We start from the raw sequence: 54,865 nt of genomic DNA, 5'->3' as shown, positions 1-54,865 counted from the left end.
CGAGAGTTCGAGTCCCGCCCTCAGCATCGCCGCGGCCTGCACGGGCTTGTTCGACGAGCGGGGGAAGAAGGGCGCGCCGGGATCACCCATGGACGACTCGACGCTTCCGTCGGCGGCGAGCACGATCAGCGAGCCGCGATGGTGCCCCTCGACGAAACCGGAGCGTACGACTTCGGCCAGTACGGGGGGTATCTCGGACGGCATGGGGCGGGGCCTTTCGGATCGGCGGCCTTCCCCCTCGCCTCGACCGGCCGCCTCTCAAGTCACGAGAAGGGCCAGAGCGTCAGGGATCAGGGGAGCAGGTCGTCAACTTGCGCTTCGCCCTCACGGTACCTGCGCGCGATCTCCCTGCTGCACCCGTCCGCCGTGCGCTGCATCACCTGCCGCTGCCGCGAGACGTGCTGCTCGTATCCGACGAGGCGGGCCATCGCCTCGTGCAGCTCCTCGTCCGTACGCGCGGTGAGGTTGCTCAGCTCGACCTGCGCCAGCATCTCCTCGGCGAGGGAGCGGTATTCGTCGCTCTGCGGCGTGCCGAGCGTCACGTGGCGCGCGGACGTGCGGTGGCTGGAAGGGCCGTCGGCCAGGATCTGGGGGAGCAGGTCGAGCAGCTGCGAGCCGGGGGCGCTGCGGCGGGCGAGCTCGGCGCGGAGGATGTCGATGCGCCCCTGGAGGAGCCGGCGCACATAGCTCAGCTCTCCCTCCTCCTGCTTGGCGTCGCGCAGGAGGGTACGCAGTTCGGGCAGCCGCAGCCCGTGCAGATCGGGGACGTCGGCCTCGGCGGCGGCGTCGGCCGGGGCAGCCGCGTCGCCGGCCGCGGTCGTGGCCGGGCCGGTACGGGCGGCCGGCAGATCACCGGGCGTACGGGCGGCGCCGGTTGCGCTCATGGACGATGTCCCCTTCATCCTTATTGCCGCAATAGCGGTGAGAGCAGCGGTACGTACCGCCTGTACGCATCGTGCCACTGCGCGGGGCTCCCGCGCAGCGATCTCACGCCCATCCGGCCCATGGGAACAGAACGCCGAGCGGCACGGCATGATGGCTGCCATGCGAGCAGTGGTGCAGAGAGTCGACGGCGCGAGCGTCGTGGTCGAGGGACGTACGGTCGGAGAGATCAAGGGCGAGGGGCTGTGCGTACTCGTCGGAGTCACACACGACGACACACCCGCGAAGGCCGCTCAACTCGCCCGCAAACTCTGGTCGGTGCGGATTCTGGAGGACGAGAAGTCCTGCTCGGACCTGGGTGCGCCGCTGCTCGTCATCAGCCAGTTCACGCTGTACGGCGACGCGCGCAAGGGCCGCCGCCCCACGTGGAACGCCGCCGCGCCGAGGCCGGTCGCGGAGCCCCTCGTGGACGAAGTGGTCGCGCAGCTGCGGCAGTTGGGCGCCGAGGTGGCGACGGGCCGGTTCGGCGAGCAGATGAAGGTGTCGCTCACGAACGACGGCCCGTTCACCGTGCTCCTGGAGGTCTGACGGGGCCTGTGTCCCCCGGCCCGCTCAGGGACGCGGTTCGCCGGGGTAGTGGCCGAACGACCAGAGGTTGCCCTCGGGGTCGACGACGGTGAATTCGCGGTTTCCGTAGTCCTGGTCGGCGATGTCCCGCGTGAAGGTCACGCCGGCCGCCTTCACCCGCTCGTACAAGGCGTCGACGTCGCTCGTGACGACGTAGCAGCCGAACGTGCCGGGAGGCCTGCTCCACTCGCCGTCCGGCTTGTGGGAGCCGAACATGACCCCGCCGCCCTCGGGCCAGTCGAGCTGGCAGTGGGCGACCTGGTCGCCGTCGGTGTAGACGGCGGTCCGGAGGAAGCCGATCTTCTCGACCAGGAAGTCGATCATCGCGTGCGCGTCGCGCGCCTGGAAGGCGGGCCAGACCGTCGGCGCGGGGGCGGCCCGGCCCGCGGGGTTCGGGGTGCCGTCCGTGCTCACGGTGCTGCCGGTGTTCGTCTCGGAGTTCGTCATGTGTCCCACTCTTCGCCGTTGCGGTGCCCTCCGGCTTGGATATTCCGGTGCTCTTCGGCGACCCACCCGCTCGGGCTGAGGCCGGTGTACTGCCGGAAGTCCCGGACCAGATGCGAGTGGTCGTAGTACCCGCAGCGCGCGGCGATCTCCGACAGTCCCCCTGGGCCTTGCAGCCCAGGTGGGGGTCCCCCCAGCGAAGCGAGGGGGAGTACCCCCGCCCGCCGCCTTCCCCCGCCGCCCGCGACCGCGCAGGTCACCTCCTGCCGGGCCCGCTCGAAGCGCATCAGCCGGTTGATCTGCTTCGGCCCCGCCCCCACCTCGCGCCGGAAGAGAGTGGTCAACTGCCGTCGGCTGAGCGCCACATGCCGCGCCATCTCGTCCAGCGAGCCCGCGCCCCGGTGACAGGTCATCCACCTCCACGCCTCGGCCACCTCGGGCCGCACCTCCGCGCGGCGCCCCTGGTCCAGCGCCCGCCGCCGCAGATACTCCGTGAGGATCGAGAAGCGCTCCCCCCAGCTCTCCCGCTCACGCAGCAGCTCGTGGACGTCCACCGCCGACCGGCCCAGAAGCGACGCGCCGTCCCCCGCCGTCAGCGTCAACTCGGCCGCCGGCATGCCGAACAAGGCCCGGGCCGCGAGCGGGTGCACGGCCAGCTGCACGCCCGTCTCGCGCGACGGCTGGGCGATGTACACGGGCCGCTGATGCAGACCGCCGACGATGATCTCCTCGCGATAGGCGTGCTCTCCGCGCGCCTGCTCCGGGGTATCGCCGCCCACCACGGGGCCGTCGAGGGAGAAGATCAACGTGAGGTAGGGGGCGGGCAGGCCCCGGTGCAGCTGGGGAGCGGCGCCCTCCGAGCGGTAGCCGACGGTCGACGCGACCATCGCACCGAGCGTCCGCGGCCCCCGTACGAACTCGTACGAGGCCGCGCCCGGCGGTACGGCCGTCTTCTCGCCGCCCTCGTCGAAGGCCATGCGGCCAGTCTACGCAGGCCAGGCCCTACCACACCTCGCGCGAGCGGGCGGAGCCGGGCAGGGGCCGGGTGGTGAGCCGGGCGGAGACCGGAGCCCGTCAGGGGGCGACGACGACCTCCTGCGCCGCCGCCGTCGCGTCCTCGCCTACCGTCAGCGCGGCGTCCAGCGGCACGTTCCGCTTCACCAACGCCATGGCGATCGGGCCGAGTTCGTGGTGCCGGGCGGAGGTCGTGACGAAGCCGATCTTGCGGCCGTCCGGCCCGTCCTCGGCGAGGCGCACCGCGTCGCCGTGCACGGGCAGGCGCACCTCGCTGCCGTCGAGGTGCAGGAAGACGAGCCGGCGCGGGGGCCTGCCCAGGTTGTTCACGCGCGCGACCGTCTCCTGGCCCCGGTAGCAGCCCTTGTCGAGATGCACGGCCGAGCCCAGCCACCCCAACTCGTGGGGAATCGTGCGGTGGTCGGTCTCCATGCCGAGCCGTGGCCGGTGGTCCTCGACGCGCAGCGCCTCGTACGCGAGGAGGCCGATCGCCGGAGGGCCCGACTCGGCGAAGGACTTGAGCGCCTCGCGCGGCAGGAAGAGGTCGCGCCCGTGCGCGGTCTCCCGTACGACCGTCCCCTCGGGCGCCTCGGCGATGGAGCCGGCCGGCAGGTGCACGACCGCGAACTCCTCGGTGCGGTCGGCGATTTCGACGCGGTAGAAGAAGCGCATGCTCTCCAGGTACGCGATGAGCGCGCCCTGGGTGCCGGGCTCGGTGTGCATCCACGTCGTCTCACCGTCGTCGACGAGGTAGAGCGCGTGCTCGATGTGCCCGTGCGCCGAGAGGATCAGGGCCTCGGTGGCGTGCCCCGGCGGGAGTTCGCTGACGTGCTGCGTCAGCAGCAGATGCAGCCACGAGAGCCGGTCCGCGCCGGAGACGGTGACGACCCCGCGGTGCGAGAGGTCGACGAAGCCGTCGCCCTCGGCCAGCGAGCGTTGCTCCCGGAACAGGTCGCCGTAGTGCGCGGCGACGCCTTCGTCCTGGCCCTCGGCGGCGACGGCGCCGGGAAGCGAGAGGAGAGGGGAGTTCATGCGGCATCACCGGTCGGAGGGGAAAGACGACGGCTGGGGGTACCACTGCCGGTACCACCCGGAGCGCAAGGCCCAGCGGGACTGTCGAAGGACATACGACCAGACTACGACGGCGCCCGGCCGCCCCTCGAAGCGCGCTTCCCCGGCTCTCGCGCACCGCGAGGCCCGTGCGCCCCGTGGGCCCTCCGGGGCCCGGACGCTGGCTGCCGCGCGCCGGACTCCGGCGGCCCGTCCCCCGTCGCGCTCCCCCGCTGCGGAGGCGCGGGCTCGGCCGCCTCCGGCTCCTGCCCGGCGCACTTCGCGCAGCGCCCGAAGATGGCGAAGTGCTTCATGTCCGTGTCGAAGCCGAAGGCCGCGAGGAGGCGCTCGGCGAACGGCTCGGCCACCGACAGGTCCGCCTCGATCACCTCCGTGCAGTCCCGGCAGACCAGATGCATGTGGTGGTGCCGGTCGGCGAGGTGGTACGTCGGGGCGCCGTGGCCGAGGTGTGCGTGCGAGACGAGGCCCAGCTCCTCCAGCAGCTCCAGGGTGCGGTAGACGGTCGAGATGTTCACGCCGCCCGCGGTGCGGCGCACCTCGGCGAGGATGTCGTCCGGTGTGGAGTGTTCGAGCTTGTCGACGGCCTCCAGCACGAGCTGGCGCTGCGGAGTGAGCCGGTATCCGCGCGCTCTCAGATCGCTCTGCCAGTCGGTGGTCACCACGTCGACAGTGTAGGACCGCCGCTCACTTGAAGAAGGCGATGCCGTCGTCGGGCAGATCGCCCAGGTCCTTCGCCCACTCGCGAAGATCGACGGCCTTCTTCAGCTGGGCCGACATGTACGGCTGGAGCGGCACTCCGGGGGCGGAGCGCTCCCCGACCCACATCAGATCGCCGTTCACGTAGCCGTAGAGGCGCTTGCCTCCGCTGTACTCCGCGGCGGAGGCGGTGCGGGCGACGGCGTCGGTGGCGAGGTCGATCTGCGGCTTCTGGTCGGCCAGTTCGCCGTACCAGACCTCGGCGATCCCCTGGTCACGGATCATGACGACCTCGACCTTGCGCTCCTGGTCGATGCGCCAGTATCCGGTCTCGGTCTCCAGCGGGCGCACCTTCTCGCCGTCCTCGTCGAGCTGCCAGCTGTGCGAGACGTACTCGAGGAAGTCGCGGCCGTCGTGGCTGAAGGTGACCTCCTGCCCGAAGTTGCACTTGTCGGTGCCGGGGTCTTCCTCTCCCCCAGCTACCGCTGGGAGGTGCCCCCAGTCGAGGGCGGCGACGCCCGCGCCCTTCCAGTCGCCGAGGAGGAAGGCGAGGGGGACGAGGTCCGGATGCAGGTCGGACGGGATCTCGATCATGGGAACTCAGACGGTCGGTGGGGACGGTGGGCGCGAGTACGTACGCAGAAGGCGAACGGACCGCTAGCGCTGGCCCTGGTAGAGCTTCTTGAGCGCGAGGCCGGCGAAGGCCGCGGTGCCGACGCAGACCAGAACCATCAGCGCGGTGAAGAATGCCTCAAGCACGGGGTGCGCTCCTTGGTGTCGCGAGGGGTGCCGTTGACGACGTCGTACGCGCCGAGTCTAGTCGCCGGCCGGGAGACCCTCGTACACGGTCCGGCGCTGGATCGGCGGGCCCACGGCGGGCTCAGTAGACGAGCGCCTGCACGCCCTCGCCCATGATCTCGCTGACGAAGACCTGCGCGCCCGCGATGCGGACACCCTCCAGCACGTCCTTCTCCTCGATGCCGCGGCGGGCGGCGCACTGCGTGCACAGCGTGATCTGCCCGCCGGCCTGCACCCCTGAGATCAGCTCGGGAAGCGGCGCCGCGTGCGGCAGTTCGAACTCGGCGGCCCGGCCCGGCAGCGCGAACCACGCCGACTCCCCGGTGAGCCAGAGCGACACCTCGACTCCGCTGGCCGCCGCCACCGCGGCGACGGTGAACGCCTGCGAGCAGCGCTCCGGAGCGTCGGTCCCGGCCGTCACCTTGATCACGAGCTTCTTGTCCGCTGCCATAGCGCCAACCCTAAGGGGGCCGCAGCACGGCGGAGGGCCGTGTTCCGGGCGGGCACCCGGGACACGGCCCTCTCACACGGCACAGCCGTACGTCATACGGCTCGGCCGCGCACGTCACACGGCGATGGCGACCTCCGCCAGACCGCCGTCCTGCGCGACGACCGTACGGTCCGCGGTGCCGCCCGGCACCAGCGCCCGCACGGTCCACGTGCCCTCGGCCGCGTAGAAGCGGAACTGGCCGGTGGCGGACGTGGGGACCTCCGCGGTGAACTCGCCGCCGGCGTCCAGGAGCCGCACGTATCCGGTGACGGGCTCGCCGTCGCGGGTCACGCTGCCCTGGATAGTCGTCTCACCGGGCTTGATGGTGGAGGCGTCCGGGCCGCCTGCCTTCGCTCCGCACATGGATCTTCCCTTCGGTTCTGATCAGTCGGGGCCGGTTCAGTCTTCGGTGCCGACGGCGACGGGGACGCCCACCAGCGAGCCGTACTCGGTCCAGGAGCCGTCGTAGTTCTTGACGTTCTCCTGGCCCAGCAGCTCGTGCAGGACGAACCAGCTGTGCGCGCTGCGCTCGCCGATGCGGCAGTAGGCGATGGTGTCCTTGGCCAGGTCGACGCCCTCGCCCTCGTACAGCTCCTTCAGCTCCTCGTCGGACTTGAAGGTGCCGTCGTCGTTGGCCGACTTCGACCACGGGATGTTGCGGGCGCTCGGCACGTGGCCGGGGCGCTGCGACTGCTCCTGCGGCAGGTGGGCCGGGGCCAGCAGCTTGCCGCTGAACTCGTCGGGCGAGCGCACGTCCACGAGGTTCTTTGTGCCGATGGCGTCGACGACCTCGTCGCGGAAGGCGCGGATCGAGGTGTCCTGCGGCTTGGCCTTGTAGTCGGTCGCCGGGCGGCTGGGCACCTCGGCCACGAGGTCGCGGGAGTCCAGCTCCCACTTCTTGCGGCCGCCGTCGAGCAGCTTCACGTCCTGGTGGCCGTAGAGCTTGAAGTACCAGTAGGCGTAGGCGGCGAACCAGTTGTTGTTGCCGCCGTAGAGCACGACCGTGTCGTCGTTGGCGATGCCCTTCTCGGAGAGCAGCTTCTCGAAGCCCTCCTGGTCCACGAAGTCGCGGCGGACCGGGTCCTGGAGGTCCTGCTTCCAGTCGATGCGTACGGCGTTCTTGATGTGGTTCTTGTCATAGGCCGAGGTGTCCTCGTCGACCTCGACGATGACCGTCTTCGGGTCGTCGATGTGGTCCTGGACCCAGTCGGCGTCTACGAGGACGTCACTGCGGCTCATGGTTTCTCCTCCGAGGCAGAAAGCGGATGTTGGGGGCACCTCCCACGCGTGGCCGTGGGGGAGTACGGGTGCCGGGTGCGGCGTGCGGACTGCGGATGCACACGTACGTCGGTCAGGGCGGGGAATCGTCGGGGGCACGCGCACCGGGCGCAGTGCGACGGGCGGCCGGGGCAGCCGGCACGGGCGGAGGGGCGGGACGACGGCGGGGCGGGCGGCGCACTCGCTCGGCCTGCCCCGGCTCAGACGGAGCCCTGGGGCACCACCCGGGCCGGAAGGCCCAGGGAAGGGCCGGAAGCCGTCAGGAGGGGATGCGACAGAGCATCGCGGCGACGCGGCAGAGGTCGACTGCACGTCGTTTCGTGAGGTCCGCCTGTCGCTTCATGGAGACGATCGTAAGGACGCCGGAGGGCCCGTGTCACCGCGAATCCACATCGTGAGACGAGATCGACCGCGATTCGGGACCGTGGGTGGAAACCCCACCGTGGCCCCGCCGTCCGAAGTCCCACGGGGCGGAACCGGTGCCTGTCTCCCGGACTTCGGCGTCTCGTGTAGTGGGACGCCGCCCCCGCGGAGCCGATCGCTCCGCAGGGTCAGCGGCCCAGCTTGACGTCCTCGCCGCGCACCGACAGCTCGATGCCCTCCGGGGTGGCCTCGACATTCTCCAGTTCGAGCCCGTCCGGCAGGCCCGCTATCTTCCTGGCGAAGTCGATCCTGCCGCGTATCGCCTGCTCCAGGCCCGGGATGTTCGCTCCCGGCACCTTGTCGGCCCGCAGCCGCACCGTGTCCTCGCCCGCGACGCTGACCGTGCTGGTGACGCTGCGCTCGAAGCTCTGGCCGAGCACCGTGACGCCCGCGCTCACCTTGACCCGGCCCCTGCCGCTGTCGTCCTCGCCGCCCCAGCCGATGTGCACGCCCTCGCGGGCGGCCTTCGTCAGGTCTCCGTACGAGACGAGGGCGGTGCCCTGGGCGCGGCCGGCCACGGCCGAGGAGTAGTCGGCGTTCAGGCGGACGTCCCGCAGCCGTGCGTTGACCTGGCTGACCTTCAGCTGGCCGCCGGCCGCCTCCGCCTTCATGCCGCTCATGTCGGCGTCGATCTCGGTCAGTTCCTTCCCCGCGACCTGCGTGAGGAAGGGGAAGCCCTTGATGTCCACGGAGGTCTTGCCGGCGGACGCGATGCCCTGCGCGCTCTTGATCTCGTCCGCGGCCTTGTCCTCCGCCAGCTTGACGGCGAGCCGGTCGGCGGCCACGAACAGCACCGCGAGGACGAAGAGGACGATGAGTCCCCTGCGTAGTGCGCGCATCTGCCTACTCTCCCTGCTGGGCTGCGGCCCCTGGACTTCAGCGAGCCTAACCCCGGCGTACTCAAACGAAGGCTCGGCCGAACAGATAGACGACGGGTGCCGCGAGCGTCAGCGGCAGCGCCACACCCGCCGTCATGTGCACGAAGCGCGAGGGATAGTCGTAGCTCGCCACCCGCAGGCCGAGCAGTGCGCATCCGCCCGTGACGAGTCCGAGCACGCCGCCTGCCGCCGCGGGCGCGGTGGCCGCGCCGTCACCGCCGAGGACGGTCAGCTGTCCGGCGGCCACTCCCGCCCCGGCCGCGGCGAGCAGTGCGACGGCGGGCGAGACGAACGGCGGCAGCGGCAGCGCGCGGGCGAGGGCCGCGACGGCGACGGCCGACGCGCCCGCCGTCACCGCGTCCGCGGTGGCCGCGTCGAGCGAGGCGAGGTAGCCCGCGGCGACGACCGTGAGGGCGGTCGCGGTGAACGCGGCGGTCAGCGCGTACAGCCGCTCGTCGGGACCGGCCCCGTTGCGCAGATGGAGCGTCACCGTCAGCACGCACCACGCCCCGAGCGTGCCGATGATCACCGCGGGCGCGTGGCCCTCGTCGGCCAGCAGCAGGCAGGCGTCCGTCGCGAGACCCGCGAGGAAGGCGAGCGCGATGCCCTGCCGTGCGGGCCACATCCCGTTCAGCCGGAACCACCCCGCCGCGGTCACCGCCTGGAGCACCGCGACGGCGAGGGCGAGTGCCGCGCCGCCGATCTGCGCGGAACCGGCCACCAGCACGGCGAGCGCCGTGGTGACGGCCGCCGGGAGGAGGCCGGGCGCGATGAGCGGCGAGCCCTTGGTACGGGGGACGGGGGCGCCCGCTCGGGCGGCGGCCGACGATGAGGCGGATGCTCCGGCGGGCGCGGGTGCCGTGGCCGCCGCGGAGGCGGGAGCCGCGGGACGCGACGGCGACTGGGAGCGCGTCGACTGCTGCTGTCCGTACGCGCCCGGCAGGGGCTGCCGCGGATGCGGCTGGGGCTGGCCGCCCGAGTGGTGGTGCGGATGCTCGTTCATGCGCGGCCTCCCGCGAACGGCGGGAGCACCTCGACGGTGCCGCCCTCGCTCAGCGGAACCGCGTCGTGTGCGCGCTTGCCGACGGGCTCGCCGTCCACGAGGAAGGAGCAGCGCAGCAGTACGCGCGCGAAGTCCGGGCGTTCGGTGTGCCGTTCGCGCGCGCTGTCGAGCGCGTCGGCGAGGGTCCCCGCCTCGTAGTGCTCCTCGGCCGTTCCGGCTGCGGCTTTCGCCGCCGCCCAGTAACGGATCGTGCCACTCGCCATCGTGGGTCCTGCCCTCTCGGCCTGTGCCGGGCCGTCTCGTACGTACGGATCACGCGGTGTTGCGCGACCCATCATGCCGGGCCCTCGGCCGGGTCAGGCCACCGATCGGCGACCCAGCCGCCGATCCGGTGCAGCAGCGCGGGTTCGGCGGCGTTCTCGGCGTGACCGAAGCCCTCGACGAGCCACAGGTCGGTGCAGTCGGGGTCGCCCGCGGCGGCGAGGGAGTACGGGTGGTCGACCGGGAAGTACCGGTCCTGGTCCCCGTGCACGACGAGCAGCGGAGTCGGCGCCAGCAGGGGCGCGGCGGCGACCGGGGACAGCGGCACCGGGTCCCAGTCCCGCGGATGGATGCGCGTGCGCAGCCCGTACCGCGAGACGAGCCGCCCGACGGGCCGCTGGATCACCCAGTGCAGCCGCCGCATGGGCGCGGTGCCGCGGTAGTACCAACGAGCGGGCGCGCTGACGGCCACGACGACATCGGAGTACTCGGCGCCCTCGCCCTCTCCGGGCCCGCCCTGCACGGGTCGCGCTGCTCCGAGCCCGGACGCCGGGGCATCCTGCTGCCCAGGGCCGTCCGGCCGGGATCCCTCCGTCCCGGAGCCCTCCGTCCCGGAGCCGTCCGTCCCGGAACCCGGCGCCGCCCCGGGCCGGTCGCCGCCCCCCGCCCACGGCGGCTCCGTGCGGGGCCGTGCGCCTGTGCGCCCCTCGTGCGCCTTGGGGCGGTAGAGCGCGCCGTGGCGGACCACGACCGAGCCGCCCATCGAGAAGCCGATCGTCGCCACCCGTGCGTGCCCGAGCGCGCGCGCCCAGGCCACCGCGGCCGCGAGGTCGAGGACCTCCAGATCGCCGACCGTGGAGTGGCCGCCGGAGCCGCCGTGCCCGCGGAAGGAGAAGGTGATCACGGCCCCGTACTGCGTGAACACCCGCACCGCACGGCGCAGGGCCGGGCGGTCCACCGACCCGCTGAACCCGTGCGCGACGACGATCGCACCCGGGGCGCCCGCATTTTCGCCGCCGCTCGCGCTGCCCGTTTCGCCCTCGTACGGGTCGTACGCCGCCTCGATCCGCACACCGTCCGAGGTCCGCAGAACCGCCCTGCGCCGGGGCCCTCGGGGCCCGGCCGGTATCTCCGGCCGGCCGCCTCGTGCGCCGCCGCGCTCACCCTCGGTGCGGGCGTCAGCACCGGAGCGAGCGAATTCACACTCGGCATCCTCGCCCATGTCGGCTATTCTGCTTCGAGTGAAGGATCCGGGCAGCGTCGCCCCCGGGTCCTTTTGTGCTTTCAGGAGCGCAGTGTGCTTTCCGGGCCGCGGTCCGTTCTTCCGGACCCGCAGTCGCTTTTCAGGAGCGCATCCGTACGAAGCAGTGCCGAGCCGTACCGAAGTCCCACGGGACCGAGGAAGGATCTGACGTGAGTTCGCTACTCCTGCTGACGAACGCCCTCCAGCCGTCCACCGAAGTGCTCCCCGCGCTCGGTCTGCTGCTGCACAACGTGCGCGTGGCACCCGCCGAGGGGCCCACACTCGTGAACACCCCCGGCGCGGACGCCATCCTCATCGACGGCCGCCGCGACCTGCCCCAGGTGCGCTCGCTGTGCCAGCTCCTGCACCAGACCGGCCCCGGCTGTCCGCTGATCCTCGTCGTCACCGAGGGCGGGCTCGCCGCCGTCACCGCCGAGTGGGGCGTCGACGACGTGCTGCTGGAGAGCGCCGGCCCCGCGGAGGTCGAGGCCCGGCTGCGGCTGGCCACGGGCCGGATGCAGGGCGCCGCCGAGGACGAGCCGACCGAGATCCGCAACGGCGACCTCTCCGTCGACGAGGCCACCTACAGCGCGAAGCTCAAGGGACGGGTCCTCGACCTGACCTTCAAGGAGTTCGAGCTGCTGAAGTACCTGGCCCAGCACCCGGGCCGGGTGTTCACCCGCGCCCAGCTGCTCCAGGAGGTCTGGGGCTACGACTACTTCGGCGGCACCCGCACCGTGGATGTGCACGTACGGCGCCTGCGTGCGAAGCTCGGCCCCGAGCACGAGTCGCTGATCGGCACCGTCCGCAACGTCGGCTACCGCTTCGTCTCGCCCGAGAAGGACGCGAAGACGGCCGAGGAGAAGAAGGCGAAGGCGGACGCCCGCGCCGTCACCGACGCCGCCACCCGTCTCGTACGGGAGGCGGCGGCCGAAGGAACCGGCGGCACGGCCGGCTAGACCCCGTCGCCTGGACCGCTTTCGGGGACGCCGGCGCGGGGGCCGCTCCCCGGCGGCTCCCGGCCTCCCGGGCCGGAACCAGCAGGCCCCTCAAACGGCGGATGCTTCCCGCGTAGACTGCCCGGGTGGCCAGGGTGACGCGGGACGATGTGGCAAGGCTTGCGGGTACGTCGACCGCGGTCGTCAGCTATGTGATCAACAACGGGCCGAGGCCTGTCGCACCGGCCACGCGCGAGCGCGTGCTCGCCGCCATCAAGGAGCTGGGCTACCGGCCCGACAGGGTGGCGCAGGCGATGGCCTCGCGCCGTACGGACCTGATAGGCCTCATCGTCCCCGACGCCCGGCAGCCCTTCTTCGCGGAGCTCGCGCACGCGGTCGAACAGGCCGCCGCGGAGCGGGGAAAGATGGTCCTCGTCGGCAACTCCGACTACCTCGACGAGCGCGAGGTGCACTATCTGCGGGCCTTCCTCGGGATGCGCGTCTCGGGCCTGATCCTCATCAGCCAGGGCCCCAGCGAGCACGCCGCGGTGGAGATCGACGCCTGGGACGCCCGCGTCGTGCTGCTGCACCGCCGCCCCGAGGCCATCGACGACGTGGCGGTCGTGCTCGACGACGTCGGCGGCGCGCAGCTCGCCACCCGCCATCTGCTGGAGCACGGCCACGAGTACGTCGCGTGCCTCGGCGGCATCGACTCGACGCCCGAGTCCGGAGACCCGGTGACCGACCACGTCGAGGGCTGGTCCCGCGCGATGGAGGAGGCAGGGCGCTCCGTCGAGGGCCGCCTCTTCCAGGCCCCGTACAACCGCTACGACACCTACCGGCTGGCTCTCGAACTGCTGGGCCGCCCGGACCGTCCCACCGCCGTCTTCTGCTCCACCGACGACCAGGCCTTCGGTGTGCTGCGCGCCGCGCGCGAGCTGGGCCTCGACGTGCCGCAGGACCTGGCGGTCGCGGGCTTCGACGACGTGAAGGAGGCGGCGCTGACGGACCCGCCGCTTACGACCGTCGGTTCGGACCGCGAGGGCATGGCGAAGGCCGCGGTCGACCTGGTGCTGGACGACGGGCTGCGGGTCGCCGGGTCCCGGCGCCAGCGCGTGCGGCAGTTCCCGGCAGGGCTCGTCGTGCGGCGCTCCTGCGGATGCGGCAAGCCTCCGCAGCGCTGAGCCCCGCAGCACTGAGCCTCCGAAGCACTGAGCCCCGCAGCACCGAGCCTTCGCGGCGCTGCCTCTCCGCGGCCTTTCCGCTGCCTTTCCGCGGACCTTCCGCGGCGCTGAGCCTCCGGCGCGCGCCCCTCGCTCCGCCTCCCCGCGGGCGTACCGGCGCCCTGTGACACGCCTGACACGGCTTCCGCTCCCACACAGTGCGACGCTTGGGCCCATGGTGGCCATGAAGGTGCTGATCGTCGACGACGAGCCCGCCGTCCGGGACGCGCTGCGCCGCAGCCTCGCCTTCGAGGGCTACGGAACCGAGCTCGCGGCGGACGGCCTCGACGCCCTGGAGAAGACCGCGGCGTACGAACCGGACCTGATCCTGCTCGATGTGCTGATGCCGCGCATGGACGGGCTGACCGTCGCCCGGCGCCTACGCGAGTCCGGCAGGCGCGTGCCGATCATGATGCTGACCGCGCGGGACATGGTGGGCGACCGCGTCACGGGCCTGGACGCGGGGGCGGACGACTATCTCGTCAAGCCGTTCGAGCTCGACGAACTGCTGGCCCGCATCCGGGCGCTGCTGCGGCGCACCTCGTACGCGCAGGAGCAGGCCGCCGGGATCGCGAGCGGTGGCACGGGCGGAGCGGCCGGCCCGCGCGCGGCCGCCGCCTCCGCGGGCCAGCCCGGTGCGGACCTCCTCAGCTTCGGCGATCTGCGCATGGACCTCGGCACGATGGAGGTGACGAGGGGCCCGCGCACGGTGGAGCTGAGCCGCACCGAGTACATGCTGCTGGAGATGTTCCTCGCGCACCCCCGCCAGGTGCTCACGCGCGAGCAGATCCTCAAGGCGGTGTGGGGCTTCGACTTCGAGCCGTCGTCCAACTCCCTGGACGTGTACGTGATGTATCTGCGCCGCAAGACCGAGGCGGGCGGTGAGCCGCGCCTCGTGCACACGGTGCGGGGCGTCGGCTACGTCCTCAAGGAGGACGCGGCGTGAAGCCCGGTCTTCGCCGGCCCCGGCTCCAGGCGCCGGCGCTGCGCTCGCGCCTTGCCCTGCTGGCCGCGGTCACGGTGGCGCTGGCGGTCGCGGCGTGCGCGACGGCCTGCTGGTTCCTCGTACGGGCCCAGCTGATCGGTTCGCTGGACGAGTCGCTGCGCAGCAACAGCCGCGTGGACCCGAGCTTCGTCGTCGGCCAGCTCAGCTCGGGGCAGTGCTCGCCCGCGGACGAGCGGGCGCCGAACCCCTTCGACGCGGCGGTCCAGGTCGTCGACCGCCACGGCAAGAGCTGCGTCATCGTCGGCAGCAGGATGGAGGTCACGCCCGGCGACGAGCGCGTGGCCGAGCGCCGCCAGGCCGAGTCCGTGCACACCGCCCGGGGCAGGGACGGCTCCGGCACCGACTACCGGGTGCTGACGACTCCCGTCCAGGGAACCGATGTCGCCGTCTCGGTGGCGCGGCCGCTCACCGAGACCGACAGATCACTGCGGAACCTCGCCCTGATCCTCGCGTCGGTCGGCGGCGCCGGAGTGCTCGCCGCGGCGGGCGCGGGCGTGGTGCTCGCGCGGGCGGGGCTGCGGCCCGTGGACCGGCTCACCGGAGCCGTGGAGCACATCGCCCGCACGGAGGACCTCGGCGTGAGCATCCCCGCCGAGGGTGACGACGAAATCGCCCGCCTCTCCCGCTCGTTCAACTCGATGACCGAGGCGCTGGCGTCCTCGCGCGAACTCCAGCAGCAGCTGATCGCGGACGCGGGGCACGAGTTGCGTACGCCGCTGACATCGCTCCGTACCAACATCGAACTCCTCGTACGGAGCGAGGAGACCGGCCGCTCGCTGCCGGGCGAGGACCGCAGGGCGCTGCTGGAGTCCGTCAGGGCGCAGATGAGCGAACTCGCGGCGCTCGTGGGCGACTTGCAGGAGCTGTCGCGCGAGATGCCGCCGCGCGGCGGTCCCGTCGGGGGCATCGCGCTGCACGCGATCGCCGAGCGCGCGGCGGAGCGGGTGCGGCTGCGCAGCGGCGGCGTCACGGTCACGGTGCGTACGGAGCCGTGGTACGTGCGCGGCGAGCCCGCGGCGCTGGAGCGTTCGGTGGTCAACCTGCTGGACAACGCGGTGAAGTTCAGCCCGCCCGGCGGCACGGTCGAAGCCGTGCTGAGCGGCGGCACGCTGCGGGTGCGGGATCGCGGGCCGGGGATCGACGAGGCCGAACTCCCGTACGTCTTCGACCGGTTCTGGCGCTCGCCATCCGCGCGAAGCCTGCCCGGGTCGGGGCTCGGCCTGTCGATCGTGGCGCGCACGGTGCGGCAGGCGGGCGGCGAGGTCGCGCTCGAACCCGGGGAGGGCGGCGGGACGGTGGCGGTGCTGAGCCTGCCGGGCTCGGAGGAACCCGAACCCGAGCCGGAACCGGAGCCCGCACGCGAACCGGAGCCCGAGCCTGAGCGCGGCCACGGCCTCGGCCACGGCCCGGACGCGGAGCCCGGACCCGATTCCGGAGCGCGGCCCGGAGCCGGCGCGGAGCCGACATCGCGGGCAGAAGCTTGACTTCAACTTAACTTCATGTCTGAGCCTGGGGTCAGCCGATACGGCAGCCGCACAGACGCAGCGTGCGTACCGCCGCTGCGCCCGAGGAGAGAGAGCACCCCATGACCAGGACCGCAGACACCACAAGCACCGCAGACACCGCAGACACCGCGAGCACCCCGGCCTCGGCCGAAGCGGAGAGCGAACCCGGGGGCGCGGCCGGAGGCCCGCTGCGCCTCGCGGTCATCGTCGGAAGCGTCCGGGAGGGCCGGTTCGGGCCGGTCGTCTCGCGCTGGTTCGCGCAAGAAGCGCGCACATACGGCGACTTCGAGGTGGACGTCATCGACCTGGCCGAGGCCGAACACGAACTGCCCGTCGCCTTCCCGGAGTTCGGCGCACCGCTGCCGCCCGCCGTACAGGCCGTGCGCAGCGGCCTGTCGGAGAGGCTGCACGCGGCCGACGCCTTCGTGATCGTCACCCCCGAGTACAACCACAGCTTTCCGGCGCCGCTGAAGAACACCATCGACTGGTTCCGCGAGGAGTGGCAGGCCAAGCCGGCCGGCTTCGTCTCGTACGGCGGGATGGCGGGCGGGCAGCGCGCGGTGGAGCATCTGCGGCCGGTCTTCGCCGAACTGCACGCCGTCACCGTCCGCGAGACGCTCAGCTTCCACATGGCCTGGGAGCGCTTCGACGAGGACGGCCGCCCCCGCGACGAGGAGGGCAGTTCGGCGGCGGCCAAGGGGATGCTGCGGCAGCTGCACTGGTGGGGGACCGCGCTGCGCGAGGCGCGAGCCAAGTCCCCCTACGGCTCGGCCGCTTGACGCCGATAGCACCAACAGGGGCCCGCGGCGCCTGCCCGAACCCGGCCGCGCGTGCCCGAACCGGTCCGCATCCGTCCGCACCCTCCCGCACTCGTCCATGCCCGTCCGCATCCCCCGCCTCCGGCGCGAACCCCGGCCACTCGTCAGCCGGTTCGTGCCGGGCGGGAGGTGGAGCGCCCCGCTCGTCTCGTAAGGTCGTGTCCCATGAACGACGTGGTGGTAGTCGACGAGGCGTCGGCCGATGTCGTACGGGACGTGCAGTCGCTGATCGACGAGTCGGCCCGTACGGACGGCCAGTCCCCCCTCTCCGAGCAGGGCCGGCTCCAGCTGCGCGGCGGCCGGCGCCCCGGCGTGCGGCATCTGCTGCTGCGGCACGACGGCGAACTCGTCGGCTACGCACAGCTCGAGGACACCGATCCCGTCGAGCCGCCGACGGGCGAGCTGGCCGTCCACCCCGCGCAGCGCGGACGCGGCTACGGGCGGCAGCTGGGGCACGCCCTGCTCAAGGAGTCGGGCAAGCGGCTGCGCGTGTGGGCGCACGGCGGGCACCCGGCCGCACGGCATCTCGCGCAGGTGCTCGGGCTCAGCCTCTTCCGCGAACTGCGCCAGATGCGGCGGCCGTTGAGGGAGACCGGAACGGGCAGCGGGATGGGCACGGGGGCGGCCGGCGCGGGTTCGGCCGAGGCGGCTCCCGCGCTCCCCGAGCCGCGGCTGCCCGAGGGCGTGACCGTGCGCACGTTCCGTCCCGGCGAGGACGACGCGGCATGGCTGGCGCTGAACGCCGCCTCCTTCGCGCACCACCCCGAGCAGGGCAGCCTCACCCAGCGCGATCTGGACGACAGGAAGGCGGAGCCCTGGTTCGACCCGTCGGGCTTCTTCCTCGCCGAGCGGGAGGGCTCGCTCGTCGGCTTCCACTGGACGAAGGTGCACAGCGCGGAGCAGCTCGGCGAGGTCTATGTGCTGGGCGTCGCGCCCGAGGCGCAGGGCAGCGGCCTCGGCAAGGCGCTCACGGCCATCGGGCTGCGGCACCTGGAGCGCGACCGGGGGCTGCCCACGGCGATGCTCTACGTGGACGCGGACAACTTCGCGGCCGTCGGGGTCTACGAGAGACTCGGCTTCACGACGTACGAGACGGACCTGATGTACCGCACGGAGAGCTAGACCGGCCCGGAGCGAGGGGCGCGAGGGGCCCGGAGCGAGGGGCGCGAGGGGCCCGTGAGCGGCCCGAGGCGCGTGAGGCGGTGCCCGGCCGCGTTTCTCCGGAGGATGTGCCGGTGGTGTGCCGCTCGCCCGGTGGCCATGTGCGCGTAACCGCTGATTAAGACGGGCTTGTGAGCATCACGGAATGCAGCTCCCTGCTCGTCGCCTCCGCGCCCCTGTCGCTCACACGGGCACGGGGAACAATGGAGTCATGAGCGAGCCCACCTCGCGTGCCGCATCCGCATCCCCCACCCCGTTCGATCCCCACTACGACGCCCACGAGGCCCACGACGACGATGCGCGCCACGACGTCGCGTTCGACGTCGCATCGAGCATGCCCGCCGACCGCAGCAGCGGCGGCACCGTCTCCGACCTGGACCCGGACCTCGACTCCGACCCGGACGTCTTTCCCGCGGACGCGCTCTCCGGGGACGCCTCGGAGGACGATCTGCCGCCGGACCGCTTCCTCGACCGGGAGCGCAGCTGGCTTGCGTTCAACGAGCGCGTGCTGGAGCTCGCCGAGGACGAGGAGCTGCCGCTGCTGGAGCGCGCGAACTTCCTCGCGATCTTCGCGGGCAACCTGGACGAGTTCTTCATGGTCCGCGTCGCGGGCCTCAAGCGGCGCATCGCGACCGGCGTCGCCACGCGCTCCGCGTCCGGCCTCCAGCCCCGCGAAGCGCTCGAGCACATCTGGACGCGCTCGCGCGAGCTGATGGCACGGCACGCGGACTGCTACCAGCGCGTCATCTCCCCGGCCCTCGCCGAGGAGGGCCTGCACCTGATCCGCTGGGACGGGCTGACCGAGAAGGAGCAGGCCCGGCTCTTCACCCTGTTCCGGCAGCGGATCTATCCGGTGCTGACGCCGCTGGCCGTCGATCCGGCCCACCCCTTCCCGTACATCTCGGGGCTCTCGCTCAACCTCGCGGCCGTCGTGCGCAATCCGGTCAGCGGTCAGCAGCACTTCGCACGCGTGAAGGTCCCGCCGCTGCTGTCGCGCTTCCTGGAGGCCTCGCCGCAGCGGTACGTGCCCGTCGAGGACGTCATCGCCGCGCACCTGGAGGAGCTGTTCCCGGGCATGGAGGTGCTGGCGCACCACATGTTCCGCGTGACCCGTAACGAGGACCTGGAGGTCGAGGAGGACGACGTCGAGAACCTCCTCCAGGCCCTGGAGAAGGAGTTGCTGCGCCGCCGCTTCGGGCCGCCGGTGCGCCTGGAGGTCGAGGAGTCGATCGACCCGTACGTGCTCGATCTGCTGGTGCGGGAGCTGAACGTCTCCGAGGCGGAGGTGTATCCGCTGCCGGGGCCGCTGGATCTGACGGGGCTGTCCGGGATCGTCCACGCGATGGACCGGCCGGACCTGAAGTACCCGAAGTTCGTGGCGGGCACGCAGCGCGACCTGGCGCAGGTCGAGTCCGCGAAGCCGCCGGACATCTTCGCCGCGCTGCGCGAGCGCGACGTGCTGCTGCACCACCCGTACGACTCCTTCTCCACCTCCGTGCAGGCGTTCCTGGAGCAGGCCGCCGCGGATCCGGACGTACTGGCGATCAAGCAGACGCTCTACCGCACCTCGGGCGACTCCCCGATCGTCGACGCCCTGATAGACGCCGCGGAGTCCGGCAAGCAGGTGCTGGTACTCGTCGAGATCAAGGCGCGCTTCGACGAGCAGGCCAACATCAAGTGGGCGCGGAAGCTCGAGGAGTCCGGCTGCCATGTCGTGCACGGCCTGGTCGGGCTCAAGACGCACGGCAAGTTCTCGCTGGTCGTGCGGCAGGAGGGCGACACGCTGCGCCGCTACGCACACGTCGGCACCGGCAACTACCACCCCAAGACGGCCCGTCTGTACGAGGACCTGGGCCTGCTCACGGCGGACCAGCAGGTCGGCGCCGACCTGTCCGACCTCTTCAACCGGCTGTCCGGCTACTCGCGGCGCGAGTCGTACCGGCGGCTGCTCGTCGCGCCCACCTCGCTGCGCGACGGGCTGGTCTCGCGCATCCACCGGGAGATCCGCAGGCACCGCGCGGGAGAGCCGGCGTACGTGCGCTTCAAGCTCAACTCGATCGTCGACGAGGCCGTGGTCGACGCGCTCTACCGCGCCTCGCGCGCGGGCGTGCCCGTCGATCTCTGGGTGCGCGGCATATGTGCGCTGCGCCCGGGAGTTCCGGGACTGAGCGAGACGGTGCGGGTGCGCAGCGTCCTCGGGCGGTTCCTGGAGCACTCGCGAATATTCGCGTTCGGAAACGGCGGCGACCCGGAAGTCTGGCTCGGCAGCGCCGACATGATGCACCGCAACCTGGACCGCCGTATCGAGGCGCTGGTCCGCGTGCCCGACCCCGCGCACCGGGCCACGCTGACGAGGCTGCTGGAGACGGGCATGGCCGACGACACGGCCTCCTGGCACCTGGGCCCGGACGGCGAGTGGACCCGGTACGCACACGACGCGGACGGGCAGCCGCTGCGCAACATCCAGGAATCGCTGATCGAGGGCCGCAGGCGCCGACGCGGACCGGCGCCGGGCTGACCGGTTACGGAGTCTCGGTGACGGAACGACGGGGTGAGGGGGTGACAGAGCCGTGAGGGGACAAGCAGGCGGGCTCGCGGGGCCCGCCGGCACCGCGGCGCCGGCGTCCGGCCTGGAGACGGCGGACGCCGCGGAGGTGCTCAGCGGATGTCTGCACGCCTGGGCGGCCGACTTCCTGCGCGGCCTGCGCACGCACGAGGAGAGCGTGGGCAGCGCGCAGTCGGCGCCCGCGGCGGCCGAGGCGGTACGCCGGCTGCGCTGTGCGTCCCGGCGGATCGGCTCCGCCCTCCTGACGTACCGCCCGCTCGTGGACGCCGCGTGGGCGGACGAACTGAGCAGCGAGCTGCGCAGACTGTCGGGCACGCTGGCGCGCGAGTACCGGTGCGCCGCGCGGCAGACCCGGCTGCTCGCCGCGCTGCATCTGCTGGCCGTCGAGGGCGTGGGCGGCGACCGGGCCGCGGCGCTGCTGGAGCGGCAGCACAGCCTCGCCCGCAGCCGTGCGCACTCCGCCGCCCTGGAGGCGCTGGTCTCCTCCCGCTTCCACGCGGTCGCGGACTCGGTGGCCGTGCTGGCCTACGAGGTCCCGCTCGCCGCGGACGCGCCACGTGGCGCGGCAGGAGCGGTGCTCGTACCGCTGGCGGAGCGGGCGAGGGAGCGCCTCGTACACGCCGTCGAGACGCTGCCGTCCTCGGGGCCGCCGTCGCCGCGGGCCCCGTCGGGGCGGCGCGAAGGCCGCGACGTGCAGGACGGACGGGAGACGCGGGACGGACGGGAGGCGCGGGACGGACGGGACGGGCCCGAGGCGCGGGCGGGCCACGACGCGCAGAGCAGGCAGGACGCCGCCTGGTTCGAGGTCCGGATCCTGCTGCGTCACCACCGGTACGCGCAGGAGGTCCTGCACGCCGCCACGGCCGGGCCCCCGCGCGGCGCGGGCCCCGGCGGAGAGGAGCGGGATGCGGGCTCCGGCCCGGCCGGTCCCGCGAGCCCGGCGGGCCCGTCCGGCCCCTCCGGTCCGGCCGTGCCGCCCGGACTCCCCGGCGCGGAACAGCGGCTCACGGCGGCGAGCGCCGCGCTCGACCGGTACCGCGACGCGGTGGAGGCGGCCGAGGCGGCGGCAGCGGCGGCCCGTACACCCCGCATCGCGCCCGCCACGGCATACGCGCTCGGCGTGCTCCACGCCGGCCAGCGCCAGGAGGCGGAGGCCGCCCGCCGGGAGTTCGGCAAGCTCTGGCAGCAGGTGGTGAGCGACAGCCGAGAAGCAGCACCGCAAGCGCTCTGAGCTGCGAAAAGAGGCGCAGTTGAGTCGGAGGTTGTCAACTTTCCTCGGGTCGAGGTATATAAGAAAGCACAGGGCATCGCACGGGAGTGCAACCCACGGAAGGAGATGACCGTGATGCTCATGCGTACCGACCCGTTCCGGGAGTTCGACCGCCTCAGCCAGCAGGTCTTCGGGACCCAGGCGCGGCCGGCGGGCATGCCGATGGAGGCGTACCGCTCGGGCGACGACTTCGTGATCCACTTCGATCTGCCGGGGGTCTCCCCCGAGTCCATCGATCTGGACGTCGAGCGGAACGTGCTCACCGTCCACGCCGAGCGCCGCTCGCCCGCCCCGGAGGATGCGGAGCTGATCGCCGCGGAGCGTCCCGCGGGCACGTTCAGCCGCCAGATCTTCCTGGGTGACACACTGGATGCCGACCGCATCGACGCCGCCTATGACGCCGGCGTGCTGACGCTCCGCATCCCCGTGGCAGAGCAGGCCAAGCCCCGCAAGATCGAGATCAGCGGAGGCGGCTCGTCCGACCGGCAGATCACCAAGTGATCCGCCCGCCGGACGGGTAGGGGCTCGCGCCGCCGCCGGGATCTGCCGCACATTCCCCGCCGCTCTCCGGGCACTCCGGAGAGCGGCCTGACAGGTCAGCCGCGCGGAGGGAACCGCGTGAACGGAAAGGGACAGACAGGTATGCAGTGGAACGAACTCGTGGCCCGGGTCCGTGAGTACGGCCGATACGCGACGGACGCAGAGACGAAGCAGGTCATCCGAGTCGTTCTCTCGGCCCTCGGCGGCCATCTGACGAACGGCGTCCGTGAGCGCGTCGCCGGGCGGCTGCCGGCGACGGCCGCCGAGACCCTGAGGTACCAGCTGCCGGCGACGAAGCCGCTGACGGCCGCGGAATTCGTGGAGACCGTCGCCCGGCGCCTCGACGGCGCGACGTCGGCCACGGCCCGCTGGGACGTCAGCTCCGTACTGTCGGTGCTCGGGGAGGTCTGCGGGGACGGCCTCACGGAGAAGATGCTGGCCGACCTGCCCGAGGGGTACGCGCTGCTCTTCGGGCGTGCCCAGCTGTTGAGCGCGGCCTGATCCGCGGCTGCCGTCAGCCGCCGCGCGGGGCGAGGGCCCGCCAGTCGACGGTGACCTCGCCCTGCCGCCAGCGGTGGGGACCGCCCCGCACGGGCCACTGTCCGCTCAGCGCCCGTACGGCCTGTATCCAGCGCTGCCGCGCGCTCAGCGCCCCGTAGGGCGCGGCGGTCGCCCACGCGCGGTCGAAGTCGCGGAGGAAGGCGTGCACCGGTTCGCCCGGGACGTTGCGGTGTATGAGCGCTTTGGGCAGCCGCTCCGCCAGGTCGGACGGCGACGTCAGTGAGCCCAGCCGGGCGGCGAAGGTGACCGTGCGCGGGCCCTCGGGGCCGAGAGCGACCCACACATGACGGCGTCCGATCTCGTCGCAGGTGCCGTCGATCGCGAGCCCGTCCGGCGTGGCCAGGCGCGCGCACAGACGTGCCCAGGCCGGAGCGACCTCCGCCTCCTCGTACTGGCGCAGCACGTTCGCGGCGCGGATCAGGACGGGGCGGGCCCCGCCCGGCAGGGGCACCTCGAAGCCGCCGCGGAGGAAGGTCAGCCCGGCGCGCTCGTACGGGCGGGCCGCCGCGACCCGTTCCGGGTCGATCTCGACACCGGCCACGTGCACGTCCGTACGCACCCTGCGCAGCCGTTGCAGCAGTTCGAGCGCCGTCCACGGGGCGGCTCCGAAGCCGAGGTCGACGACGAGCGGCGGCGCGGGGGACCGGCGCAGAGCGTGTGCCTGTACGGCGGCGATCCAGCGGTCCATGCGGCGCAGCCGGTTGGGGCCGGTGGTCCCGCGCGTCACGTTGCCCAGGGGGCGGGACGGGGAGCCGGCGGTCATGCCATGAGCGTACGAGGGCGAGGCGCGAGGGCGGCAGGGGCTTTCGGCCGGCGGCGCCTTCGGTGAAACACGGTTGTCACGATTCGGCAAAGCCGAAATGGGAACCGCCGCCTCCGGTGTTCACCACGACGGGACCGCGGGCTCCGCTTCGGCATGTCCGCGGCTCGGGCGTGCCCCCGCACCACCCCCGCACCCCCGCCCCCACACCCGCGGGACCCGGCACGCAGCACGCACGCGACGTCCGCTCTCCACCTGCACCCACGGCAGGCGCCCCACGAGGAGGCAATCGCCCGTGAGCCAGTACATGGCGCGGTTCGGTCAGCTCCGCACCCTCCCCCGTGGCCTGGGGGTACCACCCGGCGGAAGGCTCAGGGGGAGGTCCGGTCGCGACGCCCTGCCGCAGCAGCAGCGCCCGCGGCTGAGGCTCGGCCCCGCCCGGCGCCCCCGCAGAGTCGCCATGCTGAGCGTGCACACCTCCCCGCTGCACCAGCCGGGCACGGGAGACGCGGGCGGCATGAACGTCTACATCGTGGAGCTCGCCAAGCAGCTCGCCGAGCAGGGCACCCAGGTGGAGATCTTCACGCGCGCGACGGCCGCCGCGCTTCCGCCCAGCGTCGAACTCGCCCCCGGCGTGCTCGTACGGCACATCGACGCCGGTCCGTACGAGGGCCTCGCGAAGGAGGAACTGCCCGCGCAGCTCTGCGCGTTCACGCACGGCGTGATGCAGGCGTGGGCCGGGCACCGGCCCGGGCACTACGACCTCGTGCACTCGCACTACTGGCTCTCCGGGCACGTGGGCTGGCTCGCCGCACAGCGCTGGGGCGTGCCCCTGGTCAACGCCATGCACACGATGGCCAAGGTGAAGAACGCGGCGCTCGCCGACGGCGACGCCCCGGAGCCGCCCGCACGCGTCATCGGCGAGACCCAGATAGTGCGCGCCGCGGACAGGCTCATCGCCAACACGGCGGAGGAGGCGGCCGAGCTGGTACGGCACTACGAGGCCGATCCTGCGCGCACCGCCGTCGTACATCCGGGCGTCAATCTGGAGCGCTTCTGTCCGGGCGACGGACGCGCCGCGGCCCGCGCCCGGCTCGGCCTCCCGCAGGACGCGCTGATCCCGCTCTTCGCCGGACGGATCCAGCCCCTGAAGGCCCCCGACATCCTGCTGCGCGCCGTCGCGCTGCTCGTCGGCGAGGACCCCTCGCTGCGCGGCCGGCTGCTGGTCCCGGTCGTGGGCGGGCCGAGCGGAAGCGGCCTCGCCAAGCCGGAACGGCTGCACAAGCTCGCGGCGAAGCTGGGCGTCTCGGAGATGGTGCGCTTCCATCCGCCGGTGGACCAGGAGGAGCTGGCGGACTGGTACCGGGCGGCGAGCGTGCTCGTCATGCCCTCGTACAGCGAGTCGTTCGGGCTTGTCGCCGTCGAGGCGCAGGCGTGCGGGACACCGGTGATCGCGGCCGCCGTGGGCGGACTGCCGGTCGCGGTACGGGACGAGGTGAGCGGCTTCCTCGTGGACGGGCACGAGCCGCGGGCGTACGCGCGAGCGCTGCGCCACTTCGTCACGGACGCGCCGGACGGTCCCGCCGAGCGCATGGGAGAGGCCGCCGCACGGCACGCCGCCGGGTTCGGCTGGGACGCCGCGGCGGCGGGCACGCTGGAGGTCTATGCCGACGCGATGCACGACCGACGCCGTCGCCTACGATCGGCCCATGTCTGACGCCGAGCCCGAAGCGAAGGGCGCCGCGGGCTCCGGGACGGCCGGAGGCGCCCAGGCGCCCGAGGCCCCCGACGCCGTGCGCCGCGCGCGCAGCACCGTCGAACACGCCCTGCGCGAGGCGGAGTTGGAGTGGGAGAGCCCAGCCGAGGGCACGTACGTCGTCACGCTGCCGGGCACGCGCAAGCTCTCCACGACCTGCTCGCTCGCCGTCGGCAGGCACTCCCTCTCGGTCAACGCCTTCGTCGTGCGCTGCCCCGACGAGAACCACGCGGCCGTGCACCGCTGGCTTCTGGAGCGCAACACCCGTCTGTACGGGGTGAGTTACGCCCTGGACAAGCTCGGCGACGTCTATCTGGCGGGCCGGCTCCCGCTGAGCGCCGTCACCACGGAAGAGGTGGACCGGCTGCTGGGAGCGGTGCTGGAGAACGCCGACGGCTCCTTCAACACGCTGCTGGAGATGGGTTTCGCGTCGGCGATCCGCCGCGAGTACGAGTGGCGCACATCGCGCGGCGAATCGACCCGCAATCTCGATGCGTTCACGCATCTGACCGGAGGCACACCGGACGGCGGCAAGCGGGGCTGACGACGGGCCCGGCCGGCGAGCGCCGCCCGGTGTGCCGGGAGAAGGGACGGATCAGCGGCTCAGGAGACCTCTCCCGTGTCCTGTTCCGACCCCTCGACCTCGAAGGTGACGGGGCTCCCGCTCTGCCTGCCGTCGGCCTCCGCCTTGAGGTCGCCCGTGTTGACGGATTCGTTCTGGGTCTGCATGTCGATCCCGCCGGAGCTGCTCGCGACCTGGTGCGCGGCGTTGTCGCCCGGCCCCTGCTCGCTGACGACCCGGCCGTCGTGCATGACGTAGTACACGTTGACGGTGAGGGGGCGCGACCCCTGGGCCTGTGCCGCGGACTGCGACTTCGCCGACTTCTTCGCCTCGGCCGAGGCCTTGGCGGCCACGGTCTTGGGGGCCTCTTTCACCACGGCTGAGGCCGACGGTACGGCGACGAGTCCGACTGCCACTGCGACGCCGGCCGTGGTTATCGCGCGTGCGAGGTTGATCATCGGCTTCCCTTCTCGTGTTCCTGCACGTGGACGCGCCCGCTGGCGCGGACGCAGATCCATCGTGTGAGGAGCACGGGCGGGGCGCCCGCGCGCGAAGTCCCGCGACGGCCGCGCCGGCCCCCCGGCGGAGGTCCGCCAAGGCCCCAACTCGGGCCCGCGGAGCCCCAACACGGGCCTGCGGACTCGGACATGCGCGCTCCCCCAGAGGTGTGAGCGGCCCCGCGTGCACCGGGTAGTGCAGGGCTGACACCCCCGGGGGAGCCCGGGAACGGGGAGGGACCCGCCGTCAGCCTCCCAGCCCCCAGTCCGCGGTGATGTGCTTCGTGGAGCAGATGGTGTCGAGGAAGTGCTCCCCGGCCTTTCCGCAGCCCTCGTCCGGCTTGACGGGGGTGCCGTGCGGCATGCCGTCGACCATGTAGCTGCGTACGACGACGTCGCCGTCACCGTTGTTGTAGTCGGAGCGTGTGGTGCCGCCCTGCAACTTCTCGGTGGCGTCGGCGTCCTGGTCCGCTCCGAGCACGTCCGTCCACTGCTTGACGGACTCGTCGGCGTTCTTCGGCACCACGGTGGTGTCGCCCGTGCCGTGCCAGACGGACACCTTCGGCCGCGGGCCCGAGTAGTCGGGGGCGGCCTTCCTGGCGAGGTCGCCCCACTCGGCGGCCGACTTGGAGACGCCGGGGCTCATGCAGGTGAACGCCTCGGCGACGGTGCCGGCGCAGCCGGCAGGCAGGCCCGCGATGACGGCACCTCCTTTGAAGACGTCCGGGTAGGACGCCAGCATCGAGGACGTCATGGCGCCGCCGGCCGAGAGGCCGGTGATGAAGACGCGTGAGGGGTCCGCGTCGAGGTCGGCGACCGTCTTGTCCACCATCTGCTTGATCGACAGCGCCTCGCCCTTGTCCCGGTCGGTGTCGCCGGCCTGGAACCAGTTGAAGCACTTGTTCGCGTTGTTGGCCTGTTCCTGCTGTGGTGCGACGACGGAGAACTTGCCGTCGTCCGCGGCCTTCTGCCAGCCGGCACCCTCGAAGTACGTCGCCGCGTCCTGCGTGCAGCCGTGCAGCGCGAGGACGACGGGGCTCTTCGCGGGCAGCCCCTCCGGGGCGTACCGGTACATGCTGAGCGCTCCGGGATTGGAGCCGAAGTCGCCGACCTTCTCCAGGCCGGCCGCGGTGCCCGCGGCGTGGGCGGTGCCCCCGCCGGTCACGCCGGCGAGCCCGGCGGCGGTCAGTGCGGTCAGGGCGGTGAGCAGCAGAGCGGCTTTCGAGCGTATGGCTTTCATGGCGCTCCTTCCGTGGGGGGTGTCCCGTGGGGGACTCATCGACCGTAGGGGCGCGGAAGCCGGCGCCCGAACGTGTCGTACGTCCAGCGGTGACGGGACGTGAGTGTGGCGCCGCCACATTGGGCCGCCCGGGCACGCCGACCTAGCGTTGCCGCATGACCGAGCAGCTGACACCCGGCCCGCACTCCGTCGCCCTCGACCTGACCGGACGCACCGCGCTGGTCACCGGTGCCGCGAGCGGCATCGGCCGCGCGTGCGCCCTGAGACTGGCGGCGGCGGGTGCCAAGGTCCGGGCGGTCGACCGCGATGCCGACGGGCTCCGGGCCCTTCAGGACGCCGAGAGCGGCGGCTCGTCCCAGCCCTATCCCCTGGACCTGACCGATCCGGGCGGGCTGGACGCCGCCGAGCACGCCGCGGCGGGCGCCGACATCCTCGTCAACAGCGCGGGCGCCCAACTGGTGCGCCCCATCGAGGAGTTCCCGCCCGAGGACTTCCACCGGCTGCTCACGCTGATGCTGGAGGCGCCCTTCCGGCTCGTACGGGGCGCGCTGCCGCACATGTACGAGCAGGGCTGGGGCCGGATCGTCAACATCTCCTCCGTGCACGGGCTGCGCGCCTCGGCGTACAAGTCGGCCTACGTCTCGGCCAAGCACGGTCTGGAGGGCCTGTCGAAGGTCACCGCGCTGGAGGGCGCGGAGCACGGCGTCACCTCCAACTGCGTCAGCCCGGCCTACGTCCGTACGCCCCTGGTGGAGCGGCAGATAGCCGACCAGGCGGCGGCCCACGGCATCTCGGAGGACCGGGTCGTCTCGCAGATCCTGCTGGCCGACTCCGCGCTCAAGCGGCTGCTGGAGCCGGAGGAGGTGGCCGAGGCGGTGGCCTATCTGTGCACGCCCGAGGCGTCCTTCGTCACCGGCGCCTCGCTCCCCCTCGACGGCGCGTGGACGGCCCACTGACGAGCACGGCGAGCGGAACACGGGGCCGTCCGGCGGGCGGAACCGGGACCCGTGAGTCCCTGGCGTCACGTGCCGCACCACGGGTAGGCCTGTGACCATGCCCGAAGCCCGGCCGTCCGACGCCGCCTACCTGGACCTCCTCGCCCGCCGTGCGCCCGCCGAGGCGTACGACGAACCGCTCGCCCGCGCCCGCGAGTCCGGCGCGCCGCCCGAGGAGCTGACCGCCCTGGACAGCGGAAAGCAGCTGGCGCTGCGCATCCGCGCCGAGCTGGAGGGACGGCGGCGGCGCGAGGCCGAGCTGACCGCACTGATCGAGACGGTCCACGATCTGGCGGGGCTGCGCGACCTGGACGACGTGCTCCGCGCCATCGTGCAGCGGGCCCGCTCGCTGCTGGGCACCGAGGTCGCGTACATGACCCTCACCGACCACGAGCGCGGCGACACCTACATGCGGGTCACCGAGGGCTCCGTCTCCGCCCGCTTCCAGCAGCTCCGGCTCGGCATGGGCGAGGGGCTCGGCGGCCTCGTCGCGCAGACGGCGCGTCCGTACGTCACGGACGACTACCCGGCGGACGCGCGGTTCCGGCACACCGGCCCCATCGACACGGCGGTCGGGGAGGAGGGCCTGATCGCCATCCTCGGCGTGCCGCTGCTGCTCGGCGGGCGCGACGTCATCGGCGTCCTGTACGCGGCGGACCGCAGGGCGCGTGTCTTCGAGCGCGAACAGATCGCGCTGCTGGGCTCGTTCGCGGCGCACGCCGCCGTCGCGATCGACACCGCCAGGCTGCTCTCCGAGACCCGCGACGCGATCGACGAACTGGAGAGCGCCAACGAGACCATGCAGCGAGCGAGCGACGTCCACGACCGGCTCACCGAACTGGTGCTTCGCGGCGGCGACGTGACGGACGTGGCCGCCGCGGTCTCCGAAGTCCTCGCCGGCCGCGTCGAGTTCACCGAACCCGCGGCGGCGTCCGCGCTCCCCGCGGTGGAGCGCTCCCGCAGCGCCGGGTACGCGATGCGCGACGGCGGCACCTGGGTCACCGCCGTCTCGGCGGGCGGCGAACTGCTGGGCGCGCTCGTACTCCACGGGCATCCCGTGCTCGACCCCGTCGACCAGCGCACCTTCGAGCGCGCGGCGATGGTCACGTCCCTGCTGCTGCTCGCGCGGCGCTCCGCGGGCGAGGCGGAGCAGCGCGTACGGGGCGAACTGCTGGACGACCTCCTGGACTCCACCAGTCACGACCCCCGGCTGCTGCGCGATCGCGCGGCCCGGCTGCACGCGGACCTCGACGCGCCGCACGTACTGCTCAGCGCCCGGCTCGAAGGGCACGCCGAGGGCCATGCCGGCGGCTTCGGGGGAGGCCTCCCCGGAGGCGACTCCGGGAATCAGAGAGGCGACTCCGGGAACCACGCCGGAGCCGAGAAGGAGGAGAGCCTGGGGCGGCAGCGCCTGTGGGCCGCCGCCTCGCACCTCGCCGCAACGCGGCGCGGGCTGGCCGCCGCCAGGGACGGCGGCATCGTGCTCCTGCTGCCCCTGCCCGACGGCGGCAGCCCCTCGCGCACCGCCCGGGAGATCGCCTCCGAGCTGGGGCACTCGGCGGGCGCCCCCGTCACGGTCGGCGCCTCGGCGGCCGTCTCCGCGCCCGCGGAGCAGTCCGGCGCCGTCGCCGCGTCCTACCCGGAGGCGCGGCGCTGTGTGGACGCCCTGCGCCTCCTGGGACGCTCCGGAGAGGGCGCCGCCGCCGAGGACTTCGGCTTCATCGGCATGCTGCTCACCGACAGCCGTGACGTCGGCAGCTTCGTACGCCGCACCCTCGGTCCCGTACTCGACTACGACGCGCGCCGCGGCACCGACCTGGTGGCCACCATGGACGCCTACTTCGCGTGCGGCATGAGCCCCGCACGCGCGAAGGACGAGCTGCACGTTCACGTCAACACCGTCGCCCAGCGCCTGGAGCGTGTGGCCAGGCTGCTGGGCGACGACTGGCAGTCCCCGGAGCGCGCCCTCGAGACGCAGCTCGCGCTACGGCTGCACCGGCTCGCGGGAGCGGTCGGGGGCTGAGCGGGGAGCGGGTGCGCCGGCGGCGTCGTCCTCGCCGACCTTGGTCAGGTCCAGCGCCTTGGTCTCCTTGGCGCAGGCGACCGCGATGACCGTGAGCAGCGCCGCCGCGATCACGTACAGGGAGATCGGTGTCGAGGTGCCGTAGTCCGCGAGCAGCGCGGTGGCGATCAACGGAGCCGGCGCACCGGCCGCCAGCGACGAGAACTGCGCGCCGATCGACGCCCCGGAGTAGCGCAGCCTCGTCGCGAACATCTCGGTGAAGAAGGCCGCCTGCGGCGCGTACATCGCACCGTGCAGCACCAGGCCGACCGTCACCGCGAGCACGATGGAACCGAAGCTCTTGGTGTCCAGCAGCTGGAAGAACGGAAAGACCCACAGGCCTGTGCCCAGAGCACCGAGCAGATACACCGGGCGGCGTCCGAGATGGTCGGACAGCGCACCCCAGGCGGGAATCACGGCGAAGTGCACCGCGCTGGCGATCAGCACCGCGTTGAGCGCGGTCTGCTGGGAGAGCTTCAGCTCATTGGTGGCGTAGACGAGGATGAAGGCGGTGATGACGTAGAAGGTGATGTTCTCGGCCATCCGCGCGCCCATGGCGATGAGCACGTCCTTCCAGTGGAAGCGCAGCACCGCGACAAGCGGCATCTTCTCCACCTGCTGCTCCCCGGCGGATGTCGCGGCCTCCGCCTTGCGGGCCTCGGCCCGGGCGCGGGCCTCCTTGAAGACCGGCGTCTCGTCGACCGCCAGCCGGATCCACATGCCGAGGCCGACCAGCACGCCCGAGAGCAGGAACGGCACGCGCCAGCCCCAGCTCTGGAACGCCTCTTCCGACAGCAGCGCCGTCAGCGCCGCCAGCACTCCCACTCCCAGCAACTGCCCCGCCGGAGCGCCCGTCTGCGGCCACGAGGCCCAGAAGCCGCGCCGCTTCGCAGACCCGTGCTCGGAGACCAGCAGCACCGCGCCGCCCCATTCGCCGCCGAGCGCGAAGCCCTGCACCAGGCGCAGCGCCGTCAGCAGCAGAGGCGCGGCGGTGCCGATCGAGGTGTACGTGGGCAGCAGCCCGATCGCGAACGTCGCACCGCCCATCATCAGCAGGCTCAGCACGAGCAGCTTCTTGCGGCCTATCCGGTCGCCGTAGTGCCCGAAGACGAGCGCCCCGATCGGGCGGGCGGCGAAGCCGACGGCGAGCGTGAGGAAGGCGAGCAGCGTGCCGGCGAGCGGGTCGGAGTCGGGGAAGAAGAGCTTGGGGAAGATGATCGCGGCGGCTGAGCCGTACAGAAAGAAGTCGTACCACTCGATGGTTGTGCCGACGAGGCTTGCTGCGACGACGCGACGCAGGGACGAGGACGCCGGCTTGGGCGCCGCACTCTTGGGAACTGCGGAGTTCTCGGGGGTCATGGCGTGACCGTAGGGACGAACAGGCCGCCGACACATGTGCGCGGCAGCCACACCGCGGCGACGGCATATCGGCTCCGAACACACTGGCGGACACACCCAGTAGGGTGCTCCGCATGGCCGACGCACCGTACAAGCTGATCCTCCTCCGGCACGGAGAGAGCGAGTGGAACGCGAAGAACCTGTTCACCGGCTGGGTGGACGTGAACCTCACCGAGAAGGGCGAGAAGGAGGCGGTCCGCGGCGGCGAGTTGATCAAGGACGCCGGGCTGCTCCCCGACGTGCTGCACACCTCCGTGCAGAAGCGGGCCATCCGCACCGCACAGCTCGCACTGGAGTCCTCCGACCGGCTCTGGATCCCGGTCCGCCGCTCCTGGCGGCTGAACGAGCGGCACTACGGCGCCCTTCAGGGCAAGGACAAGGCGCAGATCCGTGACGAGTTCGGCGAGGAGCAGTTCATGCTCTGGCGCCGCTCGTACGACACCCCGCCGCCCGAACTCCCCGACGGCGCCGAGTACTCGCAGAGCGACGACCCGCGCTACGCCGGTGTGCCGAGCGAGCTGCGCCCGCGCACCGAGTGCCTCAAGGACGTCGTGGGGCGGATGCTGCCGTACTGGTTCGACGGGATCATCCCGGACCTGCTCGCGGGGCGCACCGTCCTCGTCGCGGCGCACGGCAACTCCCTGCGCGCCCTCGTCAAGCACCTCGACGGCATCTCCGACGAGGAGATCGCGGGCCTGAACATCCCCACCGGCATCCCGCTCAGCTACGAACTGGACGCCGATTTCCACCCGGTGAAGCGCGGCGGCACCTACCTCGACCCGGAGGCGGCGAAGGCCGCGATCGAGGCCGTGAAGAACCAGGGCAAGAAGTAGCGGTACGGCGCCAGAAGGGGCCCCTGCCCGTGGCTCGGCTGCGGGCAGGGGCCCCTTTCTGTCTGGCGGGGCTTCTAGCGGGCGAGCTTGAGCCCGACCACGCTTCCGACGATCAACGCCAGGAACAGGGCCTTCAACGGAGTCATCGGCTCCTGTCCCGTGAACATCGCGTAGAGCACGGTGAGCACCGCACCGATGCCCACCCACACCGCATACGCGGTGCCGACGGGCAGGTCCCGCATCGCGTAGGCCAGCCCGCCCATGCTCGCGGCCAGGGCGGCGAAGAAGACCAGGGTCGGACCCGGGCGGCTGAAGCCCTCGGACTTGCCCAGGGCCGTGGCCCACACGGCTTCCAGTACGCCTGAGACGGCAATGATCAACCACGACATGACAGACCTCGTTCGGGCCGTCTTGTCGCACGCCGGGTACGGCACCCCTCGTCCGGGAGCCACCAGTTGGGGCTCCACTTCACGTTCTCACGCATGGTCCGGCACCGGAAATCCGGGCCTCTGCCGGCACTTGCCCGGAACCGCATCCCCCGCACGGGACCGGGTGAGGGCCGCACCGTCCGTCCCGCGTACGGGCAAGCTGAGGGCCCTGCCCCGTCGAACCGGGCAGGGCCCTCAGCGGCTCGGCCGGCGGCGTTCGCCGCCGCGGTTCTCCCGTCGCGGTTCTCCCGCCGCGGTCTTCCGTCGCGCCGGTGCGGCCTCAGCCGCAGCAGCCCCCGCACTGACACGGACCGCCGGACTGGCATCCGCACCCGCATCCGGGACCGCACCCGCACGCCCCCAGTACGTGCAGGGACGGGCGGTCCTCCGCCTGCGTGGGGGACAGGGCCCGCTCGTCGTGATCAGCCATGACTTGCCTCCTTCTCCCTCCCCGGTCTCCTGCCCACCCTCCGGGCGGCGGCACGGGGCGCATCAAGGGCGCGTCGGTGCACACGGCGCAATTGCCCCTGCCCGCCGGGCCGTTGGGGCCTGCACGACCCCGGTCCTCCCGCGCCGGCGCTCAGGCGCTCTCGACCGGAGCGGTGCCGTCGCCCGCCGCCGCAGTGGCCGGATCGATCTCGTCCGCGTAGTCGCCGGTGACCAGGTACACGACGCGGCGGGCCACCGAGACGGCGTGGTCCGCGAAGCGCTCGTAGTAGCGGCCGAGCAGCGTCACGTCCACCGCGGTCTCGATGCCGTGGTGCCAGCGGTCGTCCATCAGGTGCTGGAAGAGCGTGCGGTGCAGGTCGTCCATCGTGTCGTCGTCCTGCTCCAGCTGAAGCGCCAGATCCACGTCCTTGGTGATGATCACCTCTGCGGCCTTGGCCATCAGGCGCTGCGCGAGCTGCCCCATCTCCAGCAGCGTCGCCTGAAGGTCGCTCGGCACGGGCGAGTCGGGGAACCGCAGCCGCGCCACCTTCGCGACGTGCTGCGCCAGGTCGCCCGAGCGCTCCAGGTCGGCGCTCATGCGCAGCGAGGTGACGACGATCCGCAGGTCGGTGGCGACCGGCTGCTGCCGAGCCAGGAGCTGGATGGCGCGGGTCTCCAGGTCGCGCTGGATGTCGTCGACCTTCTCGTCCGCGGCGATGACGCTCTCGGCCAGCTTCAGGTCCGCGTCCAGCATCGCCGTCGTGGCGCGGCCGATCGCAGAGCCGACGAAGCGGGCCATGTCGACCAGGCTGTCGCTGATCGAGTCCAGCTCCTCGTGGTACGCGTCACGCATGGCTGTCCTTCCCTCGCATGTTCTCTCGACAGAGGGGCCCATGGGGCCAGGCCTCGGGCCCTCCACGCTCCCACGCTCCGTCCGGAATGCGTCCGTCGCCGACCTCGCGGATGAATCGGCCACGACCTCAAGGTGAACTCTGGGAGACGAGTGTTCGAGGTGTCCTGCTTCCCCTGGGGCGGTGTCGGCGGACGCGCATAGCCTGGAGACATGAACGTGAACGCGGCGGTCGCCGCAGCGGCAGCGATCGCCGGAGTACTGACCGGCGTGATCGCCATGCTGGCGTTCCGCTGGAGCGAGCGCGACCAGGCCCGGCCCACGCGCTCGTCGCTGCATACCGAGGCCGTTCTGCCTCCCGGCGTCGACACGGTTCTCTCCGTGCTGCGCTCCTCCGCCGTCGTCCTGGACGAGTCGGACGAGGTGGTCAAGGCGAGCTCCGCCGCGTATGCCCTCGGGCTCGTGCGCGGCGGCCGGCTCGGCGTGGAGCCGATGCTGAAGATGGCCCGCGACACCAGGCGGGACGGCGAGATACGGCAGGTGGATCTGGACCTCCCGCGGCGCGGCACGGGCCGGGGCGAGGCCCTCGCAGTCTCCGCCCGCGTCGCTCCCCTCGGCTCGCGGCTCGTGCTGCTCCTGGTCGAGGACATGACGGAGGCCCGCCGCATCGAGGCCGTACGGCGCGACTTCGTCGCCAACGTCAGCCACGAGCTGAAGACTCCGGTCGGCGCGCTCTCCCTGCTCTCCGAGGCGGTCCTGGACGCGGCGGACGATCCGGAGGCGGTCGAGCGCTTCGCGGGCCGCATGCAGTACGAGTCGACGCGGCTGACGAGCCTCGTCCAGGAACTGATCGACCTCTCCCGCGTGCAGAACGACGATCCGCTGGGCGACTCCGAGCGGGTCGGCGTGGACGAGCTGATGGCGGAGGCCATCGACCGCTGCCGCCAGTCCGCGGGCAGCAAGCAGATCACCCTCGTCGCGGGCCGTACGGGCACGGACGCGGGTGTCGACGGCGGCGACGGCCTCCATGTGTGGGGCAACCGCAGCCAGCTTGCGGCGGCCCTCGGCAACCTCGTCGAGAACGCCGTGAACTACTCGCCCGCCCGTACGCGCGTCGGCATCGCCGGCCGCAGAGTCGCCGCCCCCGGCGGGGACTTCATCGAGATATCGGTCAGCGACCAGGGCATCGGCATCTCCGAGCGGGACAAGGAGCGCGTCTTCGAGCGCTTCTACCGCGTGGACCCGGCCCGCTCCCGTGCCACTGGGGGCACCGGCCTGGGGCTGGCCATCGTCAAGCACGTGGCCGCGTCGCACGGCGGCGAGGTCACCGTCTGGAGCGCCGAAGGACAGGGCTCCACGTTCACGCTCCGGCTGCCCGAGGCGGGGCATGCGCGGAGCCGCGCCGAAGAGGAGGAGCGGGGCCGCAGGCGCACCTCCGGGCCCCTTGAGGAGCCCGCGGACTACGAGGACGAAGAGGGGACCGACGCGGGGGACCTGGAGGCGGAGAAGCCGGCGGACGCAGCGGGCACATCCGATGCGGCGGGCACGGCGAGTGCGTCGGACGCGTCCGTCGTCGACCGCGGCCGCGGTGTCACCGAGGCCCGGAGGCCCGCCGACGCGGCGGACGCCGCCGGGCGGCGGGATGAGCCGGGGCCCCGGTATCTCCGCGGCTCCGCGCGCTCGCGTCCCGCGGGCTCGCGATCGGCGGTCTCCGGTCCCGGCGGCCGCTCCGGCGCGCTTTCGCCGGCTCCCCCCGCCGCTCCGGCTCCTTCCTCCGCTCCCGCGTCCCCTTCTTCTTCCTCCGCTCCTTCTGACTCCCCTTCCTCCCCCTCCTCTCCTTCTTCCTCCCGTCCCTTCACTTCCCCGTTCTCATCGCCGCGCGGGCTGCCGCGCGTTCCTGAAACCGCCCCGGAGGTCCTCCCGTGACCCGAGTGCTTGTCGTCGAGGACGAGGAATCGTTCAGCGACGCACTGTCGTACATGCTGCGCAAGGAAGGCTTCGAGGTCGCCGTCGCGTCCACCGGCCCCGACGGCCTGGACGAGTTCGAACGCAACGGCGCCGATCTGGTGCTGCTCGACCTGATGCTGCCGGGGCTGCCCGGCACGGAGGTGTGCCGCCAGCTGCGCGGCCGCTCCAACGTCCCCGTCATCATGGTCACCGCCAAGGACAGCGAGATCGACAAGGTCGTCGGCCTGGAGATAGGAGCCGACGACTACGTGACCAAGCCCTTCTCCTCGCGCGAACTGGTCGCGCGGGTGCGGGCGGTGCTGCGCCGCCAGGGCGAGCCGGAGGAGGTCACTCCTGCCGCCCTGGAGGCGGGCCCGGTCCGCATGGACGTCGACCGGCACGTCGTCACCGTCTCCGGCAGCAAGATCGACCTGCCGCTCAAGGAGTTCGACCTCCTGGAGATGCTGCTGCGCAACGCGGGCAGGGTGCTGACGCGCATGCAGCTGATCGACCGGGTCTGGGGCGCCGACTACGTGGGCGACACCAAGACCCTCGACGTACACGTGAAGCGGCTGCGCGCCAAGATCGAGCCCGACCCGGGGGCACCCCGCTTCCTGGTGACGGTGCGGGGTCTGGGCTACAAGTTCGAGCCGTAGACCGCTCCTCGGCGCCACACACGCGGTGCCGCTGCTCAGGCTGTTCTGAAGCGGCCTTGACGCGGCGGCGTCTCAGTGCCCCGAGGCGCGCCCCGCGGCCTGGTCCGCCGACTCCGCCTCGTGCTCGCCGGACTCGGCTTCCTCCCCCTGATCGTCCGCTTCGGACGCGTCCGAGTCCGAGGCCGACTCCGACGGGCTCGCCGGCGACGACTCCGTCGCGGACCCGGACGGCGACGCCGAAGGGGAGCCGGACGGCGTGCCCGACGACGTGCTCGGCGACGGCTCGACCGTCGGGCCGAAGTGCCTGTAGTCGCCGTGCGCCGGCACCACTGCCGCCCGCAGCGGAATCGTGCCCGTACGGCTCAGATCGAACGTGACCGGCTGTGCGTTGCCGTTCCGCACCGACCCCGTGCCGCCCTCCGGCAGTACGGCCGAGGCGTTGCCCTTGCCGCCCAGCGCGAGCGAACCGCCCGCGGGCACCGTCAGTTTCCTCTCGCCCTTCGCGGGGCTGAGCTTCACGCGGGCGTCGGCGCCCCCGACCTTGATCGCCGTCAGGGTCTCGTCCTTGGAGCCCTGATTGAAGATCCGGCCCGTAACGGCCGTCGGCCCGGACTTGGAGTCGGGTGTGACGATCGCGACATTCTGGACCTTGATGGAGCCGACGGAGGTCGCGGCGTTGTCCGGCTTGACCTCCAGCGTCTGCGCGTCGTGACCGGCGGCGCAGGCGGACAGTGTGACGACGGCGAGCGCGAGGGCGGTTGCGGCAAGGGTGCCGCGTCGAATGCTGCTGCTCACGGCGGCGGCAACTCCTGGGCGAGCTCTGGCGGCCGAACTACGAGCCGGTCGCGGGCGGATACGGTGATCTGTGGCGCGGCTCAGATTACCGAGCGCCCGCGGGCGCCCCGCACCCGGCCCTCCGCGCGCCCTCCAGCGCGCCGCCCGGGGCCGCGCGTACGCGGGAGCGCACGGGCCTCGCGCACATCGGGAGGACGTTTCCCGGTAAAGAATGCGAACGGCTTGTGAATTGATCAGCGGAAGTGCTGATCAATTCTTGGGAAAGTCCGGGGAGAGGCGAAGAGGGCCGAACGGGCGACGACTTACAGCCGGACAAAACGGACAGCAGATGCTTTCTGAAGCAGCTTCTTCGGACGTGTCAGTTGTGTTTCGATGCGCGTACAGAAGTGCCCCGACCTGCGAATACCTGCCCCAGCCCGGTGCCCGCAGCACGTAACAGGGCCGCTTGTCAAGCCCCGAGATGCGGTCTGACCTGCGAAAACGCCATTCAGAAGAGCCCGATTCCGTGTTACTCTGGATAGTCACGGAAGGGGTACCTGACACATGACGTTCAAGGTTGGCGACACCGTGGTCTATCCCCATCACGGGGCCGCGCTGATCGAGGCTATCGAAACTCGCCAGATCAAAGGCGTGGACAAGACCTACTTGGTTCTGAAGGTTGCGCAGGGCGACTTGACGGTTCGTGTGCCAGCGGACAATGCGGAGTTCGTCGGCGTACGAGATGTGGTCGGTTCGGACGGGCTGGACAGGGTCTTCGAGGTGCTCCGCGCACCGTATGCCGAGGAGCCGACCAACTGGTCCCGGCGCTACAAGGCGAATCTCGAGAAGCTCGCGTCCGGCGACGTGATCAAGGTGGCGGAGGTCGTGCGCGACCTGTGGCGCCGTGAGCGTGAACGCGGGCTCTCCGCCGGTGAGAAGAGGATGCTCGCCAAGGCCCGCCAGATCCTGGTGAGCGAGCTCGCTCTCGCGGAGAACACGAACGAGGACAAGGCCGAGGCGCTGCTCGACGAAGTCCTCGCGTCCTGACCGCGCGAGACGACCGACGAGACCGCACGACGGACGAGAGCAGAACCGGCCGAGCCGACGGACAGGGCAGTCGGCCCCGGATCACTGAGCAAGTCGAGCAGTGAGCAAGTCTGAGCAACAGAAGTAGAGCAAGGCTGTGCCGCAGTGCCCGAGTGACGTCGCATCGTCGCCGGGCGCTGCGGCATGTCCACGCTCTGCAAGCGCCCCCCGGCAGCGTTCAGTAACCTCGCTACTGCCCGTCGTGCTGCGCTCCGTCACGGTCGCTCACCGGGTGCCAAGAGCGTGCCAGGCCCAGGCAAGCGCCTCGACCGGAATCACGGAAGGGCCGGTCAAGGCTTCGTGCCCGGCACGCCCCCAACCTGCGGCCGGGGGTACTCCCAGGCCATACCCAGACCGGCTGAGGACACAAACCTGAACGTGCAACCGATGTCAATCCAACCCGCGGGCGAGTCGCGACCGGGCCACCCGGAAGGAGCAGGTGAGAGCGCTCCGGCCGGGGAGCCCGCGCACCGGACCGCCGCCGTCATCCCCGCCGCGGGCCGGGGCACCCGCCTCGGCCCCGGCGCCCCCAAGGCGCTCCGCGCGCTGAGCGGTACGCCGATGCTCGTACACGCCGTGCGGGCGATGGCCCGCTCGCGGGCCGTCTCCCTCGTGGTCGTGGTCGCACCGCCGGACGGCGCCGACGAGGTCCGCCGGCTGCTCGACGCGTACACCGCCCCCGCGGAGACCTCGGCCGACGTCGTGGTCGTCCCCGGCGGCGAGACCCGTCAGGACTCCGTGCGCCTCGGCCTCGCGGCGCTCCCCGACGACGTCGACTCCGTGCTCGTGCACGACGCGGCCCGTCCGCTGGTGCCGGTCGAGACCGTGGACGCCGTGGCCGCGGCCGTACGGGAGGGGGCGCCCGCCGTCGTACCGGCGCTGCCCGTCTCCGACACCGTCAAGGAGGTCCAGGTACGCGGGGACGGCGGGCCCGAGCCCGTGACGGGGACCCCCGAGCGGTCGCGGCTGAGGGCCGTGCAGACCCCGCAGGGCTTCGAGTTGAAGGTGCTCGCTGCGGCCCACGCCCAGGTGGTGCGCGAGGGCGACGGCGCGACGGACGACGCGGGCATGGTCGAGCGGCTCGGCGTCGAGGTGGTCGTCGTCCCCGGACACGACGAGGCGTTCAAGGTGACGCGGCCCCTGGACCTGGTGCTGGCGGAGGCCGTCCTGGCGAGGAGGCGCGCGACCGATGTCTTCTGAGCCGCAGCCAGAGTCACAGCCGCAGTCGCAGTCGAAATCACAGCCGCAGCAGGCCGGAACGGCCCCCGCCGTCCCCCTCGTCGGCATCGGCACCGACGTGCACGCCTTCGAGGAGGGCCGCGAGCTGTGGTGCGCCGGGCTGCTCTGGGAAGGCGAGAGCCACGGCCTCGCCGGGCACTCCGACGGCGACGTCGCCGCGCACGCCGCGTGCGACGCCCTCTTCTCCGCGGCCGGCCTCGGGGACCTCGGCGCGCACTTCGGCACCGGGCGGCCCGAGTGGTCCGGTGCGTCCGGGACGGCCCTGCTCTCCGAGGCCGCGCGCATCCTGCGGGCCGAGGGCTTCACGGTGGGCAATGTCGCGGTCCAGGTGATCGGCGTACGGCCCAAGATCGGCAAGCGCCGGGCCGAGGCCCAGCGCGCCCTGTCCGCGGCCGTCGGCGCCCCCGTCTCCGTCTCCGGCACGACGACGGACGGGCTGGGCCTGACCGGCCGCGGCGAGGGACTCGCGGCGATGGCGACCGCGCTGGTGCTTCCTCCGGCGACGCCTTCTCCTCCGTCGGCCGCCGCCGGTCGGCCGTAACGGGTGTGAGAGCGGGCCGCAGCGCGGAACACCTTGCGCCGTACGCGTGTTGGGGGTGTCTGCGGCCCATGTGCCGCAGACACCGACGTTCCTCCGAGAGAAGGCGACCGCCGTGGCAGCACAGCTTTCCGACAGCCTCAAGCAGGTTCTGGACTCCCCCGTCTTCGTCAGCATCGCGACGATCCAGCCCGACGGAAGTCCCCAGGTGTCCCCGGTATGGGTGAAGCGGGACGGCGACGAGCTGCTGATCTCCACCACGGTCGACCGCCGCAAGACGCTCAACCTCAAGCGCGACCCCCGGGTGACCGTCCTGGTGCAGCCCGCCGACGCCCCGTACTCGTACGCGGAGATCCGCGGCACCGCGAGCCTCACCACCGAGGGCGGCCGGGAGCTCATCGACGAGCTGGCGCAGAAGTACGTGGGGAAGAACTACGCCGAGTTCAACCCGGGTTGGGAGCAGGACGCGGAGCGGGTCGTCGTGCGCGTCAGCCCGCGCAAGGTCGCCGGGCGCCTCTGACACCTGACGCGGGACGTCGGGCGCGTACGCCGACGGCTCCCGGCGCTCCTCGTACCGCCGGCACCTCTGCCACCCGTACCCCCGGCACCTGCGCATCCGCCGCGTCCGTCACGGTTCCGGCGCACGTTGCCCGGTGTGCGAGGCACCCGTCCTCGCGGGCCCACTACCCTGGTCGCGTGAGCATTCGCCTGTACGACACCAGCAGCCGGCAGATCCGCGACTTCGCCCCGCAGACGCCGGGCCGTGTCTCGATCTATCTGTGTGGCGCCACCGTGCAGGCCGCCCCGCACATCGGGCACATCAGGTCCGGCCTCAACTTCGACATCATGCGCCGCTGGTTCGAGCACAGCGGCTACGACGTCACGTTCGTACGGAACGTGACGGACATCGACGACAAGATCATCGTGAAGGCCGCCGAGCAGAACCGCCCATGGTGGGCGATCGGTTACGAGAACGAGCGCGCCTTCACGGCCGCGTACGACGCGCTCGGCTGCCTTCCGCCCACGTACGAGCCGCGCGCCACCGGCCACGTCCCCGAGATGATCGAGATGATGCGGGTCCTCATCGACGGCGGTCACGCCTACGCCGCCGACGGGAACGTCTACTTCGACGTCCGCTCGTACGAGCAGTATCTCCAGCTCTCCAACCAGGAGTTGGACAATCTGCTGCAACCCGAGAGCGAGGGCGAGACCGGCAAGCGCGACCCCCGCGACTTCGCCATGTGGAAGGCCGCCAAGCCGGGCGAGCCCAGCTGGGAGACCCCGTGGGGCCGCGGTCGTCCCGGCTGGCACCTGGAGTGCTCGGCCATGGCGCACAAGTACCTCGGCGCCACCTTCGACCTGCACGGCGGCGGCGTCGACCTGGTCTTCCCGCACCACGAGAACGAGATCGCGCAGTCGAAGGCCTTCGGTGACGGGTTCGCGCGCTACTGGGCGCACAACGCGTGGGTCACCATGAGCGGCGAGAAGATGAGCAAGTCGCTCGGCAACTCGGTGCTCGTCAGCGAGATGGTCAAGCACTGGCGCCCCATCGTCCTGCGCTACTACCTCGGCTCGCCGCACTACCGCTCGACGATCGAGTACAGCGAGGAGTCCCTGCGCGAGGCGGACTCGGCCTTCGCCCGCATCGAGGGCTTTCTCCAGCGCGCGGGCGAGACGGTCGGCGAGGTGGGCCCGGCGGAGGAGGTTCCGGCCGCCTTCGCCGAGGCGATGGACGACGACTTCGCGGTCCCGCAGGCGCTGGCGGTCGTGCACACGACCGTCCGGCACGGCAACGCCGCCATGAGCGAGGACGACAAGGAGGCCACGGCGAAGGCCTTCGCGGACGTACGGGCGATGCTCGGCATCCTCGGCCTCGACCCGCTCGACCCACGCTGGCAGTCCACGGCGACCGACGCCGGGCGCGGCGGCGAGCTGCGGGAGGCGGTGGACTCGCTGGTCCGTCTCGTACTCGACCAGCGGCAGGCCGCCCGCGAGCGCAAGGACTACGCCACGGCGGACGCCATCCGCGACGAGCTTAAGCACGCCGGCCTCGTCATCGAGGACACCCCGTCGGGTCCGCGCTGGGAGCTGGGCGGCAGCGGCGGCCACTGAGCGCCGCCCGTCGCCCGCCCGCCCCCGCGCAGGCGGCCTCGGATTGATCCACTTCTTCGGTACGGGCCTCGCTCCGGAATAATGGCCGTAGTGAGGGGCGGGGCGGTCCCGCCGTCTCCGGCGACCGCGCGGTACGCCTTCACGATGAGCCCCCACGCCGGGCCCCGGCACGAGCCGGACCACGACCAGCAGACAAGCCAGCAGAGAAACAGGTGCCCGATGGCCGGGAACAGCCAGCGCCCCAACCGGCGTACGTCCAACAAGAAGGGCGCGCAGGTCGGCAGCGGCGGCAAGCGGCGCCGCGGGCTCGAGGGCAAGGGCCCCACTCCGCCCGCCGAGATGCGCAAGGGGCACGTCAAGCAGCGCGCCGCACAGGCCAAGACCCGGCGCGCGCAAGGGCGTTCGCAGCGCAAGGGCGGCGGCGGCAAGGCCGGCACGGAGCTGGTCGTCGGCCGCAACTCCGTCGTGGAGGCGCTGCGCGAACACGTACCGGCGACGACGCTGTACGTGCAGCAGTTCATCGACAACGACGACCGGGTGCGCGAGGCCGTGCAGCTCGCCGGCGAGCAGCCCGGCATCCATCTGATGGAGGCGCCGAAGCCCGAGCTGGACCGCATGACCAAGGGCCTGCACCACCAGGGCCTGGTGCTCCAGGTCCCGGAGTACGAGTACGCACACCCGGACGACCTGGCGGCGGCCGCCTTCGACGAGGGCGACGAGCCCCTGATCGTCGCGCTGGACGGCATCACGGACCCGCGCAATCTCGGCGCTGTCGTGCGCTCCGTCTCGGCCTTCGGCGGGCACGGCGTCGTCGTGCCCGAGCGGCGGGCCGCCGGCATGACCGCGGCGGCCTGGAAGACGTCGGCCGGGACGGCGGCGCGTACGCCGGTGGCGCGCGCGGCCAACCTCACGCGTGCGCTGGAGAGTTACCAGAAGGCCGGGATGATGGTGGTCGGGCTGGCGGCGGACGGCGATGTCGAACTGCCGGAGCTGGAGGCCCTGGACGGGCCGGTGGTGATCGTCGTCGGCAGCGAGGGCAAGGGCCTGTCCCGTCTGGTCGGCGAGACGTGCGACGTACGAGCGCGGATTCCGATGCCGGGCGGCGCCGAGTCGCTGAACGCGGGTGTGGCGGCGGGCGTCGTGCTCTACGAGGCGGCGCGGCGCCGGAGTTGAGCGCGGCCGGCCGGGTCTCCCCCGCCTTGACGGGCCTCGGACAGATCGGGTCGGTCAAGGCAGTGTCCTAAGCGTCCGTCACTCGGTTAGTGGAGTGTGGACACCAGAACACCCCGCACGCCCGACCCCTCGGGCCCGCGTCCTGGGGACACCCGACAGGGCGGCCAGAGCGGTTTCTTCGGCGACGAACCCGGCCTGAGCACGGTCAAGGTCCCCTCCGATCCGGCAGAGGTCGTCGTCACACACGCGAGCTTCCGGGTGCAGCTCGCGCCGCCCACCGCCGAGGCCGTCACCGGACAGATCCCCGCGGTGTCCGGCGCACCCTTCTCCACCGGCACCGCACCGGGCCCGGCGCCCGCGTCGGCCGGGGCCTCCATGGACGCACCACCCGGGCCAAGTCAGCGCGCGATGTGGGGAGTTCGTACGGAGGCGGAGGACACCGGGGCGACCCGGTTGTCCCATGTGGCCCGTCCCGGCGGCTGGGAGGCGACCGCTGAGCCGGCCGCCTCCACCACCCAGGTGCTGCCGCGGATCGACGAGGACGCCGTCGTCCCCACGAGCGTCGTCGGCCCGCGCGGTCCCGGGTCGCCCGGATCGCCCGAGTCGACGCAACCGCAGCCGCGTTCGCTGCTGTACGGGGTGCGCCCGGCGCGCGGAGCCTTCGACGGCCCCGAGACCGGCGAATACGACCCGTACGACGAGTTCGGTGAGCGCGAAGAGTTCGGCGAGTACGGGGAGTTCGGCGAGCGCGGCTCGTACGGGCGCGGCTCGCACCGCGGCGGCCACGGTCAACGACCGCTCCGCCACCCGGAGTTCGAGGACGACGACGCCCGCTCCGGCCACGGGACCCAGGGCGCGGCGGCGGACGGCACGCGCCGTGCGGCGTACTACCCGGGCCGCCGCATGAACCTGGGCGTGGTGCTGCTGCCGCTGCGCATCTTCCTCGGCTTCATCTCGGTCTACGCGGGCGTGGGCAAGCTCTGCGACCCGGTGTACTTCGACGGCGGCGATCGCGGCTCGATGGTGACGTGGCTGCGCTCCCTCGAACCGTGGGCCGTCGCCTCCCCGTTGCGGGACTTCGCGCTCGCGCACCCGGTCGGCTCCGGGCTGACCGTCGCCTTCGCCCAGATCATCATCGGCGTACTGACGGTGTGCGGTCTGTGGCAGCGCCTCGCCGCGTCGATCGGCGCGCTGCTCTCCGCGGCGCTGCTGATGACGGTGAGCTGGAGCGCGGGTCCGGCGTACGAGGCGCCGGACATCATCTACCTCGCCGCCTGGAGCCCCCTGGTCATCGCGGGCGCTCCCGTCTACTCCGTCGACGGCAGGCTCGCCGCCGACTCGTGGCGCAAGCTCGGTCCGCGGGCCGAGCTGTGGGAGCTGCGGCGCCGGGTGCTGCGGCGCGGGACGGTGATCGCGTCCGTGGTCACCGGGGTCGCGATGCTGACGGGGTCCATGCTGGGCGGCGCGGTCCGTTCCGCGCACACGGCCAAGGTCCCGCAGCCCGGGGAGCCGCCCACGAACCAGCTTCCCGGCTCGCCCCTGCCCGAGGAGCCCGGCGCCCGTACGGACAGCGGACGTCCGGTCGACGGGCGTACGCAGGGTGCGGACGCCGGGGCGGGCAGCCACCGCTCCGGCGGTCCTTCGTCCTCGGCCTCACCGGGTGACGAGCGCCGCGGTGACACCTCCAGGCCCAGCCAGCGCGAGACCGTACAGGCGCCGCAGCAGACCGTCCCCGGCGGGACGCCGCCGCGGCAGTCGGCGCCCGGGACGCGCGCCACGCAGGGCGGCGGCACCAGCACCGGAGGCGGAGCCGCCGGCGGTGCGGGCGGCGGCTCCAACTCCGGTGGCGGGGGCGGGAGTTCGACGTCCGGTGGCGGTGGCGGCGGCTCGTACTCGGGCGGCAGCGGGGGAGGCCTCGGCGGCCTTCTGGGCTGAGCGGGGACGGACCGGTCGGGGTCCGGGGCTCGGCTCGGGCCCGGGCTCTCGGGCCGGCGCCCGGCTCACTCCTTCGATCGCGACGCGGGCTGCGCGGGCCCGCTCCCTCCCGCGTCCCTCAACTCCCTTGCGGCTTCCTCGAGATCCTTGGCGGTGTCGATGGCACGCCAGTAGGCGCCCTGTGGCAGCTGAAAGCCCGCGAGCAGACGGTCGCGGGCGAGCCGCGGAAACGTCGTCCGCTCGTGGTCGCCGCGGTCGGGCAGCTGCGCGGTGAAGGACGAAGAGAACACGTACACACCGGCGTTGACGAGATACGGGGAGGGCGGCGCCTCGATGAAGTCGAGGACGTGACCGAACGGATCGGTCTCCACCGCCCCCCACGGGATGCGCGGACGGGCCAGCGCGAGCGTCGCGACGGCATCGCGTTCCCCGTGAAACGCCGCCATCTCGCGCAGTGCGAAACGCGTCCAGATGTCGCCGTTCGTGGCGTACCAGGGCTCGTCAGGACGGGGCAGCGAGGCCGCCGCGTACTTGAGGCCGCCGCCGCGGCCCAGCGGCTCGTCCTCCACAACGACCTCTGTCCGCAAGGGACTTCGTCCCTCGCGCCCCTCGGCGTACGGAAGCTCGGCGGTCGTCAGCCACTCGCCCAGCACATCCGCGAGGTGACCGCAGGAGACGACGACGTCGGTGACGCCCTCCGCCGCCAGCCAGGCCAACTGGTGCCCGATGATGGGGATTCCGGTGCCGGGGATCTCGACCATCGGCTTCGGACGGTCGTCGGTGTACGGCCGCAGCCGCGTCCCCTGGCCACCGGCCAGGATCACGGCTTGGGTGGGGAGTCGCATCATGCAGCGCACCCTATGCGGCCCGGGCCCGCTGGGCGGCGGAGCCCAGGCGGCCCCGGCTCGGTCCGGCCCCGGCTCAGTGCATCCGGGAGGCGCCGGTGGCGAAGGACGTGTCGCACACGGGACGGGACCAGCGGTTGGCGCGCTGCACGCTGCCGTACTTCTCCACGGCGGCACGGCCGAGCGCCCGCGCGAGCGACGCGCAGTGCCTTGCCAGCGAGGGACGCTCGGCCATCTCCTGCTGGAGGCTGGTGAGCGCCACACCCGGGTCCTTCTCCTGCAACTCGGCGACGAGGCGGTCGCGGAGCGCATGCTCGGGCACCCGGGGCGCCGCCATCGTGGACGCCTTGTGCTCGGACGCCGTGAGCATCTGCGTATTGGAGGAGGACGAGCTCCAGGGCACGCGGGCGACGGCGAGCGTCCCCGACAGGACGAGGACGACAGGGAGGACGAGAGCGAGAGATCGGCCGATTCGGCGGGCTGCGTGGTTCACGTCGGCGATCGTAGCGAAGAGTGGTGATTTGGCGACATTCGGTCACCCTGCCGAGCGACGGCGCACGGGAGTGCTCGTCATCGGTGTTGACGCACACACCGGAATCGCGGGACGCGAAGCCGGAAGGACGCCAAAAGGGGCCGCACGCCCGGCTGTTGAGCCGGGCCCGCGACCCCTCCTGTGCTGAACCGGGTAGTCGGTCAGTCGCTGAGGCGCTCACCGCTTGAGGTGGAGAAGACGTGCGTCTCGCCGCCGCGCGGCACCACGTTCACGGTCGCGCCCTTCTCGGGGACCTTCCGGCCCGAGACGCGGACGACGAGGTCGCATTCCTCGCCGCCGACCTTGGCGGTGCCGTAGATGTAGCCGTCCGCGCCGAGTTCCTCGACGACGTTGACGGTGACGGCGACGCCGGCCGGCTCGTCCTTGGAGACGGCGGTGTCCGAGCCCTCGCCGTTGACCACGTCGAAGTGCTCGGGGCGCACGCCGACCGTGACGGTCTTGTCGCCCTTGTCGACGGCGGCCGAGAGCGCCTCGCGCTCGACCGGCACGACGCTGTTGCCGAACTTCACGCCGCCGTCGGTGATGGGCACCTCGACGAGGTTCATGGCGGGCGAGCCGATGAAGCCGGCGACGAAGAGGTTCGCGGGGCGGTCGTACATGTGGCGCGGGGTGTCGACCTGCTGGAGCAGCCCGTCCTTGAGCACGGCGACCCGGTCGCCCATGGTCATGGCCTCGACCTGGTCGTGGGTCACGTACACGGTGGTGATGCCGAGGCGGCGCTGGAGGCCCGCGATCTGCGTACGCGTCTGCACACGCAGCTTCGCGTCGAGGTTCGACAGCGGCTCGTCCATGAGGAAGACCTGCGGCTCACGGACGATCGCCCGGCCCATCGCCACACGCTGACGCTGACCGCCGGAGAGCGCCTTGGGCTTGCGGCCGAGGTAGTCGGTCAGGTCCAGGATCTTCGCCGCGTCCTCGACCTTCTTGCGGATCTCCGACTTGTTCACACCCGCGATCTTGAGCGCGAAGCCCATGTTGTCGGCGACGGTCATGTGCGGGTAGAGCGCGTAGTTCTGGAACACCATGGCGATGTCCCGGTCCTTGGGCGGCAGATGCGTGACGTCGCGCTCGCCGATGCGTATGGAGCCCTCGTTGACGTCCTCGAGACCCGCGAGCATCCGCAGGGAGGTGGACTTGCCGCAGCCGGAGGGGCCGACCAGCACGAGGAACTCGCCGTCCTCGATGCCGATGTCGAGCTTGTCGACGGCGGGCTTGTCGCCACCCGGGTAGATCCGGGTTGCCTGGTCGTACGTGACCGTAGCCATGATGTTGTCTCCTTCACCGGCAGGTACGTGCCGGACGATCCGTCGTAAAGGGAGTACGTTTCACCGCTGTGAACGTGCCGTGACGCTAACCCGCCGGTGACCGTCTTGTCAGCAGGTCTGACAGCACGAAACCGCATCGCGGGCCCCTGCCCTCCGATGGGTAGACTGCACGGGCACGCCAGCCCGCCGCCTTAGCTCAGCTGGTTAGAGCATCTGTCTTGTAAACAGAAGGTCGTCGGTTCGAATCCGACAGGCGGCTCCGGAGAAGTAACAGGTCAGAGGCCGGTTCCGATCTTGGTACCTGCCTCTCTGATGTTGAGTGCTCACAGGTTTGCTAACACCGGCCCTCGTCGCACAGTCGCAGCTCGCTCTTGAAGGGGGTCTGCGATACCGACGGCGCGGCATCTGATCACGTGCGCACGCACACGGAGGGTGACTGACGGAGGTTGGCGTCTGAGCCGCATGACTACGGTCAGCGACGACGAACCGACTGATGACGAACAGCGCGGCAAGACTTGCTCTAGCTTCATCAAGGCTCGCTCCGGTAGCCGCGCGGCCCGGCTTGCCGCCGGGCCGACGCTCCAGTCTCCGCCCCGTCCCGCTCCGGCCCGGCCGGCCGCCGTGCCGCGCGCGGTGGCGAGCCACAGAGAGGGCGCCATCGTGGCTGGGGCGGCCGACTCCACGGCTTTACGGAGCCACCTTGGGATTCTCCTACGTTAAGCTGCGGGTACTGGTCGCTGAGGGTCGCTTGGTTCGGGGTGGCGGATTCCCCCACCAGTTGAGAGTTCGGATCGCTCCTCCCGGTCAAGGGCGCCTGCGGCGTCGCTGCGCGACGGGCTGCGCCCACCCTTGACCGCTCGTCCCGTCCCTGGTGCGGGCTGGACGTCGGGCGAATCCGGAGGACTGCTTTTCTCCGCTGCAGACCGGAGGCTCCGGCCATGTGGACCTTGCGTTGTTGGTCGTGGTGCAGATTGCGGTAAACGACATCGGCGAGACGGCGTTTGAGGACGCGCAAGGCCTCGGGCCGGGTCTTGCCGCTTGCCCTCAGCCGTTCGTAGAGAGTGCGGGCGGGCGGGTGGATCCCTGGTCTGAGCTGGGTGAGCGCGATGAAGTGGAGGGCCGCGTTGAGTTGGCGTTTGCCGCCTGGGTTGAGGCGGACGCGGACGTTGTTGCCGCTCCAGACCGGTATCGGAGCCGCTCCGGCGTGGCAGGGCGAAGGCTGCCTTGCTGGTGAAGCGGTCCACCCCGGGGTCTCGCCCACCAGCGTGGCCGACGTCAAGCGCCCACCCGGGGAAGCCAGCAGGTTCGGTGCCATCGGGGTCACCCGATGCGTCAGCCGCCGCTCTTGCGCCGTAATCCTCTCGGTCAGCGCCCTGATGTCAGCCACCAGCTCCAGCGCGAGCTCGCGACAAACCGAGACCGCGCACGCGTCCAACTCGCGCAAGAGCTTCGCCTGCACGCATTTACGGCTCAACTCCCCTGGCCCGGCACCAGGTCGGGGTGGCAGTGCCAGCGCCAGCGGTTGATGGTCCGGGTGTGCTCAGCAATCAGCGTCCGGCGATGATCGACCAACAGCCGTACCTCCAGGGCCTCTTCATCCAGCCGGGCCGCCGGCAAGCCCGGTTCGCGTTGCGCAGCGCGGGCCACGGCCAGGGCATCGATCGGATCCGACTTGCCGCGCTGGCGGACCGAGACGCGGGCACGGGCCATCAGCTTCGGCGGCACCGCCACTACGCTCTGCCCACCGGCCAACAGGTCCCGCAACAGCCCGCCGACCACGTGACGGCAGTCCTCCAGCGCCCACCGCACCGGCTCGTCGAACCGCCGAGCCCAGGTCACCCTTCGCAGACGGCCTTCCTGGCGGGCAGGCACGGTGAGTTGGCCGCGTTTGCGCCCCGCAACATCCACCGCGACCAGTGTGTGGCTGTCATTGTGTGGGTCTACCCCGATCACCAGCATCGCCGTGTCACCCTTCGCGCCGAAGTGACGGCGGACCGAGGCATGCCTCAGTTGGGGTTGCTGCCACTCTCCTATCAGGCCACTCCGGTCAGCCCGAGCTGCAGCCGGCGGCGACAGATCCCAAGCCAGCCCCGTCACCGGGGCAGCGAGCCTCCCAGCCATCCGCCGATTACGGCGGACCCTGCGCCACTCCAAGGCGACCAGGCCACAACCACACTCACACTGAGGCGGGCCTCCAAGATCATGGCCCAGATCGGGCTAATGCGGGCAGGCGAAGAGCCAGCCCGATTCGCGGCCAGCGTAAGGGCCATGATCTCTCGCCCCAAGCCAGCTCCACCCCCAAAGCCGTTACGCCTCCTGGACAGCCCCTGGCAACCCGGACTTGACTAATGACGACCGACCAGTAAGTGAAAAAAGCTCAATGCATTCTTTCCGGAGAACTTCCTCGTGAAGCTCCAAACGTGGCTCGCCTGCCCGCACGACATCCCTAGACCGGATGTGAATTTGACGCCAAGTATAAGTCTCATGCGGATGGTTTCTTGACCACTCGATAGCATCCAACTGTGTAGCACCGTAAGCAATGCCCTTCATCTTCGCCCAAATAGCCGCAGAGGTGCACATAGGGCAAGGTTCGAGCGTAGTGACTAGAAAGGCGCCCGTAAGATATCTGGACTTTAGCCGCTCAGCCGCCATCCTTATAGCCACGATCTCTGGGTGACCAGTTGGATCGCAGCCATTGACCAGCCCACTTCCCGACTCGCCAATGATCTCACCATCCTTTAAGACGATGGCACCTAAACCGTAGTTTCCCGATTGCACGGCAGCGCGAGCCAGGCCAATACAAACAGACATGTACTCCTGGATGTTGTCTTTGTTCAATGGTTTCAGCTCCTCGGATTATGCATGGCAGGAGAGGGAAGCATCAGATCCTCTTTGCTGCAGATCCGAACATCGGTATCTTCGGTGGCACGTTCGATCCAGAGAGAACCATCATTTTCGACTACCCAATAGTCCTTATTTCGAATATCAATGCAGTGCACTAATAAGCTGCCATCATGTTCAGCGGAAAGCACGGCGACGCTATCGTGCACTTTGTCGAGATCTGCATCCTGGAAGTGAAATAAGTCGCCCCTCTTCGCCCGGCCGCGAGCCACGACTGGAATAAAGCTAATCTTGCTAGCTCCGACTTGGTGCGCGAACTCCACCATTCCTCGCATATACCGTTGCGAGGAAGGAGTCACAACAGTATTGATCCCCACCCTAATTCCGCGACCAACCACCCGCGAAATGTTGTGACAGATCTCCGAGAAGGACTTCCGCCGTAGGATCTCATCGTTCTCCGAGGAGGGTCGATGAATACTGAACTTAAACTCCCCACCGGATGCAGTACAGGCATCGATGACGTCATCGCTTAGAGTAAATCCATTAGTTGTCACCACAGGCTTTATGCCTGTATTTGCGATTTCACGAACTACTTGACTAAGGTCCTCGCGCACTGTCGGCTCGCCGCCCGATAACTTTATGGACCGAACCCCACGTGAGGCAAAGAATCGCGATATCTGCTCGATATCGGAGATCTCGAGTTCCCGACGGTTCGTTGGTGGTGCCTGACAGAACGCGCATGCAACATTGCAAGTTCGAGTGAGTCGCACGCAAACCGATTCAGGCATCTCCATCAGTGGGACCATCATTACGCCCTTCCAGTTCGACGGACAGTTCTAGCATGTTTAAGACGTGAGACATTTGTTCTGCAAATTGTTGTGAGTATGCGAGAGCTCGTTGGACCTTTTCGGAAGCTTCCGGCTCTGCGGGCAAATCCGTACCGTAGAAAACGATCACCCCGTGAGGAGGGTGATCCAAGTCGTGACTGTTCGTTTTCGGGTCTAGCCGCAAGACGGGGCAAGCAAGTACCCATCGTTGTTCCGGTTCAATCATCCGACCGACATTCTGGTCATACCGATTAACGTGGTCGATCGGTAGTTCCTCAAAGAGAGGTACACGGTCGCGGAATGCTTGGCCACTTACAATGTGGGGCGTGTCAACGTAGATCCGCGTGAAACCGAACTCTCGCGGCATCCTTATATTCAGAACAGCTAGATCCCGATCCTGTCGAATGTAGTAGCGTTCGTCATGATCCTTTTCGGCAACGAAATACCGCGCGTTACATGGAATCTGCAAGGTGCTGGAAATTAAGTCGCACACAATCTTCAGCGTGCTTTCCAGAACTCGTTGCTGGCGCTGCTGAAGGACCTTGTAGGTGTTAATGAATTCATCTTGCTGCATCATTCGCCACCTCCGCGCGGCAGCCTCTCCAAGGACAATGCCGCCAACACTCATACCTAAGAAGACATTAGACCAGCTCAGATTTATAAACGACGATATATAACCAAACTGGTTTAGCTCGTCAGTGTATAAATTGACCCAGATGCCTGCTAGTGTCGCAGAAGTGATGGATGTAGTCACGCGTATTGCTGCCATCTGGCGTAAAGTCATCTCACCCTCCGTGTCGGCGGGAGCACTACAGCATGGTGGGATCCACCTCGAAAGAGGCGCGTGAGGTATCAGAGGGGCACAAGGGGCGTGCCTAAGGTGCTCAGCATCAGGCCCCAACTAGGGAGGCGGGAAGGGGCCGCAACAGAAGAAACGATTGGCTAGTAGCGGTTCCCTCGATGCTGCGAATCGCGCTCCCTGAAGCCATGGTGGGCGGCGATCTGTCCGCCTCTGGCCTGGTGCGATAGGGCCTCGCTGACGTTCGATACAGGCGGTACACCCTACGAGGCGAAGTGGCAGCCGCCGGCGTGCGTGGTCTGTGAGCGCACTGAGTGCCTAACTGCGTTAGAACAGTTACGTACTGGGCCGGACGCCTCAAGACCGTCAGGAATAGGTCGCCCAGGTCAAACAGGGAAGGACCCAAACGTCGGTAGGCTCGACTGGATTGCTTCGGAACGATTAGATCGTGCTGCTGTCTAGCCCTACCCACAGGGCAGCCGCGAACGACGACTACCGGACAGCGCGACAACGGCCCCCGACTAACTTTCCTGGTCGGGGGCAGAGTCGCCTGCCTCACAGCGCGGAGGCGGTGGGATTCGAGCGCACGGTGAGGGTTTACCTCACGACGGTTGCCAAGACCGAACACTGGGGGTGGAGGGGCGAGTGGAGCGCCAGCTGGCAAACGGACCGTCTCGTGAGCGCACTCCACGGAGATCGCCGTGGAACAGCACCGCCGCCTCAGCTCTGTGTGCAGGGGATCGGCGAGGTAGGAATTGACGTGATCCCAGGTCTGCATGTCGGTCGTGAACTGCTAGTACCACGACAAGCCACGTGTGTTGCAGTCTCTGCACAACAGTCCTCGTACGCATTCTCCACACGAGACTGGCCAGGACAGCAGGCGTGGTCGTGATCAACGTGCCACCACGACGGCCCTTCCCAGAAGTCGCCACAGAGACTGCCACACAGCGGGCATGTATCGTCCTGGGCTCTGTGCATTGCGTTGTCGCGAGCATGGGTCAGCTTGTGTCGGCGCGTCTGCCGCCCCGCGTTCCGGCACTTTGGACACACCCTGCCCTTGGGGTCCGCATCGACCCGCCAAAGCTTGTCCGAACACGTCGCGCACGGCTTCAAAGTCTCATCCCAAGCGTCAAACCCATCCTGGGCCAGCGCGACGACTCGTCATCTGTCAACCAGTCCGCGACCGCAGGCTAGGCACCGCCACTGACACTCAGTAAGCCAAGGACAGAACCGTGTACGCCGCTTGAGGCCGGAATCGGTCTAGGGAGCTGTTGCACTACAGCAGCGAAGTACAGCAACCACCGCGACCGCAGCCGGACATTGACGGCTCGGGACAGCCTACTGGCCGCGCCAGTGGACCTTAGCGACTGTCGTGCCCATAGTTCGCAACAGATGGTCTCCGCGGCCCTCGCGTCGAGCTGAGACAGGGAAACCGGTTGTCTCAGGGGCGAGTTGATGGCCGAAACTCAACGCATGGACGCAGGAATCGCAGCCGTGCTCGGTACCGCCGTGGGCCCCACTGCAACCTTGGGTGCAGCAATACTGAGTAGCCGCTTGCAGGCACGATCACAGCATGAGCAGGCACGTCGTCAGTACCGCCGCGATGCCTACACCAGATACCTAGGGGCGCTTCATGACCGGAACATCGCCATGGGTGCCAGGTTCGTGCGTGGCTCATGACGTCACGGCCGGTCTCTGGTACTGAGCGAGGCCCGATCGACAAGCCGCCGCGTAGTCTTTGCGGAGTACGTCGTATGTGTCGCTGTTGT

The 54,865-nt window shown here is 71.0% G+C and carries 56 protein-coding genes, 1 tRNA gene, 1 pseudogene and 1 riboswitch (2 of these 59 running past the window's edge); of the genes and pseudogenes, 26 read left to right on the top strand and 32 right to left on the bottom strand.

Annotated elements, in window-relative coordinates:
- Both QQM67_RS18675 and QQM67_RS18670 read right to left on the bottom strand, forming a co-directional pair.
- Positions 1-204: the 5' end (the start) of an asparaginase gene (locus QQM67_RS18675; RefSeq protein ID WP_314175043.1), read on the bottom strand. 759 nt of this gene lie to the left of the window's left edge; only the first 204 of its 963 coding nucleotides appear in the window; it begins with the start codon at positions 202-204; its stop codon lies off the left edge, out of view.
- Positions 205-290: 86 nt separating this feature from the next.
- Positions 291-884, bottom strand: coding sequence for an RsiG family protein (locus QQM67_RS18670; RefSeq protein ID WP_314175042.1), 594 nt, complete (start codon positions 882-884; stop codon positions 291-293).
- A gap of 160 nt (positions 885-1,044) precedes the next feature.
- Here QQM67_RS18670 and dtd point away from each other — a divergent pair, with 160 nt between their 5' ends.
- Complete coding sequence (gene dtd, locus QQM67_RS18665; protein WP_314175041.1) at positions 1,045-1,470, top strand: D-aminoacyl-tRNA deacylase; 426 nt, start codon at positions 1,045-1,047, stop codon at positions 1,468-1,470.
- A gap of 24 nt (positions 1,471-1,494) precedes the next feature.
- Here the strand turns inward: dtd and QQM67_RS18660 are convergent, their stop codons facing one another.
- The 13 genes from QQM67_RS18660 to QQM67_RS18605 form a co-directional block, all read right to left on the bottom strand.
- Positions 1,495-1,956, bottom strand: a complete 462-nt coding sequence (locus QQM67_RS18660) for a VOC family protein (RefSeq protein WP_314175040.1) — start codon at positions 1,954-1,956, stop codon at positions 1,495-1,497.
- Positions 1,953-2,930 (bottom strand): helix-turn-helix transcriptional regulator, encoded by a 978-nt coding sequence (locus QQM67_RS18655; protein ID WP_314175039.1) that lies wholly within the window; start codon positions 2,928-2,930, stop codon positions 1,953-1,955. Before QQM67_RS18655 ends, QQM67_RS18660 begins: the two co-directional genes overlap by 4 nt.
- Positions 2,931-3,027: 97 nt before the next feature.
- Positions 3,028-3,999: a CAF17-like 4Fe-4S cluster assembly/insertion protein YgfZ gene (gene ygfZ / locus QQM67_RS18650; RefSeq protein WP_314175038.1), complete on the bottom strand. Its 972-nt coding sequence runs from the start codon at positions 3,997-3,999 to the stop codon at positions 3,028-3,030.
- 104 nt (positions 4,000-4,103) lie between these two features.
- Positions 4,104-4,700 carry a Fur family transcriptional regulator gene (locus QQM67_RS18645; RefSeq protein ID WP_314175037.1) on the bottom strand — a complete coding sequence of 199 codons (597 nt, stop codon included), beginning with the start codon at positions 4,698-4,700 and terminating at the stop codon, positions 4,104-4,106.
- A gap of 22 nt (positions 4,701-4,722) precedes the next feature.
- Positions 4,723-5,328, bottom strand: a complete 606-nt coding sequence (locus QQM67_RS18640) for an FABP family protein (protein ID WP_314175036.1) — start codon at positions 5,326-5,328, stop codon at positions 4,723-4,725.
- A 286-nt stretch (positions 5,329-5,614) separates the two neighbouring features.
- A complete protein-coding gene (locus tag QQM67_RS18635; RefSeq protein ID WP_314175035.1) occupies positions 5,615-5,983 on the bottom strand; it encodes a DsrE family protein in 369 nt (122 codons plus the stop codon).
- Between the two features lie 114 nt (positions 5,984-6,097).
- Complete coding sequence (locus QQM67_RS18630) at positions 6,098-6,385, bottom strand: DUF1416 domain-containing protein (protein WP_070018969.1); 288 nt, start codon at positions 6,383-6,385, stop codon at positions 6,098-6,100.
- A 36-nt stretch (positions 6,386-6,421) separates the two neighbouring features.
- Complete coding sequence (locus tag QQM67_RS18625; protein WP_314175034.1) at positions 6,422-7,261, bottom strand: sulfurtransferase; 840 nt, start codon at positions 7,259-7,261, stop codon at positions 6,422-6,424.
- Between the two features lie 298 nt (positions 7,262-7,559).
- Entirely contained in the window at positions 7,560-7,643 is an 84-nt protein-coding gene (locus tag QQM67_RS30685) for a putative leader peptide (RefSeq protein WP_368073287.1), read from the bottom strand.
- Between the two features lie 208 nt (positions 7,644-7,851).
- Complete coding sequence (locus QQM67_RS18620) at positions 7,852-8,562, bottom strand: LmeA family phospholipid-binding protein (RefSeq protein ID WP_314175032.1); 711 nt, start codon at positions 8,560-8,562, stop codon at positions 7,852-7,854.
- Between the two features lie 61 nt (positions 8,563-8,623).
- Positions 8,624-9,604: a hypothetical protein gene (locus tag QQM67_RS18615; protein WP_399067065.1), complete on the bottom strand. Its 981-nt coding sequence runs from the start codon at positions 9,602-9,604 to the stop codon at positions 8,624-8,626.
- Positions 9,601-9,867, bottom strand: a complete 267-nt coding sequence (locus QQM67_RS18610) for a MoaD/ThiS family protein (RefSeq protein ID WP_314175031.1) — start codon at positions 9,865-9,867, stop codon at positions 9,601-9,603. The genes QQM67_RS18615 and QQM67_RS18610 overlap by 4 nt, the downstream gene beginning before the upstream one ends.
- A gap of 71 nt (positions 9,868-9,938) precedes the next feature.
- Positions 9,939-11,087, bottom strand: a complete 1,149-nt coding sequence (locus tag QQM67_RS18605; protein ID WP_314175030.1) for an alpha/beta fold hydrolase — start codon at positions 11,085-11,087, stop codon at positions 9,939-9,941.
- A 191-nt stretch (positions 11,088-11,278) separates the two neighbouring features.
- On the opposite strand from QQM67_RS18605, the gene QQM67_RS18600 reads away from it, so the two are divergent.
- The 10 genes from QQM67_RS18600 (at position 11,279) to QQM67_RS18555 (ending at position 22,636) form a co-directional block, all read left to right on the top strand.
- The gene (locus QQM67_RS18600) at positions 11,279-12,067 is read left to right on the top strand and encodes a winged helix-turn-helix transcriptional regulator (RefSeq protein WP_314175029.1); all 789 of its coding nucleotides are present in this window, start codon (positions 11,279-11,281) and stop codon (positions 12,065-12,067) included.
- A gap of 125 nt (positions 12,068-12,192) precedes the next feature.
- Entirely contained in the window at positions 12,193-13,230 is a 1,038-nt protein-coding gene (locus QQM67_RS18595) for a LacI family DNA-binding transcriptional regulator (RefSeq protein ID WP_314175028.1), read from the top strand.
- Positions 13,231-13,444: 214 nt separating this feature from the next.
- A complete protein-coding gene (locus tag QQM67_RS18590) occupies positions 13,445-14,215 on the top strand; it encodes a response regulator transcription factor (protein ID WP_314175027.1) in 771 nt (256 codons plus the stop codon).
- Positions 14,212-15,759, top strand: a complete 1,548-nt coding sequence (locus QQM67_RS18585; protein ID WP_314175026.1) for a HAMP domain-containing sensor histidine kinase — start codon at positions 14,212-14,214, stop codon at positions 15,757-15,759. The genes QQM67_RS18590 and QQM67_RS18585 overlap by 4 nt, the downstream gene beginning before the upstream one ends.
- A 101-nt stretch (positions 15,760-15,860) precedes the next feature.
- On the top strand, positions 15,861-16,559 hold the full coding sequence (locus tag QQM67_RS18580) for an NADPH-dependent FMN reductase (protein WP_314175025.1): 699 nt from the start codon (positions 15,861-15,863) through the stop codon (positions 16,557-16,559).
- Positions 16,560-16,763: 204 nt separating this feature from the next.
- Entirely contained in the window at positions 16,764-17,720 is a 957-nt protein-coding gene (mshD, locus tag QQM67_RS18575; protein ID WP_314175024.1) for a mycothiol synthase, read from the top strand.
- 250 nt (positions 17,721-17,970) lie between these two features.
- Positions 17,971-20,277, top strand: coding sequence for an RNA degradosome polyphosphate kinase (locus QQM67_RS18570; protein ID WP_314175023.1), 2,307 nt, complete (start codon positions 17,971-17,973; stop codon positions 20,275-20,277).
- 52 nt (positions 20,278-20,329) lie between these two features.
- Entirely contained in the window at positions 20,330-21,556 is a 1,227-nt protein-coding gene (locus QQM67_RS18565; protein ID WP_314175022.1) for a CHAD domain-containing protein, read from the top strand.
- A 114-nt stretch (positions 21,557-21,670) separates the two neighbouring features.
- The gene (locus tag QQM67_RS18560; RefSeq protein WP_314175142.1) at positions 21,671-22,096 is read left to right on the top strand and encodes an Hsp20/alpha crystallin family protein; all 426 of its coding nucleotides are present in this window, start codon (positions 21,671-21,673) and stop codon (positions 22,094-22,096) included.
- Positions 22,097-22,237: 141 nt separating this feature from the next.
- Positions 22,238-22,636, top strand: a complete 399-nt coding sequence (locus tag QQM67_RS18555) for a DUF2267 domain-containing protein (protein WP_314175021.1) — start codon at positions 22,238-22,240, stop codon at positions 22,634-22,636.
- A gap of 13 nt (positions 22,637-22,649) precedes the next feature.
- Here the strand turns inward: QQM67_RS18555 and QQM67_RS18550 are convergent, their stop codons facing one another.
- Entirely contained in the window at positions 22,650-23,459 is an 810-nt protein-coding gene (locus QQM67_RS18550) for a methyltransferase domain-containing protein (RefSeq protein ID WP_314175018.1), read from the bottom strand.
- A 292-nt stretch (positions 23,460-23,751) separates the two neighbouring features.
- Here QQM67_RS18550 and mshA point away from each other — a divergent pair, with 292 nt between their 5' ends.
- Complete coding sequence (mshA, locus tag QQM67_RS18545) at positions 23,752-25,173, top strand: D-inositol-3-phosphate glycosyltransferase (protein ID WP_399067060.1); 1,422 nt, start codon at positions 23,752-23,754, stop codon at positions 25,171-25,173.
- Complete coding sequence (locus QQM67_RS18540; RefSeq protein WP_314175017.1) at positions 25,166-25,756, top strand: type III secretion system chaperone family protein; 591 nt, start codon at positions 25,166-25,168, stop codon at positions 25,754-25,756. The genes mshA and QQM67_RS18540 overlap by 8 nt, the downstream gene beginning before the upstream one ends.
- 59 nt (positions 25,757-25,815) lie before the next feature.
- On the opposite strand, the gene QQM67_RS18535 is transcribed toward QQM67_RS18540, so the two are convergent.
- Both QQM67_RS18535 and QQM67_RS18530 read right to left on the bottom strand, forming a co-directional pair.
- Positions 25,816-26,232 (bottom strand): hypothetical protein, encoded by a 417-nt coding sequence (locus tag QQM67_RS18535; protein WP_314175016.1) that lies wholly within the window; start codon positions 26,230-26,232, stop codon positions 25,816-25,818.
- 286 nt (positions 26,233-26,518) lie between these two features.
- Positions 26,519-27,511, bottom strand: a complete 993-nt coding sequence (locus QQM67_RS18530) for an extracellular catalytic domain type 1 short-chain-length polyhydroxyalkanoate depolymerase (RefSeq protein ID WP_314175015.1) — start codon at positions 27,509-27,511, stop codon at positions 26,519-26,521.
- Between the two features lie 155 nt (positions 27,512-27,666).
- On the opposite strand from QQM67_RS18530, the gene QQM67_RS18525 reads away from it, so the two are divergent.
- Both QQM67_RS18525 and QQM67_RS18520 read left to right on the top strand, forming a co-directional pair.
- Positions 27,667-28,467, top strand: a complete 801-nt coding sequence (locus tag QQM67_RS18525; protein WP_314175014.1) for a 3-hydroxybutyrate dehydrogenase — start codon at positions 27,667-27,669, stop codon at positions 28,465-28,467.
- A 97-nt stretch (positions 28,468-28,564) separates the two neighbouring features.
- Complete coding sequence (locus QQM67_RS18520; protein WP_314175013.1) at positions 28,565-30,529, top strand: helix-turn-helix domain-containing protein; 1,965 nt, start codon at positions 28,565-28,567, stop codon at positions 30,527-30,529.
- Here the strand turns inward: QQM67_RS18520 and QQM67_RS18515 are convergent.
- Positions 30,491-31,927, bottom strand: coding sequence for an MFS transporter (locus tag QQM67_RS18515; RefSeq protein WP_314175011.1), 1,437 nt, complete (start codon positions 31,925-31,927; stop codon positions 30,491-30,493). The genes QQM67_RS18520 and QQM67_RS18515 overlap by 39 nt on opposite strands.
- Positions 31,928-32,040: 113 nt before the next feature.
- On the opposite strand from QQM67_RS18515, the gene QQM67_RS18510 reads away from it, so the two are divergent.
- A complete protein-coding gene (locus tag QQM67_RS18510; RefSeq protein ID WP_314175010.1) occupies positions 32,041-32,799 on the top strand; it encodes a phosphoglyceromutase in 759 nt (252 codons plus the stop codon).
- Positions 32,800-32,873: 74 nt separating this feature from the next.
- Here the strand turns inward: QQM67_RS18510 and QQM67_RS18505 are convergent, their stop codons facing one another.
- Positions 32,874-33,188, bottom strand: a complete 315-nt coding sequence (locus QQM67_RS18505) for a DMT family transporter (RefSeq protein WP_314175009.1) — start codon at positions 33,186-33,188, stop codon at positions 32,874-32,876.
- Between the two features lie 11 nt (positions 33,189-33,199).
- Positions 33,200-33,266, bottom strand: a riboswitch (guanidine-III (ykkC-III) riboswitch).
- A gap of 541 nt (positions 33,267-33,807) precedes the next feature.
- Positions 33,808-34,509: a phosphate signaling complex protein PhoU gene (gene phoU, locus QQM67_RS18500; protein ID WP_314175008.1), complete on the bottom strand. Its 702-nt coding sequence runs from the start codon at positions 34,507-34,509 to the stop codon at positions 33,808-33,810.
- Between the two features lie 210 nt (positions 34,510-34,719).
- Between phoU and QQM67_RS18495 the strand changes: the two genes are divergently transcribed.
- Together QQM67_RS18495 and QQM67_RS18490 are read left to right on the top strand one after the other, a co-directional pair.
- Positions 34,720-36,432: an ATP-binding protein gene (locus tag QQM67_RS18495; protein ID WP_399067055.1), complete on the top strand. Its 1,713-nt coding sequence runs from the start codon at positions 34,720-34,722 to the stop codon at positions 36,430-36,432.
- Positions 36,429-37,109, top strand: coding sequence for a response regulator transcription factor (locus QQM67_RS18490; RefSeq protein ID WP_314175007.1), 681 nt, complete (start codon positions 36,429-36,431; stop codon positions 37,107-37,109). Before QQM67_RS18495 ends, QQM67_RS18490 begins: the two co-directional genes overlap by 4 nt.
- 72 nt (positions 37,110-37,181) lie before the next feature.
- Here QQM67_RS18490 and QQM67_RS18485 read toward each other — a convergent pair whose 3' ends face one another.
- Complete coding sequence (locus tag QQM67_RS18485; RefSeq protein WP_314175005.1) at positions 37,182-37,904, bottom strand: DUF461 domain-containing protein; 723 nt, start codon at positions 37,902-37,904, stop codon at positions 37,182-37,184.
- Between the two features lie 543 nt (positions 37,905-38,447).
- On the opposite strand from QQM67_RS18485, the gene QQM67_RS18480 reads away from it, so the two are divergent.
- The 7 genes from QQM67_RS18480 (at position 38,448) to QQM67_RS18450 (ending at position 45,966) form a co-directional block, all read left to right on the top strand.
- Positions 38,448-38,930, top strand: coding sequence for a CarD family transcriptional regulator (locus QQM67_RS18480; protein WP_016472332.1), 483 nt, complete (start codon positions 38,448-38,450; stop codon positions 38,928-38,930).
- Positions 38,931-39,356: 426 nt separating this feature from the next.
- Positions 39,357-40,169: a 2-C-methyl-D-erythritol 4-phosphate cytidylyltransferase gene (gene ispD, locus QQM67_RS18475; RefSeq protein ID WP_314175003.1), complete on the top strand. Its 813-nt coding sequence runs from the start codon at positions 39,357-39,359 to the stop codon at positions 40,167-40,169.
- A complete protein-coding gene (ispF, locus tag QQM67_RS18470; RefSeq protein ID WP_314175002.1) occupies positions 40,159-40,749 on the top strand; it encodes a 2-C-methyl-D-erythritol 2,4-cyclodiphosphate synthase in 591 nt (196 codons plus the stop codon). The genes ispD and ispF overlap by 11 nt, the downstream gene beginning before the upstream one ends.
- A 112-nt stretch (positions 40,750-40,861) precedes the next feature.
- On the top strand, positions 40,862-41,266 hold the full coding sequence (locus QQM67_RS18465; protein WP_314175001.1) for a PPOX class F420-dependent oxidoreductase: 405 nt from the start codon (positions 40,862-40,864) through the stop codon (positions 41,264-41,266).
- A 176-nt stretch (positions 41,267-41,442) separates the two neighbouring features.
- Positions 41,443-42,858, top strand: a complete 1,416-nt coding sequence (cysS, locus tag QQM67_RS18460) for a cysteine--tRNA ligase (protein WP_314175000.1) — start codon at positions 41,443-41,445, stop codon at positions 42,856-42,858.
- A gap of 219 nt (positions 42,859-43,077) precedes the next feature.
- Positions 43,078-44,031: a 23S rRNA (guanosine(2251)-2'-O)-methyltransferase RlmB gene (gene rlmB, locus QQM67_RS18455; RefSeq protein WP_314174999.1), complete on the top strand. Its 954-nt coding sequence runs from the start codon at positions 43,078-43,080 to the stop codon at positions 44,029-44,031.
- Between the two features lie 96 nt (positions 44,032-44,127).
- Positions 44,128-45,966 (top strand): DoxX family protein, encoded by a 1,839-nt coding sequence (locus QQM67_RS18450; RefSeq protein WP_314174997.1) that lies wholly within the window; start codon positions 44,128-44,130, stop codon positions 45,964-45,966.
- Positions 45,967-46,031: 65 nt separating this feature from the next.
- Here QQM67_RS18450 and QQM67_RS18445 read toward each other — a convergent pair whose 3' ends face one another.
- From QQM67_RS18445 to QQM67_RS18435, 3 genes are all read right to left on the bottom strand, one after another.
- Entirely contained in the window at positions 46,032-46,814 is a 783-nt protein-coding gene (locus QQM67_RS18445; RefSeq protein ID WP_314174996.1) for a nucleotidyltransferase family protein, read from the bottom strand.
- A gap of 73 nt (positions 46,815-46,887) precedes the next feature.
- Positions 46,888-47,304, bottom strand: coding sequence for a hypothetical protein (locus tag QQM67_RS18440; RefSeq protein WP_314174995.1), 417 nt, complete (start codon positions 47,302-47,304; stop codon positions 46,888-46,890).
- A gap of 200 nt (positions 47,305-47,504) precedes the next feature.
- Positions 47,505-48,629: an ABC transporter ATP-binding protein gene (locus QQM67_RS18435; RefSeq protein ID WP_314174994.1), complete on the bottom strand. Its 1,125-nt coding sequence runs from the start codon at positions 48,627-48,629 to the stop codon at positions 47,505-47,507.
- A 185-nt stretch (positions 48,630-48,814) separates the two neighbouring features.
- Here QQM67_RS18435 and QQM67_RS18430 point away from each other — a divergent pair.
- Positions 48,815-48,888: transfer RNA gene (locus tag QQM67_RS18430), tRNA-Thr, on the top strand.
- 270 nt (positions 48,889-49,158) lie between these two features.
- Here the strand turns inward: QQM67_RS18430 and QQM67_RS30680 are convergent.
- The 7 genes and pseudogenes from QQM67_RS30680 to QQM67_RS18410 form a co-directional block, all read right to left on the bottom strand.
- Positions 49,159-49,944, bottom strand: coding sequence for a transposase (locus tag QQM67_RS30680; RefSeq protein WP_399067114.1), 786 nt, complete (start codon positions 49,942-49,944; stop codon positions 49,159-49,161).
- Positions 49,945-50,099: 155 nt separating this feature from the next.
- Complete coding sequence (locus QQM67_RS18425; protein WP_314174993.1) at positions 50,100-50,588, bottom strand: IS110 family transposase; 489 nt, start codon at positions 50,586-50,588, stop codon at positions 50,100-50,102.
- A gap of 348 nt (positions 50,589-50,936) precedes the next feature.
- Entirely contained in the window at positions 50,937-51,467 is a 531-nt protein-coding gene (locus QQM67_RS30675; protein WP_399067050.1) for a deaminase, read from the bottom strand.
- A 5-nt stretch (positions 51,468-51,472) separates the two neighbouring features.
- On the bottom strand, positions 51,473-51,796 hold the full coding sequence (locus QQM67_RS18420; RefSeq protein ID WP_314174992.1) for a hypothetical protein: 324 nt from the start codon (positions 51,794-51,796) through the stop codon (positions 51,473-51,475).
- A 24-nt stretch (positions 51,797-51,820) separates the two neighbouring features.
- Positions 51,821-52,258 (bottom strand): annotated as a pseudogene (locus QQM67_RS30670) (radical SAM protein); the annotation flags it as partial.
- Positions 52,251-53,081, bottom strand: coding sequence for a hypothetical protein (locus tag QQM67_RS18415; protein ID WP_314174991.1), 831 nt, complete (start codon positions 53,079-53,081; stop codon positions 52,251-52,253). The gene QQM67_RS18415 and the pseudogene QQM67_RS30670, both read right to left, overlap by 8 nt.
- A 1,689-nt stretch (positions 53,082-54,770) precedes the next feature.
- A protein-coding gene (locus QQM67_RS18410) for a hypothetical protein (protein WP_314174990.1) crosses the window boundary here: on the bottom strand, positions 54,771-54,865 show its 3' portion. 439 nt of this gene lie beyond the right edge of the window; 95 of the gene's 534 nt are visible here — the last part of the coding sequence; the start codon falls outside the window, past its right edge; the stop codon is at positions 54,771-54,773.

This window comes from Streptomyces winkii (genome assembly GCF_032248595.1).
In the GTDB taxonomy this organism is placed as follows: Bacteria; Actinomycetota; Actinomycetes; order Streptomycetales; family Streptomycetaceae; genus Streptomyces; species Streptomyces winkii.
The sequence above is the reverse complement of the archived record's forward strand: the minus strand, read 5'-3'. Positions and strand labels throughout refer to the sequence as shown.

What these genes read in the sequence shown, in the direction of transcription:
- QQM67_RS18670 (WP_314175042.1), bottom strand. Translation starts at nt 884, where the DNA reads ATGAGCGCAACCGGCGCCGCCCGTACGCCCGGTGATCTGCCGGCCGCC.
- dtd (WP_314175041.1), top strand. Translation starts at nt 1,045, where the DNA reads ATGCGAGCAGTGGTGCAGAGAGTCGACGGCGCGAGCGTCGTGGTCGAG.
- QQM67_RS18660 (WP_314175040.1), bottom strand. Translation starts at nt 1,956, where the DNA reads ATGACGAACTCCGAGACGAACACCGGCAGCACCGTGAGCACGGACGGC.
- QQM67_RS18655 (WP_314175039.1), bottom strand. Translation starts at nt 2,930, where the DNA reads ATGGCCTTCGACGAGGGCGGCGAGAAGACGGCCGTACCGCCGGGCGCG.
- ygfZ (WP_314175038.1), bottom strand. Translation starts at nt 3,999, where the DNA reads ATGAACTCCCCTCTCCTCTCGCTTCCCGGCGCCGTCGCCGCCGAGGGC.
- QQM67_RS18640 (WP_314175036.1), bottom strand. Translation starts at nt 5,328, where the DNA reads ATGATCGAGATCCCGTCCGACCTGCATCCGGACCTCGTCCCCCTCGCC.
- QQM67_RS18635 (WP_314175035.1), bottom strand. Translation starts at nt 5,983, where the DNA reads ATGGCAGCGGACAAGAAGCTCGTGATCAAGGTGACGGCCGGGACCGAC.
- QQM67_RS18630 (WP_070018969.1), bottom strand. Translation starts at nt 6,385, where the DNA reads ATGTGCGGAGCGAAGGCAGGCGGCCCGGACGCCTCCACCATCAAGCCC.
- QQM67_RS18625 (WP_314175034.1), bottom strand. Translation starts at nt 7,261, where the DNA reads ATGAGCCGCAGTGACGTCCTCGTAGACGCCGACTGGGTCCAGGACCAC.
- QQM67_RS30685 (WP_368073287.1), bottom strand. Translation starts at nt 7,643, where the DNA reads ATGAAGCGACAGGCGGACCTCACGAAACGACGTGCAGTCGACCTCTGC.
- QQM67_RS18620 (WP_314175032.1), bottom strand. Translation starts at nt 8,562, where the DNA reads ATGCGCGCACTACGCAGGGGACTCATCGTCCTCTTCGTCCTCGCGGTG.
- QQM67_RS18615 (WP_399067065.1), bottom strand. Translation starts at nt 9,604, where the DNA reads ATGAACGAGCATCCGCACCACCACTCGGGCGGCCAGCCCCAGCCGCAT.
- QQM67_RS18610 (WP_314175031.1), bottom strand. Translation starts at nt 9,867, where the DNA reads ATGGCGAGTGGCACGATCCGTTACTGGGCGGCGGCGAAAGCCGCAGCC.
- QQM67_RS18605 (WP_314175030.1), bottom strand. Translation starts at nt 11,087, where the DNA reads ATGGGCGAGGATGCCGAGTGTGAATTCGCTCGCTCCGGTGCTGACGCC.
- QQM67_RS18590 (WP_314175027.1), top strand. Translation starts at nt 13,445, where the DNA reads ATGGTGGCCATGAAGGTGCTGATCGTCGACGACGAGCCCGCCGTCCGG.
- QQM67_RS18580 (WP_314175025.1), top strand. Translation starts at nt 15,861, where the DNA reads ATGACCAGGACCGCAGACACCACAAGCACCGCAGACACCGCAGACACC.
- mshD (WP_314175024.1), top strand. Translation starts at nt 16,764, where the DNA reads ATGAACGACGTGGTGGTAGTCGACGAGGCGTCGGCCGATGTCGTACGG.
- QQM67_RS18570 (WP_314175023.1), top strand. Translation starts at nt 17,971, where the DNA reads ATGAGCGAGCCCACCTCGCGTGCCGCATCCGCATCCCCCACCCCGTTC.
- QQM67_RS18560 (WP_314175142.1), top strand. Translation starts at nt 21,671, where the DNA reads ATGCTCATGCGTACCGACCCGTTCCGGGAGTTCGACCGCCTCAGCCAG.
- QQM67_RS18555 (WP_314175021.1), top strand. Translation starts at nt 22,238, where the DNA reads ATGCAGTGGAACGAACTCGTGGCCCGGGTCCGTGAGTACGGCCGATAC.
- QQM67_RS18550 (WP_314175018.1), bottom strand. Translation starts at nt 23,459, where the DNA reads ATGACCGCCGGCTCCCCGTCCCGCCCCCTGGGCAACGTGACGCGCGGG.
- QQM67_RS18540 (WP_314175017.1), top strand. Translation starts at nt 25,166, where the DNA reads ATGTCTGACGCCGAGCCCGAAGCGAAGGGCGCCGCGGGCTCCGGGACG.
- QQM67_RS18535 (WP_314175016.1), bottom strand. Translation starts at nt 26,232, where the DNA reads ATGATCAACCTCGCACGCGCGATAACCACGGCCGGCGTCGCAGTGGCA.
- QQM67_RS18530 (WP_314175015.1), bottom strand. Translation starts at nt 27,511, where the DNA reads ATGAAAGCCATACGCTCGAAAGCCGCTCTGCTGCTCACCGCCCTGACC.
- QQM67_RS18525 (WP_314175014.1), top strand. Translation starts at nt 27,667, where the DNA reads ATGACCGAGCAGCTGACACCCGGCCCGCACTCCGTCGCCCTCGACCTG.
- QQM67_RS18520 (WP_314175013.1), top strand. Translation starts at nt 28,565, where the DNA reads ATGCCCGAAGCCCGGCCGTCCGACGCCGCCTACCTGGACCTCCTCGCC.
- QQM67_RS18515 (WP_314175011.1), bottom strand. Translation starts at nt 31,927, where the DNA reads ATGACCCCCGAGAACTCCGCAGTTCCCAAGAGTGCGGCGCCCAAGCCG.
- QQM67_RS18510 (WP_314175010.1), top strand. Translation starts at nt 32,041, where the DNA reads ATGGCCGACGCACCGTACAAGCTGATCCTCCTCCGGCACGGAGAGAGC.
- QQM67_RS18505 (WP_314175009.1), bottom strand. Translation starts at nt 33,188, where the DNA reads ATGTCGTGGTTGATCATTGCCGTCTCAGGCGTACTGGAAGCCGTGTGG.
- phoU (WP_314175008.1), bottom strand. Translation starts at nt 34,509, where the DNA reads ATGCGTGACGCGTACCACGAGGAGCTGGACTCGATCAGCGACAGCCTG.
- QQM67_RS18495 (WP_399067055.1), top strand. Translation starts at nt 34,720, where the DNA reads ATGAACGTGAACGCGGCGGTCGCCGCAGCGGCAGCGATCGCCGGAGTA.
- QQM67_RS18480 (WP_016472332.1), top strand. Translation starts at nt 38,448, where the DNA reads ATGACGTTCAAGGTTGGCGACACCGTGGTCTATCCCCATCACGGGGCC.
- ispD (WP_314175003.1), top strand. Translation starts at nt 39,357, where the DNA reads ATGTCAATCCAACCCGCGGGCGAGTCGCGACCGGGCCACCCGGAAGGA.
- ispF (WP_314175002.1), top strand. Translation starts at nt 40,159, where the DNA reads ATGTCTTCTGAGCCGCAGCCAGAGTCACAGCCGCAGTCGCAGTCGAAA.
- rlmB (WP_314174999.1), top strand. Translation starts at nt 43,078, where the DNA reads ATGGCCGGGAACAGCCAGCGCCCCAACCGGCGTACGTCCAACAAGAAG.
- QQM67_RS18445 (WP_314174996.1), bottom strand. Translation starts at nt 46,814, where the DNA reads ATGATGCGACTCCCCACCCAAGCCGTGATCCTGGCCGGTGGCCAGGGG.
- QQM67_RS18435 (WP_314174994.1), bottom strand. Translation starts at nt 48,629, where the DNA reads ATGGCTACGGTCACGTACGACCAGGCAACCCGGATCTACCCGGGTGGC.
- QQM67_RS30680 (WP_399067114.1), bottom strand. Translation starts at nt 49,944, where the DNA reads ATGGCACCGAACCTGCTGGCTTCCCCGGGTGGGCGCTTGACGTCGGCC.
- QQM67_RS18425 (WP_314174993.1), bottom strand. Translation starts at nt 50,588, where the DNA reads ATGCTGGTGATCGGGGTAGACCCACACAATGACAGCCACACACTGGTC.
- QQM67_RS18420 (WP_314174992.1), bottom strand. Translation starts at nt 51,796, where the DNA reads ATGGTGGAGTTCGCGCACCAAGTCGGAGCTAGCAAGATTAGCTTTATT.
- QQM67_RS18415 (WP_314174991.1), bottom strand. Translation starts at nt 53,081, where the DNA reads ATGACTTTACGCCAGATGGCAGCAATACGCGTGACTACATCCATCACT.